Genomic DNA, 56390 nt, shown 5'->3' with positions numbered 1-56390 from the left:
CACGATCGACCAGGCCGACATCTACGGCGGCTACACGGCGGAAGCGGTGTTCGGCGCGGCGCTCAGGGCGGCGCCGGGCCTGCGCGACCGGATCGAGATCATCACCAAGTGCGATATCGTGGCGCCCGCGGGCCGCCACGCGGGCGCCCGGGTGAAGCACTACGACACCTCGGCAGCCCATATCGCCGCCTCGCTCGACCAGTCGCTGGCCGACATGGGGACCGACCATGTCGACCTGCTGCTGATCCACCGGCAGGACCCGCTGATGGATCACCGCGAGACCGGCGCCGCGCTCGACCGCGCCGTGGCCTCGGGCAAGGCGCGCGCCGTGGGCGTGTCGAACTTCCTGCCGTGGGATTTCGACCTGCTGCAATCGGCGATGGAGGCGAGGCTCGTCACCAACCAGATCGAGATCAGCCTCGCCCGCCATGCTCCGTTCACGGATGGCCAGATCGCCCATCTCCAGCGCCTCGGCCTGCCCCCCATGGCGTGGTCGCCGCTCGGAGGCGGCGCGCTCATGTCGGGCGCAAACGTGGCCCTCGACGGCGAGCTGAAGCGCGTCGCCGAGGCCCACGGCGTCGACATCGCGGCGGTCGCGGTCGCCTGGCTCTTGCGCCACCCCTCCGGCATCCTGCCGGTGCTCGGCACCAACAATCTCGGCCGGATCGCCCGCATCGCCGACGCGCTCGACGTCGAGATGGACAGGCAGACCTGGTTCGCTCTCTATACGGCCGCGCTCGGCCACGAAGTGCCCTGAGGCCGACCATGCCCGACGGATCGAAAGGACCGCCGATGGACAGCTTCCGCCCCGGACCGGAGACGGCGCGCGCATTTCGCGATGCCCTCGGCGCGTTCGGCACGGGCGTGACCATCGTCACCTGCATCGACGAGGGGCAGCCGCTGGCGATGACCGCCAACAGCTTTTCCTCCGTCTCGCTCGACCCGCCGCTTGTGCTGTGGTCGCCGGCCATCGCCTCGTCTCGGCACGACCCCTTCGTGGCCGCGCACGGCTTTTCCGTCCACATCCTCGCCGAAGGCCAGCTGCCCATGGCGCGCGCCTTCGCCCGCGACGGGCGCGACTGGAGCGGGGTCGACTGGCAGGCCGGCGAGACCGGCGCCCCTGCCCTGCCCGGCGCGGTGACGCGGCTCGACTGCACGCATCACGCCGCCCACGGCGCGGGCGACCACACCATCGTCCTGGGCCTCGTCGAGCACGTCGCCCGCGCGCCCGGCGCGCCGCTTCTCTTCGTCGGCGGGGCGTATGGCGGATTCGCCGAACGGGACTTTACGCGCGGCAGGTGAGCCGCGACACTCGAGCGCCGGGGAACGGCGACGACAAAGGGGGCCGGACAAACCGGCCCGGTCAGGGAGGAAGCGCCGATGGGCGTGTTGCTGGGGCCGATCCGCGCCCTCAAGGTCGTCAACGACCTTCTACTGCGACTGGGGAGGGCGCTCGCCGTGGCGGCGCTGGCCGTGATGGTCGGCGTGATCCTCGCCCAGGTGTTCTTTCGCTACGTTCTCAACGACGCCCTGCCCTGGCCCGACGAGGCGGCGCGGTTCTTCATGCTGTGGATGACGGGGCTGATCGCGCCGATGGCCTACCGGAGGGGCGGCTTCGTCGCCATCGACATGCTCGAACGGGCGCTGCCGCGGGCGGCGGGCGCGCTGCTGTCGCTGGTGCTGCTGGCGCTGTCGCTCGGCGTGCTCGTCTTCGCCGCGCGCATCGGCTGGAACGAGGTCACGGGCTTCGGCGGCACCTTCGCCACCGCCTCGCTCTGGGTGCCGACCTCGATCACCTTCGACGAGTGGTTCCGGGTGCCGCGGAGCTGGATGATGGCCTCGCTGCTGGTGGGGCTCTGGTTGCTGATCCTCGTCAATGTCGAGCTGATCCTGCGCCAGGTGGCGACGCTCCTGGGCGCGGCCGACCTGCCGGAGCTTCAGCAGACCGACCTGCCGGAGGCCGAGTGATGCTGATCTGGTTCCTGCCCGTCTTCCTCGTCCTGCTGATGCTGGGCCTGCCGGTCTTCTTCGCGCTGCTGCTCGCGCCCGGCTCGCTGCTGCTGCTCGACGGCGCGAGCCGCGACCTCGTGCTGCTCTACCGCAACCTCTACAACGGGATGGACAGCTTCCCCCTCATGGCGCTGCCGTTCTTCATGCTGGCGGGCGAGATCATGAACCGCGGCGGCATCACCGTGCGGCTCGTGGAGTTCAGCCAGGCCTTCATGGGGCACCTGCGGGGCGGGCTGGCGCACGTCAACATCCTGTCGTCGATGCTGTTCGCCGGGCTGTCGGGCTCGGCCGTGGCCGACACCTCGGCGCTCGGCTCCACCCTGATCCCGGCGATGGAGAAGAACGGCTATACCCGCCGCTTCGCTGCCGCGATCACGGCGGCGAGCTCTGTCATCGGTCCGATCATCCCTCCCTCGGGGATCATGATCATCTACGCCTACGTGATGGGCGAGTCGGTCGCCGCTCTGTTTCTCGCCGGCATCGTGCCGGGCATCCTGGTGGGGGTGGGGCTGATGGTGATGGTCCGCCTGCTGGCGGACCGCTACGACCTGCCCAAGGCCGAGCGGATCGTTCACAGGAACCAGGAGATCAGCCGCGTCGAGTACTGGGTGAGCTTCCTGCTCCTGCGGCTCAACCTCGGCGGCCTGCTCTACGTGATCTTCACCGGCGTCACCGGCATCACCTCGGAGCGGGTGATGGCGGACGGCACCGCCGCCCCGCAGGCGGCCTGGGTCGGCTGGGCGACATTCGCCGTCTGCCTCGTCGCGGTGCACATGGCTCTGATGGCCTACCGCAAGCGGGTCGATCCCGATTTCCGCATCGTCTGCAAGAAGGCCGTGGCGCCGCTGCAGACGCCGATCCTGATCCTCGGGGGCATCGTGGTGGGCGTGTTCACCCCCACCGAGGCCTCGGCCATCGCGGTGGCCTATGCGCTGATCGTGTCGTTCTTCATCCTGCGCTCGATGAAGATCGCCGATCTCGGGCCGGTGCTGGCGCGCTCGGCCATGGCCTCGGCCACGGTGCTGCTGCTCGTCGGCGCGGCGGTGTCGTTCAAGACGGTGGTCTCTCTGTCGATGGCGCCGCAGATGCTGGCAGAGATCATCCTCGGCCTGTCGGAAAACCCGCTCGTCCTGCTGTTTCTCATCAACATCCTGCTGTTCATCGTGGGCATGTTCCTCGACGCGGGCCCGGCGATCATCATCCTCGGCCCGATCCTGGGGCCCATCTTCGTCGAGATGGGCGTGCACCCGGTGCACTTCGCCATCATCATGTCGGTGAACCTGACGGTGGGCCTGGCCACGCCGCCGATGGGGCTGGTGCTGTTCGTGGCCTCGTCCGTCTCGAAGGAGCGGGTCGAAACCATCTCCAAGGCCATCCTGCCGTTCCTCGCGGTGGAAATCGTGGTGATCTTCCTCATCACCTTCGTTCCCGCCATCTCCATGACGATTCCCCGGCTGACCGGGTTCGTCACCCCATGACCTGAATGCCAAAAGGGAGGTATCTCATGCTCAAGAAGGTCACCGGCGCGCTCCTGGCCGCCACCATGCTGACGGGCGCGCCGCTCGCCGCCACGGCGCAGGAGTACACGCTCCGCGCCACCGCCAACTCGAACGAGAACGACGAGGATTACGACGGCCTCATCGTCTTCGAGAACTTCGTCGAAAGCGCCTCGAACGGCGCGATCGAGGTCGAGATCTTCATGGGCACGCAGCTGTGCTCGAACGGCGCGGAGTGCCTGCAGGGCATCGCCGACGGCTCGATCGACATCTACATCTCCACCTCGGGCGGCGTGTCGGGCATCTTTCCCTACGTCCAGGTCTTCGACCTTCCCTACCTGATGGCCGACGACCGGGTGGCCGAAGCGGTGCTCGACGTCGACAGCCCGCTCGTCAACCTGCTGCAGGACAAGGTGATGGAGGATTCGGGCGGCGCCGTGCGGCTGATGACGGTGGGCAACACCGGCGGCTGGCGCAACTTCGCCAACACGCAGCAGACCGTGCGCGGCCCGGCCGACCTCGAGGGCATGAAGATGCGCACCGTCGTCGCCGACCTGCCGCAGGAGCTGGTGAGCGCGCTCGGCGCCGCGCCGACGCCGATCCCGTGGCCGGAGCTCTTCACCTCGCTCCAGACGGGCGTCGTCGACGGCACCAAGAACGGCATCACCGACATCATGGGCATGAAGTTTCCCGATGCCGGGCTGCAGTATCTGACGCTCGACGGGCACGCCTACATGGGCGCGCTGTGGTTCATGAACAACGAGGTGTTCATGTCGATGCCCGAGGAGCTGCGCCGCGTGGTGGTCGACGGCTTCTACCAGCTCCAGCAGGCGACCTTCGCGAGCCCCAAGCGCAAGTCGATCCCCGCCTACGAGGAGTTCGTGGCCGGCGGCGGCGAAATCTACGTGCCCACGCCCGAGGAAAAGGCGGCCTTCGCCGAGGCGGCGGCGCCGGTCTACGACTGGTTCGCCCAGAACGTCGAGGGCGGCGAAGAGGTGCTCGCCGCCATGCAGGAGGCCGTGGCCGAGGCCGAGGCCGAACTGGAAGAGGCCTATTCCGACGAGCTGAACTGAGGCCCGCCCCACCCCGGTTGGGGTCGAGTCGGCCCGGTGCGGGCCGGTGCGGGCCGGTGCGGGCCGGTGCGGGCCGGTGCGGCGCAGGGGCTCGTCCTTGCGCCGCCTCCCGATGGCAGAAGCCGCCGAGCGGTTTCCGCGGCGTTCTGCACGAGGCCGTCGTCCGCTTCCGCGCGGTGGAGCGTGAGCGGGCGGCGGATGTGCGCAGCCCCTGTGCCGCCGTTTCCCGGCAGCCCAGCCTTCGGAATCACGATTCCGGACTGGTGCCGACCGGCAGGAAGCCTCCCGCACCTGTTCGGGCGGAAGCGGCAGGGTTCCAGAGCGGCGGGGCAGAGGGCAGCCCCGGCTCGGCCCGTATCGCAGAAAGCGCTCGAGCGTGAGGGCCCCCGAGGACTGCGCGACGGCGACCGCAGCACGGCGGTCCGCGTACTGTCGGGGGACCCGGCCAGGTTTCGGCCGCCGCGGATGCAACCCGTCACGCCATGGCCTCGAACCGGCGCAATCGCGCCAGGCGCTGTCGCCCGAGTGCGTCGGCCGGCCCCTGTCAGTCGTCGGCCGCCCCGGGCGCGGCGGGCGGCTCGCTCTGCGCCCCGAAGGTGGTGACGAGCGCAAACGTCACGCCGAGTGCCAGGATCACTGCGGCGAGGCCGGCGAGGAACAGCCCCGACGTGTTCTCGACATCGAGCACGACGAGCTTGCGCACCACCGCCAGCATGCCGATCACGATCACAGTGCGCAGCTGCGCCCGCGCGTGCCGCCCGCTCACCATCTCGCGGATCGAATGCGCGATCTCGAGGGCGATGATCGTCGCGAGGACCCGGTCGAACAGCGACTGGAACACGGCGTAGCTCAGGTCTCCCGGCAGCGCCCCCGTCACCTGCCACAGCCGCAGGGCGAAGGCGTAGAGCGTCAGGCCGATCACCACGACCATGCCGAGCAGGATCAGAAAGGCTATCGCCCGCTCGAAGCGGACGTAGACGTGCGTGAAGGTCATGATCTCCCCCGTGCCGCGCGATCAACGCGACGGTGGCACCGCTGTTCCCGCCGGGGCCGGCCGCAAATTCCTTGGAGAAAGGAATTTGCAAAAGTCTTTCGAAGACTTTTGCGCCGCGCTACGCTCTAGCGAAACGGGTACATCCAGACGCGGTAGTCGTCGATCAGCACATGAGCCTTGGCGATCTGTTCCGGCGTCATCTTCTGTTGAACCTGTTCGAGGCTGATCGCCGCGTCGGGATCGCCGCCGATCGCGGAGAGCGCATACCACATGTAGGCGCGCACGAGGTCGGGGGCGGGCAGGCCGCGTCCCACCTCGTAATACCAGCCGACGCCGGATTGGGCGCCTGCATGCCCTTTCATCGCCGACCGCAGGTACCATTCGAACGCGCGGGCGTCGTCGCGCTCCACTCCGAGGCCGAGGGCGTACATCACGCCGATCAGTTCCTCCGCCTCGGCGTTGCCGGAGCGGGCGGCAGGCCAGAGCGCCGCGCGCGCCTCTTCGAAGCGCCCCTCCTCCATCAGGTCGCGCGCCTCCTCCAGCTCGGCCACGGCGGGCGCGGCGAGGGCGAGAAACAGCAGGGCGGCGGCGAGTCGTCGGCGCATGGTCTCCTCCGGGGTCTGGGTCTGGGCCCGGCGCTCGCTGCGAGCCTAGCTGCCGTGGCGGCCCATGCAACCGGGCCAGCCCCCCCCGACGGAGGCCTCGAACACCCCCTGCCCGCGCCGCTGACCGATGCCGATTTCCTCCCGGTCGACCCGGCCAAGGCCGAGATCGGGCGGCTGCTGTTCTACGACAAGATCCTCTCGGGCAACCGCAACATCTCGTGCGGGACGTGCCATCACCACGATCATGCCGGCACGGACGGTCTGTCGCTCGGTATCGGGGAGGGCGGCACCGGCGTCGGGCCCGCGCGGAGCGCCGGCATCGGCGAGAGCCGCATTGCCAAGCGGATCCCCCGCAACGCGCAGGCCCTGTGGAACCTCGGGCACCGCGACATCCGCGTGCTGTTCCACGACGGCCGGCTGGAAGTGTCGGATCTCTACGGCAACGGCTTCAACTCGCCCGCGCAGGAATGGCTGCCGCAGGGGCTGCCCGACATCGTCGCTGCGCAGGCGCTCCTGCCGATGGCATCGCAGTTCGAGATGGCGGGGAATACCGGCGAGAACGAGGTGATCGGGGCGGTCCACGACCGGGTCGATTACGGCTGGCCGATCCTGGCCAAGCGGGTGCGGACGATCCCGGCCTACGGCGCGGCATTCGTCGCGGCCTTCGAGCGGATCGACGCGCCCGCGCAGGTGAGCATCGTCGAGATCGCCACGGCGCTGTCGCACTTCATCCGTGCCGAGTGGCGCAACCACGACAGCCCGTTCGACCGCTACCTCGCGGGCGACGCCAAGGCGCTCGACCCGGAGCAGGAGGCCGGGATGCGCCTGTTCTACGGCGAGGCCGGCTGCGCCGGGTGCCATTCCGGCCCGCTCCTGACCGATCAGCGTTTCCGCGCGCTCGGCCTGCCGCAATTCGGCCCCGGCCGAACCCGCCAGTGGGACCCGATGGTGCGCGACGTGGGCCGGATGGCGGAGTCGAACCGGCTGGAGGACGCCTACCGATTCCGCACGCCGGCGCTGAGGAACGTGGCGCTCACCGCGCCCTACGGGCACAACGGCGCCTACCCGACGCTCGAAGGCATGGTGCGCCATCACCTCGACCCCGAGGGGGCCCGCGCGGCGTGGCGCCCCGAGACGGCACGGCTGCCGGACGCGCCGTGGCTCGCGCCCATCGACTTCGTGGTGCGTGACGACCGGCTGGAGACCGCCCGCCACGCGGCAGCGCGCGACATCGATCTTCCGCCCCGGACGGAGGAGGAAATCGCGCAGATCGTGGCCTTTCTCGAGGCGCTGACCGGCGCGACCGCCGGGACGCGGCCGATGGGCCGGCCCGATACGGTGCCGAGCGGCCTGCCGGTCGACTGAGCTCCGTGCCGGGCCCGATTCGGGGGCCGCGCGACCGCGTCGCCCGGCCCTGTTCCGACGGCCGCGCCGTTTCGCGTTCTGCCCGCCTCTGCCGCATTCCTGCCCGCGGGCCGGTTGCAAATAGTGCATCGGCAACACTGGCGGGGAAGCTGGCCGCGCCCCCCCTCGCGCACGGTGCTTGACCGGCGCGGCAATCTGCATCGGCGCGGCGGGGGACGGTTGCACCGCCGCCCGGCCTTGTCCAAATGTTGGCGCCAACATCGCATCGCCGCGCCGCCTGCCGGCCCCACGGGGGGGCTGGGCCGGGCACGGCCGACCCAAGAGACACCGCCGCGCAACAGCGCCGCGACAGACCCGGAGCGACCGAGATGACCGCCAGAGCCGAAACCCCGGCCCCGACCGCGGCCGACCTGAAGGCCGATATCGAGCGCCACCTCGTCTACGGTCTCGGCAAGGACGTGCGCCACGCCACCCTGTGGGACTGGCGCATGGCGTTGTCCTACGCGGTGCGCGATCGCATCGTCGACCCGTGGATCGGCGCCACGCGCAAGGCCTATGCGGAGCGCGGCAAGCGCGTCTACTACCTGTCGATGGAGTTCCTGATCGGCCGCCTGCTGGAAGACGCGATCCAGAACCTTGGCCTGGGCGAGGCGGCGCAGGGGGCGATGGCGGCGCTCGGCGCCGATCTCGACCAGGTGATGGCCGACGAGCCCGACGCCGCGCTCGGCAACGGTGGCCTCGGCCGGCTGGCCGCCTGCTTCCTCGAGAGCCTGTCGACCATCGGCGTGCCCGCCCATGGCTACGGAATCCGCTACGAGCACGGGCTGTTCCGCCAGAGCTTCGACGACGGCCGCCAGGTGGAGGAGCCGGAAGACTGGCTGCGCCAGCCGCATGCCTGGGAGTTCGAACGCCCCGAGGCGGCCTATCGCATCGGATTCGGCGGCGCGGTGGTGCCGGGCGAGGGGGGGCGCCCCGCCTGGGTGCCTGCCGAGCACGTCATCGCGTCGGCCCACGACACCCCCATCCTCGGCTGGCGCGGCCGCTGGGCCAACACCCTGCGCCTGTGGGAAGCCAAGCCGCTGCGCGCCTTCGACCTCGCGCGGTTCAACGCGGGCGAGTACGCCGCCGCGGCCGAACCCGAGGCGCTGGCGCGCACCATCAGCCGCGTGCTCTACCCCGACGACACGACCGACAAGGGCCGCGAGCTGCGGCTGAAGCAGGAGTTCTTCTTCACCGCCGCCTCGCTCGCCGATATCGTCCGCCGCTTCGAGAGCGAGTACGACGACCTGCGCGACCTGCCCCGCAAGGTCGCCATCCAGCTCAACGACACGCACCCTGCCATCGCCGGCCCGGAGCTGGTGCGCCTGCTCTCCGACGAGCGCGGGATGGACTTCGACACCGCCGTCGAGACGGCGCGGGCCACGCTGTCCTACACCAACCACACGCTCCTGCCCGAGGCGCTCGAGACGTGGTCGGAAGACCTGATGGGCAGGCTGCTGCCGCGCCACCTCGAGATCATCGAACGGATCGACGCGGCGCACGCGGCCGAGCATCCCGACCGCAAGGCCCGCATCACCGGCGACGGGCAGGTGCACATGGGCGACCTCAGCTTCGTCATGGCGCACCGGGTCAACGGCGTTTCGGCGCTTCACACCGACCTGATGAAGCAGACGGTCTTCGCCGACCTGCACCGCCTGCACCCCGACCGGATCGTGAACGAGACGAACGGGGTGACGCCGCGCCGCTGGGTCTGGTCGGCCAACCCGCGCCTGTCGCAGCTCGTGACCGAGCGGATCGGCGACGGATGGGTGGACGATCTCGAGCGGCTGTCCGATCTCGAATCGCACGTGGACGATCCCGCTTTCCTCGACGCCTTCGCCGCCGCCAAGCGCGCCAACAAGGCCGATCTGGCCGAGTGGCTGAACCGCGCCGAGGGCGTTCGCGTCGATCCCGACGCGATGTTCGACGTCCAGATCAAGCGCATCCACGAATACAAGCGCCAGCACCTCAACATCCTCGAGGCGATCGCGCTGTGGCAGGAGATGCGCGACGCGCCGAACGCCGGCTGGACGCCGCGGGTCAAGATCTTCGGCGGCAAGGCCGCGCCGGGCTACGTCATGGCCAAGCAGATCATCCACCTGATCAACGACGTGGCCGCGGTGGTCAACGCCGACCCGGTGACACGCGACCTGCTCCGGATCGTCTACCCGGCCAACTACAACGTCACGCTGGCCGAGCGGTTGATCCCCGCCGCCGACCTGTCGCAGCAGATCTCGACGGCGGGCAAGGAGGCAAGCGGCACCGGCAACATGAAGTTCGCGCTGAACGGCGCGCCGACGATCGGCACGCTCGACGGCGCCAATGTCGAGATCCGCGAGCGGGTGGGCGCCGAGAACTTCTTCCTCTTCGGGATGACCGCGCCCGAAGTCCTCGAGCGGCGCAAGGTGACGGACCACGCGGCTCAGGCCATCGCCGCGGATCCGCGCCTCGCCCGCGCGCTCGCCGCAATCGAGGAAGGCACGTTCTCGGGCGGCGACACGGCGCAGCACGCGGCGGTCGTGGAGAACCTGCGCGGGCACGACTGGTTCCTCGTCTGCTCCGACTTCGCATCCTACTGGGAGAAGAGCCGCGAGGTGGACGCCGCCTTCGCAGATCGTGCCGCCTGGACGCGAATGGCGGCACTCAACACCGCGCGCTCGGGCTGGTTCTCGTCCGACCGGACGATCCGCGGCTACATGGCCGATGTCTGGGGCGCCGAGCCCCTGATCGACGCGCCCGACCCCCTGCGCGCGGCGGCCGAATAGGGCCCGCCGTCTCCTCCGACGCGCTGCAAGAGCCTTGATGAAGGCTCTTGCAAATTCCTTCTGCAAGGAATTTGCCCGGCGGGACCCTCCCGCAAGGGTAGCCACCGCGTCTCAGGTCTGATTGACTGGATCTCGACGGAGGCACGGAGGCGGCCCCGAAGGGAGGTAGCATGACGCCACGCAGGCAGCGCCTGGCGGCCCGGTCCATGGCGTTCGTCCTCGCGGGAGGACGCGGCTCGCGGCTCAAGGAGCTCACCGACAACCGCGCGAAGCCGGCGGTCTATTTCGGCGGCAAGACCCGGATCATCGACTTCGCGCTGTCGAACGCGCTCAACTCGGGCATCCGCAAGATGGCCATCGCCACGCAGTACAAGGCGCATTCGCTCATCCGGCACTGCCAGCGCGGCTGGAACTTCTTTCGCGCCGAGCGCAACGAGTATCTCGACATCCTGCCCGCCTCGCAGCGCACCGAGGACCATCGCTGGTATCGCGGCACCGCAGACGCCGTGGCGCAGAACATCGACATCGTCGACAGCTACGACATCGACTACATCCTCATCGTCGCGGGCGACCACATCTACAAGATGGACTACGAGATCATGCTGCAGGCGCACGCGGACAGCGGCGCCGACGTGACCGTGGGGTGCTTGACCGTCCCGCGGGAAGAGGCCAACGCCTTCGGGGTGATGGACGTCGACGCGACCGGCCGAGTCAAGGGCTTCCTCGAAAAGCCCGCCGCCCCGCCGGGGCTGCCCGACGATCCCGATCGCACGCTCGCGTCGATGGGCATCTATGTCTTCAAGTGGTCGTTTTTGCGCGAGTTGCTGCTCGAGGACATGGACGACGAGACCTCCGAGCACGATTTCGGCAAGGACATCATCCCCCGGATCGTCCGCGAGGGTCACGCGCAGGCCCATCGCTTCGAGGAAAGCTGCGTGCGCGCCTCGCCCGACACCGCCGCCTACTGGCGCGACGTGGGCACGATCGACGCCTACTGGAAGGCCAACATCGACCTGACCGACTTCACCCCCGAACTCGACCTGTGGGACAAGTCGTGGCCGATCTGGACCTATTCCGAAAGCGTGCCGCCCGCCAAGTTCATCCATGACGAAGAGACCCGCCGCGGTTCTGCCGTCTCCTCCATGGTGTCGGGCGGCTGCATCATCTCGGGCACCGAAGTGCGCAACTCGCTCCTGTTCACCATGGTGCACACGAACAGCTATGCGGTGCTCGATCACGCCGTGGTGCTGCCCTACGTCGAGGTGGAGCGGCACGCACGGCTGCGCAACGTCGTGATCGACCGGGGCGTGCGCATCCCCCGTGGCCTCGTGGTGGGCGAGGATCCCGAGGACGACGCGAGGTGGTTCCGCGTCTCCGACGGGGGCGTGACGCTCATCACGCAGAAGATGCTGGACGCGCGGGCCGCCGCTCTGGAATAAGCGCAGTCGGAAATGCGGGGGCGCAGCCAGGGGAGAGACGCCATGCGCGTTCTGTCGGTCGCATCCGAATGCGTGCCCTTCGTCAAGACCGGGGGCCTCGCCGACGTGGTCGGCGCCCTGCCCGCGGCGCTCGCCGTGCACGGCGTCGACATGCGGGTGCTCCTGCCGGGCTACGAGCCGGTGATCGCCGCGCTCGGCCCCCACGCCACGGTGGCCGAGGAGGAGGATCTGTTCGGCGGCCCCGCCCGGCTTCTGCTGGGCGAGGCCGAGGGGCTGCCCCTCTACGTGCTCGACGCACCGCACCTCTACGATCGCGCGGGTGGCCCCTACATGGCGCCCGACGGGCGCGACTGGGCCGACAACCCGCAGCGCTTCGCCGCGCTGTCGTGGGTGGCGGCCTTCGTGGCGCGGGCGGGCGCGGGCGGATGGCGGCCGCAGGTTCTGCACTGCCACGACTGGCAGGCCGGCCTCGCGCCCACCTATCTGCGCCAGATGGGCGGCGGGGCAGCCTCGGTGCTGACCGTCCACAACATCGCCTTCACGGGCAACGCCGACCCCGCGCTGATGGGCACGCTGAGGCTCGACCCGGCCGGCTATACGCCCGAGGGCTTCGAGTTCTACGGGCGGATCAGCCAGCTCAAGGCGGGTCTCGTTACGGCCGACCGGCTTACCACCGTCTCGCCCACCTATGCCCGGGAGCTGGCCACGCCGCAGTTCGGGATGGGGCTCGACGGGGTGATCCGCGCCCGCGGCGGTGCCATGCGCGGCATCCTCAACGGCATCGACGAGCACCTTTGGAACCCGCGGACCGACCGCCGCATCGCAGAGCGCTACGACGCCCCGGCAGGAAAGGCCGCGAACCGTCGCGCGCTGATCGCCGAGACGGGCCTCGACCCGAGCGCCCCCGGGCCGCTCGTCATCGCCGTCAGCCGGCTGACCGAGCAGAAGGGCTTCGACCTGATGGCCGAGGCGCTGCCGGCCATGCTGGCCCGGGGCGGGCAGTTCGCGCTTCTCGGCTCGGGCGCGCCCGAGATCGAGCAGCGGTTCGCCGCGCTCGGCGCCGCGCATCCGCGCGTGGCGGTGAAAATCGGCTACGACGAGGATTTCGCCCACCGGCTGATGGCCGGGGCCGACGCCATCGCTGTGCCGTCGCGCTTCGAACCCTGCGGCCTGACGCAGATGTACGGGCTGCGCTACGGCACCCTGCCGCTCGTGGCCCGCACCGGCGGCTTGGCCGACACGGTGATCGAGGCCAACCACGCCGCGCGCGCGGTCGGCGCGGGCACGGGCTTTCTCGTGGAGCCAGGCAGCGCGGCCTCTCTCGCCGAGGGTTTCGGCCGGCTCTGCGACCTGTGGGAGGACGCGGCGGCGTGGGAGCAGGTGGCGCGCGCCGCGATGGCCCATCCCGTGGGCTGGGGGCCCTCCGCGGCGGAGTATGCCGCGCTCTATCAAGAGATCGCGGGCGTCTCCTCGGAAGCCGCCTGAGCGCGGCGCCCCACGTCTGGCGCCCGCGCTCTCCTGACCGGTTTCCCCTCGCAACAGGAGCCGTTATCGGTAGCAGCCATGCAACCGACCGACCGCCACAGCCCCGAGGTTTCGTGACGACAGCGTCTCACCCCTCTCTCCGGGCGCCCCGCGCAAGGTGCCCCCTTGGCCGCCTGTCCGGGCGCCGCGCCGGCGGCGCCCGCCGCGGCGCCTCCGGCGCGGCGCGGGCGCGAAGGCACCGCGCATGATCGACGATCTCACCCCGCCCGGGTCCGGGCGCCGCTACGCCGTCACGGCAGGGCGGGCCTGGCCCATGGGGCTGACGCTCGACGAGGACGGGGCGAACCTCGCGGTCTTCTCGGCCCACGCCACGAGGATCGAGCTGTGTCTCTTCGACGCCACTGGCCGCGAGACGCAGCGCCTCGCCCTGCCCGAGCGCGAGGGCGATGTGTGGTTCGGCTACGTCCCCGGCCTTGCCCCCGGCCAGCTCTACGGGCTGAGGGTGCACGGGCCCTACCGCCCCGACGAGGGGCACCGCTTCAACCCCAACAAGCTGGTGATCGACCCCTATGCCCGCCGCCTCACCGGCGAGCCGAACTGGGACGACGCGCTGATGGGCTACACGGTGGGCTCGGGCTCGGCCGATCTGGGCTACGACCGGCGCGACAGCGCGGCCTTCATGCCCAAATGCGTGGCCGTGCCGCCCCCCCTGCCCGAGCACGCTCCGCCGCCCGCCCCCGAGACGCCGCTCGCCGCGACCATCGTCTACGAGGCGCATGTCAAGGGGCTGACGATGCGGCACCCCTCCGTTCCGGCGCCCGGCACCTACACCGCGCTCGCCTCCGACCCGATGCTGGAGCACTTCACCCGTCTCGGCATCACGGCGGTGGAGCTGCTGCCCGTCCACGCCTTCGTCACCGACCGCTTCCTGCACGATCTCGGGCTGACGAATTACTGGGGCTACCAGTCCCTCGGCTTCTTCGCGCCCGATACCCGCTACATGAGCGGATCGGACATCGCCGAGTTCCGCCAGATGGTCGACCGGCTGCACGGCGCCGGCATCGAGGTGCTGCTCGACGTGGTCTACAACCACACCGGCGAGGGCAACCAGCTGGGGCCGACGCTGAGCTTTCGCGGGCTCGACAACGCCAGCTACTACCGCCTGCACGAGGACCGGCGCTACTACATCGACGACACCGGCACCGGGAACACCATGAACATCGACCACCCGATGGTGCTGCGCCTGGTGATGGACAGCTTGCGCTACTGGGTCGAGGTGATGGGCGTCGACGGCTTCCGGTTCGACCTCGCCACGACGCTCGGCCGCCGCGACCTGCGTCACGGCGGCGGCTACGATCAGGGCGCCGCCTTCTTCGACGCGATCCGGCAGGATCCGACGCTGTCGCGCGTCAAGCTGATCGCCGAGCCGTGGGACGTGGGCCCCGGCGGCTACCAGCTGGGCGCCTTCCCGCCGCCCTTCTGCGAGTGGAACGACAGGTTCCGCGACGGCGTGCGCCGCTTCTGGCGAGGCGATCCGGGCCGCGCGCCCGACCTTGCCGACCGGCTGACCGGCTCGGCGCGGCAGTTCGACCATTCGGGGCGCGCGGCCACGGCCTCGGTCAACTTCCTGACCGCGCATGACGGCTTCACCCTGCAGGACGTGGTCAGCTACGCCCACAAGCACAACGAGGACAACGGCGAGGACAACCGCGACGGCCATTCCGAGAATTTCTCGGACAACATGGGCCACGAGGGGCCGACCGAGGACGACGGCATTCGTGCCGCCCGCGCCTGGCGCAAGCGCGCGATGATGGCCACGCTCCTGCTCTCGCAGGGCACGCCGATGATCCTCGCCGGCGACGAGCTGGGCCACACGCAATCGGGCAACAACAACGCCTACGCGCAGGACAACGAGACGAGCTGGATCGACTGGGAGGGGGCCGACGACGACTTCCTGCGCTTCTGCGCGCGGATGATCGCCTTTCGCCGCGCGCATCCGATCCTGCGGCAGAAGCTGTTCTTGCATTCCGGCGAGCGCGCGGTCGACGGCAAGCCGGACCTGTTCTGGTGGTGCGCCGAGGGACGGCCGATGCGCACCTCCGACTGGCTCGATCCCGAACTGCAGCTCGTCTGCGTCGAGATGCGCACCGCCCAGAATACGCCGCCCTACGCGGTGACCGAGCGGGCGATCTTCGCCGTCTTCAACGCCGGAGCAGAGACGCGCGAAGTGGTGCTGCCCGAGGCGACGCCGGGCCGCTCGTGGCTGCGCGCGGTCGACACCGACGCGCCCGACGCGCCTGCGCGCCGGGCGACCGAGGACGATTCCGACCTGGCGGAGGGGAGCGTGCGGGTGGCGGGCCAGTCTGTCGCCGTCTTCGTGCTGGCGCTCGACCCGTGAGCGGCCCGGCCCCGCAGGACGCTCCGACGGACCCGCTGACGGCGCTCGCCGGACAGATGGGCGTGCAGCCGGCCTACCGCGACCAGACCGGCACCCTGCGCCAGACCTCCCCCGAGACCGCCCGCGCCCTGCTCGCCGCGATGGGAATGACCGTGGAGACGGCGGCCGAGGCGCGCGAGCATCTCGCAGAACGGCAGGCGGCACAGGCCGCGCGCCCGCTGCCCCGCTGGCAGGTGATCGAGGCAGGGCGCGCGGGCGCCGACGTGCCCTGCCGCGCGCCGCGCGCCCTCCTGCGGCTCGAGGACGGCGCCGAGCGCATCCTGGCGGCAGACGGCAGCGTGACGCTCCCCGCCCTTCCCCTGGGCCGCCACCGGCTCGAGGTGGGCGGCCATGCCTGCCCCCTGATCGCCGCGCCCGCCGCCCTGCCGCTGCCGCACCGCGGCTGGGGCGTGACGCTGCCGCTCTACGGCCTGCGCCCGCCGGAGCAGGGCGGCATCGGGGCCTACGACGACCTCGCCCGCGCGGCGTCGGCGCTGGCAGAGGCGGGCGCGGATTTCGTCGGGCTCAACCCGGTCCATGCGGGCTTCCCGACGGTCCCCGACCTGGCCTCGCCCTATTCCCCCTCTTCGCGCCGGCGCCTCAACGCGCTCCACGTTGCCGCGCGGCGCGAGACCGCGACGGCGGGCGAGCTGATCGACTACCGGGCCGACGCGCCCGCCCGCTTCGCCGCGCTCCGGGCCGAGTTCGACGCTGCGGGGACCTTGCCCGAGGCGTTCCACGCCTTCGCGGCCGAGGGGGGCACCGAGCTGCGCCGCTTCGCCCTGCACCAGGCGCTCTCGGACCGCTTCGGCCCCTACTGGACCGACTGGCCCGCCCCCTACCGGCGCCCCGACAGCCCCGAAGTCGGGGCCTTCGCCGAGCAGGAGGCGCGGGAGGTGACGTTCCATCTCTGGCTGCAATGGCGGGCCGACACCGCCCTGCACGCAGCGGCCGAGGCCGCCCGGCCGATGCGCCACGGCCTCTACCTCGACCTCGCGGTGGGCACCCACCCCGCGGGTGCCGAGACCTGGGCGCAGCCCGAGCTGTTCGCCCGCGGCGTCTCGCTCGGCGCCCCGCCCGACGCCTTCTCGCCCGACGGGCAGTCGTGGGGCCTCGCGCCGATGATCCCCGCGGCGCTGGAAGACACCGGCTTCGCCGCGCTGGCCGACACGCTCGCCGCGCAGTTCCGCCACGCGGGGCTTCTGCGGATCGACCACATCCTCGGCTTCGACCGTGCGTTCTGGGTGCCGTCGGGTGCGGCGCCCGGCGCCTACGTCACCATGCCCCGCGCCGCCATGCTCGCCATAGCCCGGCTCGAGGCCGCGCGCGCGGGCGCGCTGATCGTGGGCGAGGATCTCGGCAACGTGCCCGAAGGCCTGCGCGAGGCTCTGGCCGACAGCGGGCTGATGGGCTGCGCCGTCGCGCAGTTCGAGACGGGCCCGGATGGCTGGAGGCGGGCCGAGGACTACCCCGAGGCGGCGCTCGCCTCGTTCGGCACCCACGACCTGCCCACATGGCAGGGCTGGCGACAGGGGCGCGACATCGCCGCCCGCGCGCGGATCAACGGGTGGGACCCTGCGTTTCATCGCCAGGCGGCGGCCGAGCGGCGCGCGGATGTCGCCGGCTTCGAGGCGCTGATCGGCGGCACGACGCACGAGGATGTCGCCCGGTTTCTCGGCCGCACACCCGCGCGGCTGGTGGCAGTGCAGATGGAGGATGTGCTGGGCCTCGCCGACCAGCCCAACCTGCCCGGCACGACGGACGAATACCCCAACTGGCGGCGCCGCCTGCCGCTCGCACCCGAGGACGCGGCGCGCAGCCCGGGCCTGCGGCGCGCGGCAGCGCTCATGGCCGAGACAGGACGAAAGGAGCCAAGGATGGACGTGATCACGGTCGCCACAGACCCGATCGAGGGGCAGAAGCCCGGCACCTCGGGCCTGCGCAAGAAGACGCGCGTCTTCATGGGGCCGCATTACCTGGAAAATTTCGTGCAGGCGATCTTCGACGGGATCGGCGGCGCGCAGGGCAAGACGCTCGTGCTCGGCGGCGACGGGCGCTACTTCAACGACCGCGCGGCGCAGGTCATCCTGCGGATGGCGGCCGCGCAGGGGGCGCGCCGGGTGATCGTGGGCGCGGGCGCGCTGCTCTCCACTCCGGCCGCGTCGAACCTCATCCGCACGCGCCGCACCGATGGCGGCATCATCCTGTCGGCCTCGCACAATCCCGGCGGCCCCGACGAGGATTTCGGCGTCAAGTTCAACACGCCGAACGGGGGCCCGGCGCCGCAGGACGTGACCGAGCGCATCCACGCCGCCTCGATGCGGGTCAGCGACTACCGGATCCTCGAGAGCCAGGATATCGACCTCTCGCGCCCTGGCGAGACGACCCTCGGCGCGACGACGGTCGAGGTGGTCGATCCCGTGGCCGACTACGCCGCGCTGATGGAACGGCTCTTCGACTTCGACCGCATCGCGGCGCTTTTCGCGGGGGGCTTCCGCATGCGCTACGACGCGATGAACGCGGTGACGGGGCCCTATGCGCGCGCCATCCTGGAGGGGCGGCTCGGCGCGCCCGAAGGCACCGTGGTAAACGGTCATCCCCTGCCCGATTTCGGCGGCATGCACCCCGACCCGAACCCGATCTGGGCGAAGGAGCTGATGGACGCGATGATGGCCGAGGGCGCCCCCGATCTCGGCGCCGCCTCCGACGGCGACGGCGACCGCAACATGATCGTGGGCCCGCACACCTACGTCACCCCGTCGGACTCGCTCGCGGTGCTCGCGGCCAACGCCCATCTCTGCCCGGGCTACGCCGACGGGCTCGAGGGCGTCGCCCGGTCGATGCCGACGAGCCGCGCGGTCGACCGTGTGGCGCAGGCGCGGGGCATGGCCTTCTACGAGACGCCTACCGGCTGGAAGTTCTTCGGTAACCTGCTCGACGATGGCCGCGTGACGCTCTGCGGCGAGGAGAGCGCGGGCACCGGCTCGGCCCATGTCCGCGAGAAGGACGGGCTGTGGGCCGTGCTGATGTGGCTGAACCTGCTCGCGGCGACGGGCAAGACGGTGCCCCGGGTCATGGCCGACCATTGGGCCGAATTCGGCCGCGACTTCTACTCGCGCCACGATTACGAGGGGCTCGATGCCGGGGTCGCGGGCAAGCTGATGGAGGATCTGCGGCTGCGACTCGACGACATCGCCGGGACCGAATGGGGCGGCCGCATGGTCGAAGCGGCCGACGAATTCGCCTATGACGACCCTGTCGATGGCTCCCGCGCCGAGGCGCAGGGCCTGCGCGTGCGCTTCTCGGGCGGCGGGCGGATCGTGTTCCGCCTGTCGGGCACGGGCACGTCGGGGGCGACGCTGCGCGTCTACCTCGAGGACTACACCGACGATCCCGCCCGCTTCGGCGAAGATCCGCAGGTGGCACTCGCACCGATGATCGCGGCGGCCGACGCGCTGGCCGGGATCGCCGCCCGCACCGGCCGCACGGCGCCGGACGTGCGCACCTGAGGGACCGGCCAGCCGTCGGGGCGCCCGGGGGGCGCCCGGCGGGGCGCCCGGTCACGGCGCCGGCATCCCGACCCCCGCGGTGACCTCAGGGCCGGTCGCGCGGGGAAGCTGCCGGCCCCGATCCCTCGTGCGGCGACGACCCGTCGCCCTTGCCGGTGCCCTCGACCTCGCGGACAGCCCGGTGCAGATGTGTCTCGGGCACGAAGCCTTCCGGGTCGTCGAGCGTGGCCGCGTGCAGGTAGAGCTCGCCCGGCCAGATCGTGCACATGTAACTGAGAAGGGTGCCGCAAGCGGGACAGGCGCCGCGTGTCACGCCGGCCGAGGTGGCGCGGAAGGCACGCCGCGCCTCCCACCGCACGACCGGCTTGGGAAAGCCGAGATAGCCGACCGGCGAAGCCCCTGTCAGGCGTCGGCAATCGGCGCAGTGGCAGAGAACCGAGCGGAAGGGCGAGGCCGACGCCCGCCACGCCACCCGGCCGCACCTGCACCGCCCCGTCATCATGCGCCTCCGCCCCCGCCGCGCCCCTCTCGGCCGAGCAGGAGAGCGCGCCACGGCATCGGGTCAAGCGAAAGACAAGGGCGCTGTCGCCACATGGTGGTCCAGGAGAGACCCTGTGGCGGTCGCACCAGGATTCGAACCTGGGGCCTCTACCTTCGGAGGGTAGCGCTCTATCCAGCTGAGCTATGCGACCACGCGGGGTGACATATCCCCCGCCACGGGCTTTCGCAATCCCCGAGCCCTGCGCGGGCGACACTTTCGCGCCGGGGCGGGGGGCGTCTCCCGGTGCTGAGGGCGGCCCTGCGCGCGACGCCAAGGGCTGCCGCGGGCGGCGGCATGGTCGGCAATGCCGGACAGGAGAAACGCAGCCGTCTCGTGGGCGAAAGGACGGAAGGCGCAGCCGAGACCGATCTCTTCTGGGCCTGACGCGCTGGCGGTCGGCGAGGTGCTCCGCCTGCACGGGGCGCTTCGGCCCGAGGCCGCCTGCACATGGCGATCTCGTCGGGCGCGCTGGCAGCCTCGGCAAAAGCGTGGCGCGGTGTGCGGCCGTGTCTGCCGGCCCTCGGCAAATACCATGCTCGACAGCCCCGGTTGCGCCCTGCCCCGGTGGAAGCGCGGGAGCGTCGCCTCCGGAATGGCCGCTTTCGGCTTCGTGAGACTGGTCGGGGTATGGATGTCTGCGTCTCAGGAGTAGCGCTCCTGGAGGACGCGCTCGACTTCGGCGGCGAACTTCGCTGCAGCGACCGGGAGAGTCCGACCGCGGAGCTGGCAGAGGTAGAGCGAGCCCTCGGGGATGTCGCGGGTGTCCACGGGGCGCGAGACGATGCGTTCCTGCCCGTCCCGCCCAGGCAGGCCGACCGGGATCTGGAACGAGATCAGGTGCTCGTGGCCGGGATAGCGGCGCAGGAACTCGAACGTGTCGGCCTCGAGCGCCACCGGCAACTCGACCGACGAGCGCAGCAGCGCGGTGTCGAGCAGGTTCCGCACGCCGTATTGCGGGGCGGGCAGGCCGACGGGAAAGGCCGCGCAGTCGCGCAGGCGGACGCTCGGCCTGTCGGCGAGCGGGTGATCGGCGGCCATAACCGCGTGGATCTGCTGGCGCACCGCGATGAGCACCTGGATCTCGCGCACGCGCACGGGCTCGAAGATCAGCGCGATGTCGGACGACAGCTCGACCAGGGCCTGCTCGGCCGCCTGCCGGTCGCGCACCGCTACGCTGAAGGTGACCGCCGGGTGCGCCCGCCGGTAGGCCGAGATGCGCTCGGGCAGGAAGTAGGGCAGCAACGCCTGGCTGCAGGCGATGGCGACGTGCCCGCGCCGCTCGCCCGCCAGGTCGGCGAGTTGGCTCTTGAGCTTCTCGAAGTCCGACATCTGTGCGCGGATATGCGCGATCAGCAGCTCGCCGGCCGTGTTCAGCCGCACGCCCCTCGGCAACCGCTCGAAGATCGGCACGCCCAGCTCCTCCTCCAGCGCGAGCACGCGCCGGTTGAGCGCGGTCGAGGTGATCGACAGCGTGTCGGCCGCCTTCCGGATCGAGCCCGCGCGCGCGATCGCGTCGACATAGGCCAGCGGCATAAGGTGGCGTTGGGGCATGGTCCGATCTCTCCCGGCTTGCGGTGCAAATCATGCATCACTCTGCTGCGAACTTAGCAGACGACAGCAGCACACGATTCGCGAGACGGTGATCGGGCAAATCATCGCGAGGGGCCCGCCGGGCCGCCCCGCCAGACCGGGAGACACGGACCCATGAACCATTCGCCGCTTTCCCGCCGTGCCGTCCTGAAGGGCGGCGCGGCGCTCGCGGGCGCCGCCGCGCTCGCGCCTCTGCCGCAGCGCGCCGCCGCCTCGGGCAACCTGACCGTCGGCTTCATCTATGTCGGCCCGAAGGACGATTTCGGCTACAATCAGGCCCATGCCGAGGGTGCCGCCGCCGTCAAGGCGATGGAGGGCGTCACCGTCGTCGAGGAAGAGAACGTGGCCGAGACCATCGACGTGCAGAAGTCGATGGAGTCGATGATCAACTTCGACGGAACGACCCTGCTCTTCCCCACCTCGTTCGGCTATTTCGACCCGCATATCCTTGAGGTCGCGCCGAAATACCCCGAGCTGCGCTTCCAGCATTGCGGCGGGCTCTGGCAGGAGGGCGTTCACCCCGGGAACGTCGGCTCGTATTTTGGCTATATCGGGATGGGGCAGTACCTCAACGGCATTACCGCCGGCCACGCCACGCAGACCGGGAAGATCGGTTTCGTCGCGGCCAAGCCGATCCCGCAGGTGCTGCTGAACATCAACTCCTACCTGCTGGGCGCCCGCGCAGTGGACCCGTCGATCACCTGCCAGGTGATCTTCACCGGCGAATGGTCGCTTGCCGTCAAGGAGGCCGAGGCGACCAACGCGCTGGCCGATGCCGGCTGCGACGTGGTCACCTGCCACGTGGACGGGCCGAAGGTGGTGATGGAGACGGCCGCCTCGCGGGGGATGTTCCTCAACGGCTACCATGCCGACCAGTCGGCGCTGGGCGCCGACAAGTATCTGACCGGGGCCGAGTGGAACTGGGCGCAGGTCTATACCGACATGGTCAGGGCCACGATGGCGGGCGAGCCGATCCCCAACTTCGTGCGCGGCGGGCTGGCCGAGAACTTCGTCAAGATGTCGCCGCTGGGGCCGGCGGTGTCGGACGCCGCGCGCAACCAGTTCGAGGCGACCAGGGCCGAGATCCTCAAGGGCGGCTTCGCCGTCATCGAGGGCCCGCTGAAGGACAACCGCGGCAACGTCATCGCCGCCGAGGGGCAGGCCTTCGAGGAGAGCGACGTGGCGCTCGAGAGCATGGACTACCTCGTCGAGGGCGTGGTCGGCTCGACCTCCTGAGCCGGGGCCGAGGGGGGGCGTCATGGCGATCACCGACCGCGACATGGGGGCGGGCCTGCGCCCGTCGCTGGCACCCGACGGCTGGCTGGCCGCGCTGGCCCGCCGGGCGGAGGCGGTGGTCATCCCCCTCGGCGCGCTGCTCGCCGGTCTCGCCGTGTTCGGGCTGTTCCTGCTGACGCAGGGCAAGTCGCCGGCAGAGTTCTATTCGCTGGTCTACAAGGCGGGGTTCGGCACATGGTTTTCGTGGCAGAACACCCTGTCGCGCGCCGCGCCGCTGCTGCTCGCCGCGCTCTGCGTTGCGTTACCCGCACGGCTCGGTCTCGTCGTCATCGGCGGCGAGGGGGCGATCGTGACCGGCGGCTTGGCCGCCGGCGCGCTCGCGGGCGCTCTCGCGGGCCTGCCCGGGGGTGTGGGTCTTCCCCTTCTCGCGCTGGCGGGCGGGCTCGCGGGGGCGGTCTGGATCGGCGCGGTGGGCGCGCTGCGCCACTATCGCGGCGTGAACGAGACGATCGCGAGCCTCCTGATGGCCTATATCGCCATCGCCCTGATGAACCATCTCGTCGAGGGGCCGCTGCGCGACCCGGCCTCGCTCAACAAGCCCTCCACCGCGCCGCTGGCCGAGCAACTGCGGATCGGCGACATGCCCGGCATGGACGTGCACTGGGGCTTCGCCGTGGGCGTGCTCGCCTGCATCGCCGCCTGGGTGCTGATCGACCGCACGACCTGGGGCTTCGCCGCGCGCATCGCCGGGGGCAACGTGCGGGCGGCACAGGTGCAGGGGCTCCCGGTGGGGCGTCTGATCGTCGGCTTCACCGCGCTCGGCGGCGCCTGCGCGGGGCTCGCCGGCATGATCGAGGTGGCGGCCGTGCACGGCTCGGCCAACGCCTCGCTCGCGGGCGGCTTCGGCTATACCGGCATCCTCGTGGCCTTCCTCGCCCGCCACAACCCGCTGGCCATCATCCCCGTGGCGATCCTGCTGGCCGGGTTCGAGGCGTCCTCCGGCCTCGTGCAGCGGCGGATGGACCTGCCGGACGCCACCGTGCTGGTGCTGCAGGGCTTCGTCTTCGTGGCCATCCTCGTGTCGGAGACACTCTACGGCCGCTTCCGGGTCTTTGCGCCGGAGCGGTGGAGGGCGGCGTGATGGAGGGCGATCTCGGTCTCTGGGCGATCCCGCTCGCCATCCTCGGGGGCGCGATCCGCGTCTCCACCCCGTTTCTCTTCGTCTCGCTGGGCGAGGTGCTGACCGAGCGCTCGGGGCGGATCAATCTCGGGCTGGAGGGCACGCTCGTCTTCGGCGCGATGTCGGGCTATGCGGTGGCCTATCTGACGGGCTCGGCCTGGGCGGGGGTGCTGGCGGCCGCCGCGGCCGGAAGCGTCTTCGGCCTCGTCCACGGGGTGCTCTGCTCGCTGCCGCGGGTCAACGACATCGCCATCGGCATCGCGCTGATGCTGCTGGGCATGGGGCTGGCCTTCTATTTCGGCAAGCCATTCATCCAGCCCGTCGCGCCCGACCTGCCGGCGATCCCGCTCGGCTGGTGGGCCGAGAGCCCGCAGGTGCAGGCGGCGCTGCGCGTCAACGTGCTGTTCCTCGTCGGCATCGTCGCGGCCGTCGCGGTGTGGTGGATGTTCCGCGCCACGCGCGTCGGCCTGCTGATCCGCGTCGTGGGCGATTCCACCGACGCGGCCCGCGCCATGGGCCTGCGCCCGGCCGTGATCCGCACGCTGGCCACGGCGGCCGGCGGTGCCTTCGCCGGCGTGGGCGGCGCGTATCTGTCGCTGTTCTACCCCGGCAGCTGGAACGAGGGGATCTCGTCGGGGCAGGGCCTGATGGCGGTGGCGCTGGTGATCTTCGCGCGGTGGAACCCGATCGCCTGCTTCTGGGCGGCGATCCTCTTCGGCGGCGCGGGCGCGCTCGGCCCCGCGCTGCAATCGGTGGGCGTAACCGAGGGCTACTACCTCTTCTACGCCGCGCCATACGTCCTCACGCTCGGCGTGCTGATCGCCACCTCCTCGCCCACCCGCGCGATGACCGGGGCGCCGGCCGAGCTGTCCATCACCAAGTAGGAGACCGACATGAACGGATTGGGGGGCCTCAACAAGAGCCCGAACGGCGTGGTCATCGGGCTGGTCCAGCTGCAGCTGCCGGTGGTGGAGACGACGGCCGATCTGGCCGCGCAGACCGAGAAGATCGTGTCGATGGTCGGCAAGGCGCGGCGCAACATGCCCACGATGGATCTGGTCGTGTTCCCCGAATACGCCCTGCACGGCCTGTCGATGGACACCAACCCCGAGATCATGTGCAGCATGGACGGGCCGGAGGTCGCCGCCTTCAAGGCCGCCTGCATCGAGCACGACATCTGGGGCTGCTTCTCGATCATGGAGGCGAACCCCGGCGGCTACCCTTACAACACCGGCATCGTGATCGACCCCGCGGGCGAGGTGCAGCTCTACTACCGCAAGCTGCACCCCTGGGTGCCGGTCGAGCCGTGGGAGCCGGGCGACCTCGGCATCCCCGTCATCGACGGGCCGAGGGGCTGCAAGCTCGCCCTCATCATCTGCCATGACGGGATGTTCCCCGAGATGGCGCGCGAATGCGCCTACAAGGGCGCCGAGGTCATGCTGCGCACGGCCGGCTACACCGCCCCCATCCGCGACTCGTGGCGCTTCACCAACCAGAGCAATTCGTTCTGCAACCTGATGGTGACGGCCAATGTCTGCATGAGCGGGTCCGACGGGACGTTCGACTCGATGGGCGAGGGGATGATCGTCGACTTCGACGGCACGGTGCTGGCGCACGGCACCTCCGGCCGGGCCGACGAGATCATCACCGCCGAGGTGCGCCCCGACCTGGTGCGCGAGGCCCGCGCGACCTGGGGGGTGGAGAACAACATCTACCAGCTCGGCCACCGCGGCTTCGTCGCGGTGAAGGGCGGCGCGCAGGACTGCCCCTACACCTACATGCACGACCTCGCCGCGGGCCGCTATCGCCTGCCCTGGGAGGACGAGGTGCAGGTGACCGACGGCACCTCCTGCGGCTTTCCCGCACCCGCCCGCCTCCATGGCGGGGGCAAGCAGGAGGCGGCGGAATGAAGGACGCGGTGCAGCACACCGTCGCGGCCGATCCCTATGCCTGGCCCTGGAACGGCGACCTGAGGCCGGAGAACACGGCGCTGATCGTCATCGACATGCAGACCGATTTCTGCGGGAAGGGCGGCTATGTCGACGCGATGGGCTACGACCTGTCGCTGACCCGCGCGCCGATCGAGCCGATCAGGGCGGTGCTCGCGGCGATGCGCGCGAAGGGCTACCCCATCTTCCACACGCGCGAGGGGCATCGCCCCGACCTGTCGGACCTGCCCGCCAACAAGCGGTGGCGCTCGCAGCGGATCGGCGCCGGCATCGGCGACCCCGGCCCCTGCGGCAAGATCCTCGTGCGCGGCGAGCCGGGGTGGGAGATCGTCCCCGAACTCGCGCCACTGCCGGGCGAGACCGTGATCGACAAGCCCGGCAAGGGCAGCTTCTGCGCCACGGATCTGGAGCTGATCCTGCGGACGCGCGGCATCGACAACCTCGTGATCTGCGGCATCACGACGGATGTCTGCGTCTCAACCACCATGCGCGAGGCGAACGACCGCGGCTTCGAGTGCCTCGTGCTGGCCGATTGCTGCGGCGCGACCGACCCCGGCAACCACGAGGCCGCGCTCAGGATGGTGACGATGCAGGGCGGGGTGTTCGGCGCCGTGGCCGACAGTGCCGCCCTGATCGCGGGCCTGCCATGAGCTCGCCCACCCACACGCCGCAGGGCGCGCTCGGCGTCGAGACGCTCGGCATGACCATGCGCTTCGGCGCCTTCACCGCGCTCGACGACGTGTCGATCCGCTTCGCGCCGGGCACCTTCCACGCGCTGCTGGGCGAGAACGGCGCCGGCAAGTCGACGCTGGTGAAGTGCATGATGGGGTTCTACCACGCCACCTCGGGCCAGATGCTGGTGGACGGGCGCGAGGCCCGCATTGCCGACCCGCGCGACGCGCACGCGCTCGGCCTCGGGATGGTCTATCAGCATTTCACGCTCGTCCCCTCGCTGACGGCGGCCGAGAACCTCGTGATCGCGCGCGAGGACGCGCCGCGCGTCATCGACTGGCGCTCGGAGATGGCGGCGCTCGAGCGGTTCATGGCCGCCATGCCCTTCGCCGTGCCGCTCGACCAGCCGGTGCGGGCGCTTTCGGCCGGCGAGAAGCAGAAGCTGGAGATTCTCAAGCAGCTCTATCTCGGCCGCCGCTTCCTGATCCTCGACGAGCCGACCTCGGTACTCACGCCCGACGAGGCCGACGAGGTGCTTGGCCACGTCAAGGCGCTCTGCGCGGCGGGCACGATCACCGTGCTGATGATCACCCACAAGTTCCGCGAGGTGACGGCCTATGCCGACGACGTCTCGGTGCTGCGCCGTGGCCGGCTGGTGGGCGGGGGGCGCGTGGCCGACCTGACCCACGAGGACATGGCGCGCCTGATGATGGGCGACGCCGAGCTGGCCAGCCCCGCTCCCCGCTCGGGCGAGACCGGCGACGCGGTGCTGGAGGTGGCGGGCGTCCGCGCGCGCGACCGCTCGGGGCTGAGGGACATACGGATCGACGCGCTCACGGTGCGCGCGGGCGAGATCGTGGGTGTCGCCGGCATATCCGGCAACGGCCAGATGGAGCTGATGGAGGTGTTGACAGGCCAGCGCCCGCCGCTTTCGGGCGAGATCCGCGTCAAGGGCGCGCCCTACGGCGCCACGCGCGAGGAAGCGCGCGTGCGGGCCGTCCGCTACCTGCCGGAAGAGCCGCTGCACAACGCCTGCGCGCCGCGCATGTCGGTGACGGAGAACATCGGCTTCCGCAGCTTCGACCTGAACGGCGCCGGCACGCGGTTCTGGCTGTCGGGGGCCGAGATGCGCCGCCGCGCCGCCGATCTCGTGGCCGAGTTCAAGGTGAAGGCCGCCTCGCTCGACGCGCCCATCGCCGCGCTCTCGGGCGGCAACGTCCAGCGCGCGGTGCTGGCGCGGGAGCTGACCGGAGAGGTCGACCTGCTGGTGATCTCCAACCCGTGTTTCGGGCTCGATTTCACCGCCGTGGCCGAGATCCGCGCGCGCATCATGGCGGCGCGCAACGCGGGCACGGCGGTGCTGCTGATGTCGGAAGACCTCGACGAGATCATCGAGCTGGCCGACCGCGTGCTGGTGATGTCGGAGGGGCGCATCGCCTACGATCGCCCCGCCGCCGAGGCCGACCGCGCCGAGATCGGCCACCACATGGGGGGCCACGCATGAGAGAGATCGCGGGGGCGCAGCCCTTTCCCTTCCGGTTCGATCCCGCCACGACGGCGCTGATCGTGATCGACATGCAGCGCGACTTCATCGAGGAGGGCGGCTTCGGGGCGGCGCTCGGCAACGACGTGCGGCCGCTGCGGGCCATCGTTCCCACCGTCGCCCGGCTGCTCGCGGTCGCCCGCGGCGCGGGCCTGCCGGTGATCCACACGCGCGAGTGCCACCGCCCCGACCTGTCGGACTGCCCGCCCGCCAAGCGCGAGCGCGGCACGCCCGCCCTGCGGATCGGCGATCCCGGCCCGATGGGCCTTGTTCTGATCGCGGGAGAGCCCGGCGCCGAAATCGTGCCGCAGCTCGCCCCTGCCGCGGGCGAGATCGTGCTCGACAAGCCGGGCAAGGGCGCCTTTCACGCCACCGACCTGTCGGGCCATCTCGCCCGGCTCGGCACGCGGTCGCTGATCTTCGCGGGCGTGACCACCGAGGTCTGCGTGCAGACGACGATGCGCGAGGCCAACGACCGTGGCTTCGCGTGCCTGCTCGCCGAGGACGCGACCGAAAGCTACTTTCCCGCCTTCAAGGAAGCGACGCTCGAGATGATCCGCGCCCAGGGCGCCATCGTGGGCTGGACGGCCACCGTCGACCGGATCGCCGCCGCGCTCGCCCCGGCCGAGGCCGATGCCGAGGCGGAACATGGATAAGGCGGTTCCGATGCCGAGCCATCACGTCGGGCTTCTCGACGGCGGATGGCGCGGCCTGCCCTTCGCCCCGTTCCGGCACGGCGTGGAGATCTGCCAGCTGCGCGCGGCCGATCCCGCAGTGGCGCTCCTGCGTTACGCGCCGGGCGCGGCGGTGCCCCGGCACGCGCATACGGGCCTCGAGACGATCCTCGTGCTCGAGGGCGTGCAGAGCGACGAGCGCGGCCATTATCCCGCCGGAACGCTGGTGCTCAACCCGGCCGGCACCGAGCACTCCGTCTGGTCCGAGGGGGGGTGCGTGGTGCTGATCCAGTGGGAGCGCCCGGTGCGGTTTCTCGACGAGGAAGATGACCTGTGACCACCCTCTCCGACCTGCCCTTCGACATCGCCTCTCTGCACGCCGCCTACGCCGCCGGCCTCTCGCCGGCTGCCGCGATGGACGAGGCGCTCGCCCGCGCGGCCGCCGCCGACGACCCGGGCATCTTCCTCCACCTCCGGCCCGCGTCCGTCCTTGCGGCCGAGGCCGGGGCGCTGCCCCGGTTCGATCCCGCGGCCTACCCGCTCTGGGGCCTGCCCTTCGCCGTGAAGGACAACATCGACGTGGCCGGCTGCCCGACGACGGCGGCCTGCCCCGCCTACGCCTATCACGCCGAGGCCGACGCGACCGTGGTCGCCCGCCTGCGCGCGGCAGGGGCCATCCCCATCGGCAAGACCAATCTCGACCAGTTCGCCACCGGGCTGGTCGGCACGCGCACGCCCTTCCCCGTGCCGCGCAACGCGGTCGATCCCGCGCTCGTGCCCGGCGGCTCGTCGTCGGGCTCGGCGGTGGCGGTCGCGCGCGGGATCGTGCCGTTCGCTCTCGGCACCGACACGGCGGGCTCCGGCCGGGTGCCGGCCGCGCTCAACAACATCGTCGGGCTGAAGCCCAGCCTCGGCGCCCTGTCCGCCACGGGCGTCGTCCCCGCCTGCCGCACCCTCGACACCGTCTCGGTCTTCGCGCTCACGGTCGAGGACGCCTGGGCCGCCTTCCACGCCGCGGCCGGCCCCGACCCGGCCGACCCATGGTCACGCGCGATCGCCGTGCCGCCCCTCGGCCCCCCACCGCCGGCCCTGCGGATCGGCGTGCCCGACGCCGCGACGCGGGAGTTCTTCGGTGACGGAGCTCGAGCGGCCGGCTTCGGCGCGGCGCTCGACCGTCTGGCGGGATTCGGCGCGCAGATCGTCGAGCTCGACTTCTCGCCGTTCTTCGAGGTCGCCGCGATGCTCTACGAAGGCGCCTGGGTGGCCGAGCGGATGACCGTGATCGAGGACCTGCTGCGCCGCGAGCCGGAAGCCTTGCACCCGGTCACGCGGCGTATCGTGGGCGGCGCCGACCGGCTGTCGGCGGCCGACGCCTTCCGAGGCATCTACCGGCTGGAAGAGCTCAAGCGGCAGGCCGAGCCGCTGCTCGACGGCACCGACCTGCTGGCGGTGCCGACCATCCCGACGGTCTGCTCGCTCGCCGAGATCGAGGCCGACCCCGTCACCCCTAATTCCCGGCTGGGCACCTATACCAACTTCGTCAACCTGCTGGACCTCTGCGGCATCTCCGTTCCCACCGGACCGGAGCGCGACGGCCGCCCGGGCAGCCTCACGCTGCTTGGCCGTGCCGGTCAGGATGGGCTGGCCGCGGCGGTGGCCGCGCGCCTCCACCGGGCTGCCGGCGGCACGCTCGGGGCGACGGGCCATGCCCCGACCGCCGTTGCGGAGCCGCAGCCGCGGGCGATGCCGGGCGAGGTGGCCCTCGCCGTGGTGGGCGCGCACCTGTCGGGGATGCCGCTCAACCCCGAACTCACGGCGCGCGGCGCGCGGTTCCTCGGAGAGGCGCGAACGGCGCCGCGCTACAGGCTCTTCGCCCTGCCGGGAGGGCCGCCCACACGGCCGGGCCTCCTCCGCGCCAAGAACGGGGGCGCCATCGCGGCGGAGATCTGGGCACTCCCGCTCGAGCAATTCGGCGGTTTCGTCGCCGCTGTCCCCGCGCCGCTGTGCATCGGCACCATAGATCTCGAGGACGGCCGATCCGTGAAGGGCTTTCTCGTCGAGGCGGCAGCGACCGAGGGCGCCGACGACATCACGCCGCTTGGCGGCTGGCGGGCCTATCACGCTTCGACGCTGACGGCGGGCTGACGGTCAGAAGGCGGTGCTGGCTCCCATGGCCCGACGCGGCGGCTCCGGCCGTCACCCGAGCAGATCGTGGCAGAGTTCGAGCGCCTCGACCAGCGTATCGACCTCGCCCGTGGTGTTGTAGAGGCCGAAGGAGGCGCGGCAGGTCGCCGTCTCGCCCAGGTGATCCATCAGGGGCCCGGCGCAATGGTGGCCCGCGCGCACGGCGACGCCCTTCTTGTCGAGGATCGTCGAGATGTCGTGCGGGTGGGCGCCGCCGGCCATCGTGAAGGAAAAGATCGCGCCCTTGCCCGGCGCGTCGCCATGCACCTTGAGCCAGTTCAACCCGTGCAGCCGCTCGCGGGCGTAGTCGCGCAAGGAGGCCTCGTGGGCGGCGATGTTCTCCATGCCCAGCCCCATCATGTAGTCGAGAGCGGCGCCGAGGCCGATCTGCTGCACGATGCCGGGCGTGCCCGCCTCGAACTTCATCGGCGGCTCGGCATAGGTCACTTCGTCACGGTGGACTTCCCTGATCATGTCGCCGCCGCCCATGAAGGGGCGCATCTCGTCCATCCGTTCCCTTCGGATGTGGATCGCGCCCGAGCCGGAGGGGCCGTAGAGCTTGTGCCCCGTGACCGCGTAGAAGTCGGCGCCGATCGCATCGACGTCCACCGGCAGGTGCACCGCCGCCTGCGAGCCGTCGACCAGCACCGCCGCGCCCTTGTCGTGGGCGCCCTTCACGATGGCGGCCACGTCGACAACGGTGCCGAGCACGTTCGACATGTGGGTGACGGCGACGAGCCTCGTCCTCGGGCCGATGGCGTCGATCACCGCCTGGGGGTCGAGCGATCCGTCGGGCTCGGTCTCGACCCATTTCAGCACCGCGCCGTGGCGCTCGCGCAGGAAGTGCCAGGGCACGATGTTGGCGTGATGCTCCATCACCGACAGGACGATCTCGTCGCCCGGCTCGATCCGCGGCATCGCCCAGCCGTAGCAGACGAGGTTGATCCCCTCGGTCGTGCCCGAGGTGAAGACGATCTCGCGCTCGTCGGCCGCGCCGAGGAATCGCGCGATGGTGCCTCGGACGGCCTCGTAGCGCTCGGTCGACAGGTTCGACAGAGTGTGCAGGCCGCGGTGGACGTTGGAATATTCCTCGGCATAGCCGCGCGTCACCGCGTCGATCACCGCCTGCGGCTTCTGCGCCGAGGCGCCGTTGTCGAGATAGGTCAGCGGTTTGCCGTTCACCTCGCGGGCGAGGATGGGAAAATCGGCGCGGATCCTTTGGACGTCATACATTCGGGGCCTCCCCGGGGACGGTCAGGCCGAGCAGCGTGAGGACGAGCGACAGCGCGAAGACGATCGCGAGCAGCGACACCACGATCATGACGAAGACCATCGCGGCACTCTCGAACTCGTGCACGGCCATCACGAACTGCGTCAGCAGCCAGAAGAAGAAGACGATGCCCGCCAGCCCTACCAGCCCCGAGAGCGCGGGCGAAACGAAGCCGACGCCGAGCTGGACGACCTGCAGGCAGACGAGCAGGAATTGCAGCCAGGTCACGGCGGCGATCGAATCCTCGATCCGCCCCACCCCGCCGAAGCTGCGGCCGATCCAGTGGACGGCGAACACCATGATCACGAGGATAGCGCCCTGGATCATCCCGACGAGGAGCGGGCTCTGGGCGAAGGGCAGGAGCGCCTCGCCCTCGGCCGCCGGGCCGCCCGAGAGAAGGAGCGACGAGACCTGCGCCGCCATGGCCGAGAGCGCCACGACGAGCACGAGCGCCTGCCAGAGAACAGGTGCCGGCAGGTCGAGCGCGACGAGCCGGCGGGCCGCGCCCTGCGGGTCGGAAAAGGTCTGCCGGATCAGGCCGGGGATGAGGGCGGTCTCGGACATGGTTCAGGCACGCCTTTCCTGGGGCCTCTCCGCTTCGCGCAGCGATATGCCCCAGATCGACAGGAACGCAAGGGCGGTGACCGACGAGGCGATGGTCAGTTCGGGCCCCTCGCCGAAAAACCCCGCCGCCATCCCCTGCAGCAGGAAGAGCGGCGAGGTGGCGAGAAGCGTCCAGAACAGGGCCGCACGCGCCCCCCACCACGTGCCCTTGCCCCCGAAGAGACGGGCGACGATGTGCGACAGCGCGGCGATCCCGTAGAGCAGGAGCGGCGCGATGAAGAGCCACGCGAACAGCGCCGCGCCGATGCGCGCATCGAGGGGGGCGCCTTCGGGGTCGAGCATCGCCTCGCGCTGCAGCCGCGGCCACTGACCGATGAAGATGATGAGGCACGCCCCCATGACCCAGGCGATGCCGCGATCCTCGCGCGGGCCGCCGTCCAGCAGACGCCGGATCACGGCCCGCGGCGACCGGTAGGTGCGGACGATCTCGGTCGAGATGGCCAAGCGCTACCTCCGGCGCGCCAGCCACGCCTCGAGGCGCGAGGTTATGTCGTCGGCGATCTTCTCGTCGTCGATTTCCTCGATCGCCTCGGCGAGGAAGGCGAGCACCATAAGGTCCGTCGCCGGCCCCTCGGGGATGCCGCGGGACCGCAGGTAGAACAGCCCCTCCTCGTCGATCGCGCCCGAGGTCGAGCCATGCGAGCACGCCACGTCGTCGGCGTAGATTTCCAGTTCCGGCTTGGCGAGGAACTGGCTGTCCTCGTCGAGCAGCAGCGACTGGCTGATCTGGTAGCCGTCGGTCTTCTGCGCGCCGGGCTGGACGAGGATCTTGCCCTGGAAGACGCCGATCGCGCCGTTGCGCAGGACCTTCTTGAAGACCTGCCGGCTCTCGCAGCGCTCGGCGTCGTGGGTGACGAACACCGTGTCGTCGTGGTGGAAATCACCGTCGCCGAGGCACGCGCCGGCGACGTGGGCCACCGCGTCGTCGCCGGTAAATTCGACGACGACCTCGTTGCGCGTGAGCACGCCGTTGGCCGTCAGGGTGAACGACTTGAACGTGGCCTCGCGGGCGACCTGCGCGAAAATGTGGGTGGCCGCGCGCCGCTCGTGGTCGCGGCCCTGCGCGCGGACATGGTGGAAGGTGCCGCCTTCGGCCACGTCGACCTCCATCACCTTGTTGAAGCGCGCGGCGGCGGGGCCGTTTTCCAGCACCGTCAGCTCGGCGCCCGCCTCCACCTTGATGCAGTGGTGAAGGATCGCGTCGGAAGTCTCTGACCGGTGGAGGTAAACCAGGCTTACGGGCTTGGCCGCCCGGCCCGTGACGCGGATCAGCACGCCGTCGGTGGCGAAGGCGGTGTTGAGGGTGGCGAGCGGACGGCGGACGGGCGACTGCCCCCGCGCCTCGAGCGTGCCGTAAAGATCGCGCGCCCAGTGAAGATCCCTGGTGCTTGCCTCTTCGAGGCGCTCGATCTCGACACCGGCCAGCGACGGGTCGTCGGACTTGTCGGAATCGAACACGCCATCGACGAACACCAGCTTGACCCGGTCGATCTCGCCGAAGACGGGCGCCTCGCCGTCGTCGTCGAACAGCGCCGCCTGCACCGGCTCGGGCTGAACCAGCGTCGCGGGATCGGTATATTTCCAGTATTCGTCGCGCTTGTGCGGCAGGCCGGTCTCGCGCAGCCGCGTCAGCGCGGCGTTGCGCGCCGACACGATCCAGCCGCCGCCCGCGGGCATGGTCATCGCGGCCAGCCGCGCCTCGAGCGCGTCGTGCTTGGCCTGTAGCGCCTGCTGCTTGACCCTGGTCGGCGTCGCCATCACGCGGTCTCCTCGTTCAGGTGGCCGTATCCCTCTTCCTCGACCTGGCGTGCCAACTCCGGCCCGCCGGTCTGCACGATGCGCCCGCCCGACATGATGTGGACGACGTCGGGCACGATATGGTCGAGCAGGCGCTGGTAATGGGTAATGACGAGGAAGGAGCGCCCGGCGTCTCGCAGCGCGTTCACACCCTGCGAGACCAGCTTCATCGCGTCGACGTCGAGGCCCGAATCGGTCTCGTCGAGGATGCACATCCTGGGCTGCAGAATCGCCATCTGCAGGATCTCGTTGCGCTTCTTCTCGCCGCCCGAGAAGCCCACGTTGACCGGCCGCTTCAGCATGTCCTGGTCCATCCGCAGATCCTTCGCCTTCTCGCGGACGAGCTTGAGGAAGTCGCCGGCGCTGATCTCGTCCTCGCCGCGGGCCTTGCGCTGGGCGTTCACGGCCGTGCGCAGGAAGGTCATGTTGCCGACGCCGGGGATCTCGACGGGGTACTGGAACGCCAGGAACAGGCCGGCCGCCGCGCGCTCCTCGGGCTCCATCGACAGGATGTCGGCGCCTTCGAGCGTGGCCGAACCCTCGGTCACCTCGTAGCCGTCGCGGCCCGAGAGCACGTAGGAGAGCGTCGACTTGCCCGAGCCGTTCGGCCCCATGATCGCATGGACCTTGCCGGCCTCGACGCTGAGGTCGACGCCCTTGAGGATCTCCTTGTCCTCTTCCTCGAGTTTCACGTGCAGGTTCTTGATGTCGAGCATGTCGGACTCCTTCAAATGCGTGCGCCCGGCGCTGCCGCGGCAGGCCGGGGATTGCTGGGTTCGAGTGCGGGAACGGGGCGGCGCGGGGCCGCCCGAAGGGTCAGCGCACGATCTCGGCGAGCGGCGGCCACTGGCCGAGCGAGGCCATCGCGGCCTCGGTCGTCGGCGCGGTAAAGAAGCCGAGGACGGGGGCAGGCAGCCTCTCGGGCCCCGCGAGCGCCACCGCCGCGGGCAGGGCGAGCAGCACCAGGACCGACAGGCCCGGCCCGCCACCTCGCCGGGCGCGCCGGCCGCGGTGCTTCTGGCCCGGCGGACAGTGGATGACGCCGTCGGGCGCCCATGTTCTGCCCCGTTCGATCCGCTGGATTCGCTCGTGAAAGCGCTTGTCGGCCGGCATCCTTGCCCCCTTCTTCAACCTTTTCCGCAAGACATGCGCAGCGAAGCGGGCGCGCATGTGGCACGCGCGCGGCGAGCACTGGCAGAAGCGGCGGAAATTCGGCGGTGAAGGCAGGCATGGGGCCTCGGCGCGTCGTGGTGCGGTCGGGATCAGGAGAGCGTGACGGCGGTGCCGGAAACCGAGACCATCAGCATGTTGTTGACGACCTCGTAGTCGATATCGACGCCGACAATGGCGTTGCCGCCGATGGCGCGGCCATGCTCCTCCAGCTCCGAGAAGGCGGTCTCGCGCGCCTCGCGCAGGCTCGCCTCGTAGGCGCCGGAGCGGCCGCCGATGATGTCGGTGATCCCCGCGAAGATGTCGCGGAAGACGTTGGCGCCGAGGATGGCCTCGCCGACCACGACGCCATGATAGGCGGTGATGGTGCGGCCTTCGACGGTGGGAGTGGTGGTGACGATCATCTCTGTCCTCATGCAGCGGCCTGGGCGGCCCGCAGGCGGGCCGGGAAACTCTCGCGCAGGGCATGCTGCGCCTCGGTGACGGCGGCCCCGTGGCGGATCGCCTGCGGCAGGGGCCGGGCGATGCGGGCGGGGATGTCGGCCACCGCGAGCGGCGCGCCCAGCGCACGGCCCACGCTCGCGGCATAGTCATGGAACTTGAGCGCGGCATGGGCGTGCTGGCCCCACGGCTCGAGCCAGTCGCTCGGCACCCCGCAGGCATCGGCCACGACGAGGCCGTGCAGCGACGACGACAGCACATAGGCGCACGACGCGATGCGGCGCACCACATCGGCCGGCTCGCCCGCCGGGTCGATCACCTCGATGCGCGGCTCGGCCGCGGCAAGCGCTGTGAGCGCCGGGTCGCCCCGCTTGGTCAGATGAGGCACGATGCCCACCTTGTCGTCCCGCGCAGGCAGACCGCCCACCGCCTCGGCCGCGAGCAGCCCGGGGTCGCCGAAGCGCGTGTCGGCGCGTTCGAGAAGCGCAGCCGTCACCGGCCCGCGCAACAGCGCCACGTCGACCCGGTCGAGAAAACCGCGCTCGACCGGCCCCATGCAGCCCGTGCCCCAGACGACCGGCCGCGGCGCGCGCGGCGCGCGCGGCGCCTCGACGCCGGCGGCCACCATGCGCATCAGCGAGCCGCAGGCGAAGAGCTCGGCGGCGTCCTTCGGTGCCCATTTTACCGGCCGGCCCGAGACATGGCCGACGACGAGGGGCGAGAGCGCGTCGCCGAAATTGGCCTCGCGCCGATACCAGAACAGCCGGATCGCGGTCATTCGGCCTCTCCTGCCACAGGCCGGCCCCGGCGCAGCGCCGTCTGCGCGAAGAGGCTGCCGAGGAAGCCCGATGCGAAGGACACGGCGAGGAACGCACCGACCGAGAGCGTGTCGGTCACCGTGTCCACCGCAAGGGCGAAAACGAGACAGAACGCGCCCGTCAGGGCCGCCTGCGTGAGCATGCGCGCCATGAGCCCTCTCCCCCTGCCCTTCGACTCAGCCGACCGAGCCTTCGAGGCTGATGGCGACGAGTTGCTGCGCCTCCATGGCGAACTCCATGGGCAGGGCCTGCAGCACCTCTCGGGCGAACCCGTTGACGATCAGCGCCACGGCCTCTTCCTCGTCCATACCCCGCTGACGGCAGTAGAACATCTGGTCGTCGTCGACCTTCGAGGTCGTCGCCTCGTGCTCCACCCGGGACGAGTTGTTCTTCACCTCGATGTAGGGGACGGTGTGCGCCCCGCACTTGTCACCGATGAGCAGGCTGTCGCACTGGGTATAGTTGCGCCCGTGCGTGGCCTTGGGGTGCATCGAGACAAGGCCGCGATAGGTGTTCTGCGCCAGCCCAGCGCTGATCCCCTTCGAGACGATCCGGCTCTTCGTGTTCTTGCCGAGGTGCACCATCTTGGTGCCGGTATCGGCCTGCTGGTGGTTGTTGGTGATGGCGATCGAGTAGAACTCGCCCTGGCTGTCGTCGCCCCGCAGGATGCAGGAGGGGTATTTCCAGGTGATGGCCGAGCCCGTCTCGACCTGCGTCCACATCACCTTGGACCGGTCGCCGCGGCAATCGGCGCGCTTGGTGACGAAGTTGTAGATGCCACCCTTGCCGTCCTCGTCGCCGGGGAACCAGTTCTGCACGGTGGAATACTTCACCTCGGCATCCTCGAGCGCGACGATCTCGACGACGGCCGCGTGCAACTGGCTCTCGTCGCGCTGGGGCGCGGTGCAGCCCTCGAGGTAGGAGACGTAGGCCTCCTTGTCGCAGATGATGAGCGTCCGCTCGAACTGGCCGGTGTTTTCGGCGTTGATGCGGAAGTAGGTGCTCAGCTCCATCGGGCAGCGCACGCCGGGCGGCACGTAGACGAACGAACCGTCCGAGAAGACGGCGGAGTTGAGCGCGGCGAAGTAGTTGTCACCCTGCGGCACGACGCTGCCGAGGTATTTCTTCACCAGCTCGGGGTGCTCGCGGATCGCCTCGGAGATCGAGCAGAAGATGACCCCCGCCTCGGCGAGCTCCTTCTGGAACGTCGTGCCGACCGATACCGAATCGAACACGGCATCCACCGCCACCTTGCGCTCGCCCTCGCGCCCCTCGGCCGGCGACGCGCCTTCGGCGCCCTCGACGCCGGCGAGGATCATCTGCTCCTTCAGCGGGATGCCGAGCTTCGCGTAGGTCTCGAGGAGCTTGGGGTCGACATCGTCGAGCGACTTGGGCTTTTCCTTCATCGACGCCGGCTTGGCGTAGTAATACTGCTCCTGGTAGTCGATCGGCGTGATGTTCAGCATCGCCCAGTCGGGCTCGACCATCTCCAGCCAGCGGCGATAGGCGGCGAGGCGCCACTCGGTCATCCACTCGGGCTCCTCGTTGCGCTCCGAGATCAGGCGGACGATGTCCTCGTTCAGCCCCTTGGGGGCGAACTCCATCTCGATGTCCGTCTCCCAGCCGTACTTGTACTTGCCCATCGAGGCCACGGTCTCGACCGTCTCGCGGTCGACCTCTTCGCGCACCTTGAGGCCGCCGACGGTCTCTTCCGCCCCGGCTTCGGGGGCCGTCCTGTTGTCAAGTGCCGTCATCGCGCGTCTCCCTTGTCTCGTCCCTCGCGGCCCGGCGGGGCCGCCCTCGTCCTGACGGGCCGCGCCTCAGGCTGCGCGCGCCCTGAACTTCTCCAGCCGCGCCCGCCACGTTCCGGCGAAGCGCCGCACCTCGTCCTCCGTCACCCCGGGCCCGAGCGAGACCCGGATCGCGCCCCGCGCCACGTCGGGGGCGTATCCCATCGCCTCGAGCACGCCCGACGAGCGCGCCTTGCCCGAGGAACACGCCGACCCCGCCGAGATGGCAAATCCCGCGAGATCCATCTGCATCACCTGCGTCTCGCCTTTCCAGCCGGGCACGGCGAGACAGGTGGTGTTCGGCAGACGCGGCGCCGAGTCCCCGACCAAAATAATCTCCTTTTCGCAGACATCCAGACTTATTTCTAGAATATTTCTAAGTTCGGCCACCCGGTCCCAGACGCCCGCCGCGAGGTCGCGCGCCGCCGCCTCGGCCGCCGCGCCGAAGCCAGCGATACCCACGATGTTCTCGGTGCCCGAGCGTCGCCCCATCTCCTGCCCGCCGCCGCGGATCTGCGCCGGCAGGTCGGTGCCTCGCTTCAGCACCAGCGCACCCACGCCCTTGGGGCCCCCGATCTTGTGGGCCGAGACGAAACCGGCCTCAACCCCCGACCAGTCGAACGCGAAGGGAACCTTGCCGAACCCCTGCGTCAGGTCCGACACCGCCAGGCCCTCGGGCAGCTCCTGCACCACGCCCGTCTCGGAATTCGCGAGCTGCAGGGTCGCCCGCCCGGGTTCGGCCACGGCCACCCGCCCCTGCCCGTCGACCGCCAAGCTCGGCTCGGCCCATGCCTTGACCGCGTCGTGCTCCACGCCCGACCCGGCCAGCCCCCGACCGGCGAGCGCCAGCGCCGCCGCCTCGGTCGCGCCGGAGGTGAACACGATGTCGGCCGACAGCGCGCCCAGCGCCGCGGCCACCTGCGCGCGCGCCCGCTCGACGAGGGCCCGCGCCGCCCGCCCCTCGGCATGGACCGACGAGGGATTGCCGACCACGTCCATCGCCTCGGCCATGGCAACCCGCGCCTCGGGCCGAAGCGGCGCTGTCGCGTTCCAGTCGAGGTAGACCCTTTCGGCCAAGTTGCCCCTCCCGCGGGGCAGTGCGCGCCGCCCCTGTCTTCTTCTTGCTCCAAATATCCCCGCCGGAGGCTCCCGCAACCCGCAATGGGCGCGGCGGCGCGAGGGGCGCTCAGTCGTCGACCATCTCGAGGATCGTCGGCACCGCCGGGCACGGTGCGAGTGAATTGCCCACCACGTCGGACAGACGCGCCTGGTGGAGAAAGACGTAGACATGCGCCGACAGTCCCTCCCACAGGCGGTTGGTCAGCGACTGCGCCCGTGAGCCCGACAGCCCGCCCTTGGCGCCCGCCCCCGTATGCAGCGCACTCACGGTCTCGTCGACCGCCTCGAAGACTTCGCTCACCCGGATCTCGCTCGCCGGGCGGGCGAGACGATAGCCGCCGCCGGGCCCGCGCACGCTCTCGACGAGGCCGGCGCGGCGCAGACGCACGAAGAGCTGCTCGAGATACGGCAGAGAAATGTTCTGCCGCTTGCTGACCTCGGCCAGCGTCACGAGGCCCGGCTGCCCGTCCTCGGACGGCGCGAGCGCGAGATCGGCCAGCGCCACCATCGCGTAGCGCCCCTTGGTGCTGAGCTTCACCCGCTTCTCCCTTCGCCATCTCTTCCGCCGCGTCGCCCGCGGCCGGCCCGCCATCGACGCGCCATCGTCATACAGCCGCCATCGACCCGCGCGCCATCACCCCGCGCGCCATCGACCGGCCCGCCATCGACCGAACCGCTTGACACCTGTCGGGAACGCTCGCGCGCGCCGCGACCCGACCACATCGCGCCTGCGCCGCCCCGCTCAGCATTGACGCGGGACAGACGGACGCCTAGGTCGCATGGGCTCCGCAGAACCGCCGCGGGGCAACTTAGAACAGTTCTAGAACGCCCGGCCCACCGCGTCAACGACAAGGTCCGCCGCGGCGGCGCAAGACAGGACGCACGATGCCCGAGGTGATCTTTCCCGGTCCGGAGGGGCGGCTCGAGGGCCGCTACCACCCGCAGAAGGCGCCCGATGCGCCGATCGCCATCATTCTCCACCCGCATCCGCAATTCGGGGGGACGATGAACAACAAGGTGGTCTACAACCTCCACTACTGCTTTCACGACATGGGCTTCACCGTCCTGCGCTTCAATTTCCGCGGGGTGGGCCGCAGCCAGGGCGAGTACGACCAGGGCGTGGGCGAGCTGTCGGATGCCGCCTCGGCCCTCGACTACCTGCAATCGCTCAACCAGAACGCCAAGCACTGTTGGGTCGCGGGCTTTTCCTTCGGGGCGTGGATCGGCATGCAGCTGCTGATGCGGCGCCCCGAGATCACGGGCTTCGTCTCGGTCTCGCCGCCCGCCAACATGTACGACTTCTCGTTCCTCGCCCCCTGCCCCTCGTCGGGCCTCATCATCAATGGCGGGGCCGACCGGGTCGCGCCGCCGAAGGACACGCACGCGCTGGTCTCCAAGCTCCACGAGCAGAAGGGCATCACGATCACCCACGAGGAGGTCGCCGGCGCCGACCATTTCTTCAAGGAGCCGCACATGGGCACGATGCTGGAGACGGTCGAGGACTACGTGCGCAAGCGACTCACCGAGACGACGCGGTAACGTCATGGCCTTTCTCGACACAGTTGCCGAACGCATGGCCGTGGCCACCTTCGAGCGCGCCCAGGCGTCGGGCGACCCCGATCTGGTCGATGACGTCTCCAGGATGATCGGGCAGTCCTCGCCGACGCTGCAGGAAGCCTACAATACCTGCATCCGCTACCTGCGCGCCGAGGCCCGGGTGATGGAGTTCATCGACCAGCGCGTGGGCGTGGTCGACGACGGCGGGTAGCCGGAGGGCCGCGGCGCGGGTCGGCCCGCCTGTGCACAAATCCACAACACGGGGGACAGGCGGAGCCTGCCGGCACCGGGCGGCCCCGATCATCGGCCGAGGCAGCCCGATCCATCGTCGTGGCCGGCCGCGGCCCCACGCGGCACGGCCGCCCGTTCGGGGGAGACGGCCCGCGCGATAAAGACATCGCCGGGCGCGCGCGACCCGGCACCCGCGCGACGTGCCTCAGTCGAACTTGCCGGAGGGGGCGAGCACCGTGGCCTCGCCCTTGAGCACGGGCTTGCCGGCGACGAGGCAGCGGGTGTCGAGCCTCACCCGGCGCTTCGCGTGGTCGATCTCCATCACCTCGACCTCGGCGCGCACGAGATCGCCGGGGCGGACGGGCGCGAGGAACTTCAGCGACTGGCCGAGATAGACCGTGCCGTGACCCGGAAGCTGCTCGCCGATCACGGCCGAGATCAGGCCAGCCGTGAGCATGCCGTGGGCGATCCGGCCCTCGAAGATCGTGTCCTGCGCATAGGCGTCGTCGAGGTGGACCGGGTTCCGGTCGCTCGAGACCTGCGCGAACATCTCGATATCGGCGTCGGTCACCACCTTCTGGAGGTGGCGGGTCATGCCGATCTCGAGCTCTTCGATGACGATGGTGCCGCGGGGAAAATTGTCGAGCATGGTCACGTCCTCGGCTTTCATGGCCGCCTTCTAGACGATCGACGGCCATGCCGCAATGCGGAAAAGCAAGGATCGTGTCGAATAGAGCCGCGTTTCGTAATTTTGTTGCGGCGCACCCGCGTCAGCGCCGACCTCGGGCCGCGGTCGTCTGCGCCGGTCTCGCAGCCGGAAGGCGACCGGGGCGCAACCGGGTATGGCCCGGAGCCGGCTAGCTCTCGGCCGCAACCAGTTCGGCGCACGCGACCGGGACAGTCACGCGGGCCGGCACGCCTTCGAGCGACTGCACGCTGTCGGGGAGTTCGGCGCCGTCGGGCACGCCGTGGATGAAGACGACGCGCCGGTCCAGCGCGAGCGGCGTGCCGAACCTTGCCTCGACCATGTTGCGCAGCTGGGCGATCGGCACGGTCTGCGCATAGCTCAGGCGCCCGTCCCGGCCGGCCTCGGGATAGGTGTCGGCGTCGATCCGAAGGCTCACGGGGGCGTCGGTGAAGGGGATCATCGTCACGCCCGACGTGTCGCGGGTCTCGATCAGATCGACCACGCCATCGCCGTTGGCGTCGGCCGACATGTCGGGGCAGGTCGCGTCGTCCGGTTCCTGCGTGGCGAAACCGTGGACATGGGCGAGGTGCATCCCCGGCGCCGCCCCCTCGACGTTGAGGGTGATGACGAGATCGTCGCCCTGCGGCGCGAGCGAGACGGTGCCGGAGATCTCCGGCCCGAGATCGTTGAGCGGCGTGACGTCGCCGCTGACGGCGGTGATGTCGGCGGTCTGCGCCGCGGCAGCGAGCGGCAGCACCGAGGCGAGCAGCGTCGCGAAGAACGTGGCCGGGTGCATGGTGGCCTCCCTGGTCGTCCGGCTGCGCGGGATGCGCTCCGGTCGGGGAGCAAGCCGCAGGACGCCGAGGTGTTCCCCGGACGCGCGTTGCGCCCGGCGCGGCGGGCGAAGCGGTCCGCTCGTGCCGCAGTCGCGGGCCTAGCGCAGGTAGCCGATCGCGTAGGGGGCCGAAAGCTGGCGGTCGGCGAGCAGCCGCTCCACCTGCGCCGGGTCGGGCTGTCCGCCAGGGGCGGGGCCGGTCGCGGTTTCGTCGCGGGCGAGGCCGCCGGTCACGAAGAGCGCGTCGAGCCCCTCGCCCAGCGCACCGGCGATGTCGGTGTCGGGCCCGTCGCCGATGCACAGGATGCGCTCGGGCTCGGCCCCGGTCGCGTCGTGCAGGCGCCGGCGGGCGAGGTCGTAGATCGGCGGGTGCGGCTTGCCGAAGTAGAGGCTCTCGCCACCCATCTCGTCGTAGAGGCGGGCAATGGCGCCGGCGCACCATTCGCGGCTCTCGCCCCGGTCGACGACGATGTCGGGGTTGGCGCAGAGGAGCTTCCACCCCTTCGTCTTGGCGTAGAGGAGCTCGCCCTCGTGGGCGGCGGGGTCGGCATGGGGGTCGGCGGGCCCGGTGACGACGAGGCCCTCGGCCTCGGTCAGGGGCACGATCTCGATCTCCATCGGGTCGGAATCGATGGCCAGCGGGTGGAAGAAGCTGTGATCGCGCTCCTCGCCGATGAAGTGCACGCGTCGGCCCACCGCGCCGTGGTAGAGTGCGAGCCGCGCCGCGTCGCCGGACGTGGCGATGGCATCCCACGCGCCCTCGGGCACGCCGAGGCGCGCGATCTGCAGTTCGACCTCGGCGCGGGGCCGGGGGGCGTTGCTGACCAGCACGACATGGCCGCCGCCCGCGCGATAGCGCTCGAGCGCGGCGACGGCGGCGGGCCAGGCGCGCAGGCCGTCATGCACGCACCCCCAGAGATCGACGAAGGCGGCGTCGTAATCGGCGGCGATGGCGTCGAGGCTCTCGATCACGCGGGTCATGGGCGGCTCCGGCGGTTACGATGCGGAAAGAGCGGCTCGTCGCCGCTCTTGTTTCGTGCATGGCGCGTCACGGCGCACGGCGCGCCATGGTGGCCGCCGGATCAGACCTTGATGTTGGGGATGATCTGCTTCTTGCGGCTCATCACGCCGGGCAGCACCACCGTGTCGCCCGAGACGCTTTGGCCGAAGCTCGCCTCGGCGATCGCCTTCACCCGCTCGTTGGGAACGAGCAGCGTCGCCTCCTCGCGGATGATGTCGACGATGAAGAGCATCACCTGGTCGACCCCGTCCTCGGCCGCGACGTCCTGCATCGTGCGCATGAGGGAATCCTTTCGGCCGAGCGGGATCTCGGGCGCGGTCGTCTCGAGCACCGAGATTCGCAGCTTTGTGCCGTCGAAATCGCCCACCTTGCTGTCCATCCGGATCAGCTCGGCATCGGTAAAGGCCGAGACGTCGGACTTGGCGGCGAACATCTCGGCCGCGTAGTCGGGGATCGACACGCCGAGATCGGCGGCCAGCTTCTCGGCCAGCGCCTTGTCGGCGTCGGTCGTCGTGGGCGAGCGGAATTCCAGCGTGTCGGAAAGGATGCAGGAGAGCATCGCGCCCTTGATGCTCTCGGGCATGCGCTCGGCCTCGGCGCCCATCAGGTCGTGCAGGATGGTGGCGGTACAGGCCACGGCGCGCACCGTGACGTTGATCGGTCCCTTTGTCTGCAGGCCCCCGGTCAGCTTGTGGTGGTCGATGATCTCGAGGATGTCGGCCTGATTGACCGAGGGGGGCAGCTCGTCGGGATTGTTGGTATCGACGATGACCACGGGCGCCCCCTCGTCGACATCGGCAATGATCTGCGGCCTTGGCAGGTTCCAGCGGTCGAGCACGAAGGCGGCCTCGGTGTTGGGCTCGCCGAGCAGCCTCGCCTCGGCGGGGGTGCCGGCGACCTCGGAGAGATACCACGCCCAGATGATCGGGCTGCCGGTGGCGTCGGTGTCGGGGGCCTTGTGGCCGAAAACCTGGATGGTCATTGCATGCCTCGTCTGGTCGAACCGCCGGGGAGCGGCCTGGGTCGGGCGCCCGTATAGACCCGGGCCGGAGGGATGTCATGGGGGGTGCTGCGCCTGCACGGCCTCGGGTGCCACGGCAGGAGGCCGCGCCGTTACGGTCGGAGCGGCGAAGTCGGGCTTTTCCCGGCAGCGCCCGAGAACCCAGTCGTAGACGCAGGCCACCTGCTGCGCCTTCGCGGGCCAGGTGAAACGGTCGCGCACCAACACGCTTGCGGCGCGGGACAGGGGCGCGAGCGCCGCGGGCGCCGCGGCGAGGCGCTCGAGAGTGGCACGAAGGGTGGTTATGAGCGCGGGCCGCTCCGCCAGCGGCAGGGCGAAACCGGTCTCCGGCGTGACGAGCTCGCCCGGACCACCGTAATCGACCACGACCGGCACAACGCCGAGGGCCATCGCTTCGAGCACGACGCCGCCGCCGAACTCGCGGATCGAGGGAAAGACGAGGGCTTCCGCTCGCGACAGCACGCCCAGCGCGTCACGGTGGGGGACCTGACCGTGAAACGTGACAGCGCTCCCGACGCCCAGGGCTGCCGTCCGGGCCTGCAGATCGGCGCGCAGCGGCCCGTCTCCGACGATGTCGAGCACCGCGCGACCGTCGCGCAGCAAAGGCGCCGCCGCTTCGAGGGCCATGTCGGGCCCCTTGTAGGGCACCAGCCGGCCAATGAAGCACAGGCGCAGGGGCACGCCTCCCCCGCGCTGCGGCCCCGGCGGCGGAATGCGCGCGGGGTCGACCGCGTTTTCGGGCAGCCAGAGCGCACGGTCGCGCACGGCGTCGGGCAGCTCCGACAGGGTGTGACGAGATCCCACGAGGATCGCCGCCGTCGCGCGCAGGCTGGCGCGGCGACCCGGCAGCGCCCTGTAGGCGCCGCGCACGTATGACAGCCACTCCCGTTCGCGGCGCCGCTCGGCGTCGAAGCCGCGGGGCCACGGCACGCCGCCGTTGAGCGGGCCGAGCACGAAGGGCACGCCGGCCCGCGCCACCAGGGGCGCGATTGGGCTCCTCGCTGTCGGGCTGAGCGGCGTGACGCGGTGCACCACGTCGAAGTCACCGCGCTCGATGCCGACGCCGAACTTGCGCCAGACCAACCGCTCGAACCACGGATAGCCCAGCGAGGAGAGCGCCTGCTGGGTGGTCCAGCCGGCGTCGGTGCCGCCACGGAGCAGTTTACCCGCACGATAGAGTCCGCGCGCGACTGCCTCGCTGTCGATAGCGGTAAAGTCCTGCGTCTCGCTCCAGCCCGCCCGCAGCAGCGCGTCGCGATTGCGAATCTGGGTGACAACATGCACGTCGGCGACAGCGCGAAGGGCATTGGCGAGCGACCAGCCGACGAGGGGCACGCTCACCCATTCGGGATTGGCAGCCTCGGCGATGACAAGGACGCGGGGTCGGTCGCGCATGAGCTCTCCTCGTTTTGTGAAGGGCATAAGGCCAGTCGGCGCACTTGGCCACAGGCTCTGCGGTCCCTGAACGAAGCCGCCGGGTCGCCCCTCGGGTCGGCGATCAGGCCATTGACAGGGTGTCGCGGTTTTCCTATTTGCGCCGTCGTTAGCACTCGCCCGGTGTGAGTGCCAACACTCCGGACCCCGCCGGAAGGACCGCGAGGCCCCGGAAACGGGCTGACACCGGACCTGAGCATGAACCGCCGGGCGGCGCCGCCGTGACGGGCCACCGGCAGATCGAGACCCTGAGCCAAGGAGACTCAGACATGGCTTTCACCCCGCTTCATGACCGTGTGCTCGTCGAGCGCGTCGAGAGCGACGAGAAGACCAAGGGCGGCCTGATCATCCCCGACAGCGCCAAGGAAAAGCCGCAGGAAGGCATCGTGCGCGCCGTCGGCGCCGGCGCCCGCGACGAGGACGGCGACCGCATCGCGCTCGACGTCAAGGAGGGCGACCGCATCCTGTTCGGCAAGTGGTCGGGCACGGAAGTCACGATCGACGGTCAGGAACTGCTGATCATGAAGGAGAGCGACATCCTCGGCATCGTCACCGACGCCGCGGAATCCAAGGCCGCCTGAAGGGCGCCTGTCGCTGACATCTCCAGACCGCCGGTGCCGCCGGCGGGCGTGATCCCTTTTCCGAACCAACCCACTCAGGAGTAGCAAGCAATGGCTGCGAAAGACGTACGCTTCGAGACCGACGCCCGGAACAAGATGCTCAAGGGCGTCAACGTTCTCGCCGACGCCGTGAAGGTCACCCTCGGCCCCAAGGGCCGCAACGTGGTGATCGAGAAGTCGTTCGGCGCCCCCCGCATCACCAAGGACGGCGTGACGGTCGCCAAGGAAGTCGAGCTCGAGGACAAGTTCGAGAACATGGGCGCCCAGATGGTGAAGGAGGTCGCCTCCCGCACCAACGACGAGGCCGGCGACGGCACCACCACTGCCACCGTGCTCGCCCAGGCGATCATCAAGGAAGGCATGAAGTCGGTCGCCGCCGGCATGAACCCGATGGATCTCAAGCGCGGCATCGACCTGGCCGTCGACAAGTGCGTCGAGCACATCAAGTCGGTGGCGCGTGACGTCTCGGGCTCCGACGAGGTGGCCCAGGTCGGCACCATCTCGGCCAACGGCGAGGAAGAGATCGGCCGCCAGATCGCCGACGCGATGCAGAAGGTCGGCAACGAGGGTGTCATCACCGTCGAGGAGAACAAGGGCCTCGAGACCGAGACCGAGGTCGTCGAGGGCATGCAGTTCGATCGCGGCTACCTGTCGCCCTACTTCGTGACCAACGCCGACAAGATGGTCGCCGAGCTCGACGACTGCATGATCCTGCTGCACGAGAAGAAGCTCTCGTCGCTGCAGCCGATGGTGCCCCTGCTCGAGCAGGTGATCCAGAGCCAGAAGCCGCTGCTGATCATCGCCGAGGACGTCGAGGGCGAGGCGCTCGCCACGCTCGTCGTCAACAAGCTGCGCGGCGGCCTGAAGATCGCCGCCGTCAAGGCGCCGGGCTTCGGCGACCGCCGCAAGGCCATGCTGCAGGACATCGCGATCCTGACCGGCGGCCAGGTGATCTCGGAAGATCTCGGCATGAAGCTCGAGAACGTCACCATGGACATGCTCGGCTCGGCCAAGACGGTGAACATCACCAAGGACGAGACCACCATCGTCGACGGCCACGGCGAGAAGGCCGAGATCGAGGCCCGCGTCAACCAGATCCGCCAGCAGATCGAGGAGACCACCTCGGACTACGACCGCGAGAAGCTGCAGGAGCGTGTCGCCAAGCTCGCGGGCGGCGTCGCCGTCATCCGCGTGGGCGGCATGACCGAGGTCGAGGTGAAGGAGCGCAAGGACCGTGTCGACGACGCGCTGAACGCCACCCGTGCCGCGGTGCAGGAAGGCGTCGTGGTCGGCGGCGGCGTGGCCCTCGTGCAGGCCGTCAAGTCGCTCGACGGGCTGAGCGGCGCGAACTCCGACCAGGACGCCGGCATCGCCATCGTCCGCAAGGCGCTGGAGGCCCCGCTGCGGCAGATCGCCGAGAACGCGGGCGTCGACGGCTCGGTCGTGGCCGGCAAGATTCGCGAATCGAACGACGCGGCCTTCGGCTTCAACGCGCAGACCGAAGAGTACGGCGACATGTTCAAGTACGGCGTGATCGACCCCGCCAAGGTGGTGCGCACCGCGCTCGAGGATGCCGCGTCGGTGGCCTCGCTGCTGATCACCACCGAGGCGATGATCGCCGACAAGCCCGAGGAGAAGGGCGCGGGCGGCGCGGGTGCCGGCATGCCCGACATGGGCGGCATGATGTAAGACGGCTCGGTTCGGAGCCGTTGGAAAGGGGCCCCTCGGGGCCCCTTTCTCGTTTCGCGGCACGGTCGCCGCGGCGGCAGCGCGGCAAGCATGTCCCCACGATGCCCTGTCGCGTTAAGGGATCGTTAGCGGTTTGAGCGCACCCTGCGGCGATAAAGTGCTCACCTCTTCATGAGATCTTGCCCGGCCTGCCCGATGATCCTCTACTCCCTTCTCGACAGGGCTCTGCCACGCTCCTTTCTTGCCAAGGTGCTGGCCGTGGTCGTGCTGCTCGGTCAGGGGCCGATGCTGGCCGTGGTCGCGCTCTACGGGGCCGGCCTGCTGTCGGCGCCGCTCGCCACGCCCGCGGTCGCAGCCGCCTTCGGGGTCGGCCTGTTCGGGACGGCGCTCGGCCTGGCGGCCATCCTCCGGCCGGTGGCCCGGCTCGAGGCGACGCTCGCCGCCTTCGAGCGGGGCGAGGCGCCGCGCCTCAGCCTGCCAGAGACGCACGGAGACGAGGTCGGCCGCCTGATGGCCCGCGCGGCCACCCTCATCCGGACGACCGAGCGGCGGATCGACGCCGCGGAGCGGCAGGCCGATCGCGATCCGCTGACCGGGCTGCTCAACCGCCGCGGTTTCGAGCGGGCCCTCGCCGCCCGTCGCGGGATGCGCGAGCGCGGCGCCCTGCTGATGCTCGACCTCGACCACTTCAAGGCGGTGAACGACACGCACGGACACGACGAGGGCGACCGCGTGCTGCGCGAGGCCGCCTCCCTGCTCTGCGAGCACATGCGCCGCCCCGACCTCGCCGCGCGCTTCGGTGGCGAAGAGTTTGTCGTGTATCTCTCCGGCATAGGCCGAGAGCCGGCCCTTCAGGTGGCCGAACGCATGCGCATGGCCGTGGAAGACAGGATCGCCGTCGCCGGCCGCCCTCAGACCGCCTCGTTCGGTGTGGCGCAATGGCCGGTCGCCGTGCCGTTCTCCGAGGTGCTCAAACGCGCCGACGCGGCGGTCTACGAGGCCAAGTCGCAGGGGCGGAACTGCGTGCGGTTCGCACATGTCGCCGCGGCCCGGGACAGGGTCACGCCCGCGCGGGTCACACTTCCCGGCGCCGGGCCGTCCACGGCCGAGCGCGCCACCGAAGACGGCTCGACCGATCCCGAAGCGGCGCCCCGGTGGCGACCCGGCCAGACCCGCGGCATCGGCGAGGCGCCGGACACCGCGCGCGAAGACGCCCCGGCGGCATCCCCACAAGGGGGCGACGCGGCCGGCCGCGACAGGATGATGCGCGGCGCCGCCTGAGGGGACCCCGCCCCGAAGATGACCGTGCGGGCGCGCCGACGTTCAAGCTCCTTTCCGGAAGGGGGCTTGCGCTGGCTGGCATGGGCGACCTGCCGCCTGCCTGCGCCCCACGCAAACCGGGTCTCGTCGGACGGGGGGTGGCATTCCGCCGAGCGCCCCGACACGCATCTCCGTCGCATGCCCCCGGGAATACCGTTGCACGGTGTGCCGCCGCCCCCCGGGTGATGCGTCGTCCGCGCGCTGCCCTGCATGACAGCCTCCCCCGGGCGGAGACGTTCCTGCAGAGCGGGCCTGCCCCGTGTGCTCCGTGCAGCAGATCGGGGCAGGTCCTGCCCGGCCCCTGCCCGGCCCCTGCCCGGCCTTTGCCCGGCCGGTCCGCTGCATGGCGCACGCCTTGACACGAGGCCACCGATCATGCCCGTGGAAACGGGAGGCATGGGGCGGATCTCACCCCGGTCGCTCGCGGGGCCGGTCCCGGTGAAGGCACGTCCGCGGGGCCCGGCCTGCTGCCTGTCACGGTTGATTGAACATTCACCGCTTTGGCGGACATATTATCGCCCAACTGACCCCCTATCGCCGCCGGAAGGCCAGCCGGGGTGCGGGCGGAGCGCCGATGATCGAACTCGACAACGTCAGCAAGTCGTTCTGGACCGGGGCGCAGCGCAAGGTGATCCTCGACCGGGCCAGCCTGCGGATCGAGCTCGGCAATTCGCTGGGCATCCTCGCGCCCAACGGCACTGGCAAGACGACGCTCATCAACATGATCGCGGGGCTGGAAAAGCCGGACGAGGGCGAGATCCGGCGCGCGTGCCGCGTGTCGTTTCCACTTGGCTTCATGGGCGGTGTCGTGCACCGGCATTCGGGCACCGAGAACGCGCGTTACATCGCCCGCCTCTACGGGCTCGATCCCGATTACGTAGAGGCGTTCGCCCGCTGGCTCACCGACATCGACGAGTATTTCGACATGCCGGTCGGCACCTACAGCCAGGGCATGCGCTCGCGCTTCTGCTTCGCGCTGATGCTGGCGCTCGATTTCGACGTGTATCTCATAGACGAGGGGATGCCGCACACCACCGACGTCGAATTCAACCGCAAGGCGGGCGCAGTTCTGCGCGAGCGTCTGAAGGACACGACGGTGGTCATCGTCTCGCATCAGGCGCAGACGCTGGAGAAGTTCGCGCGCTCGGCCGCGGTGATGAAGGGCGGCAGGATCCACCAGTTCGACACCCTCGAGGAGGCGAAGGCGCTTTATGACTACGAAGCCCAGGGTTAACAGGTATCGCCTCCGCCCCGACGCGCCACTGGTCGAGGGGGTCGACCCGGTCGCGGTGCGCCGCGCCGCGCTCGCGGAGGTGGACGCGGGAGAGGCGCGCGCCACCGGCACCGGCGGGCCGGGCACGGCGCAGGCCGCGACGGGGGGGGCGCATGGCGAGGTCTCCTCGGCGGCGGAGGTCGAATCCGAGACCGAAATCGCCCGCATCCGCCGCGAGGGGCTGACGGGGCGGCAGCTCCGCATGGCCCGCCGCGTCGCCCAGCGGCATGGCCTCGCGCCCACCTCCGACTTCGACGCGGTGCGCCTTCTGCGCGCACGGGGGATCGACCCGTTCAGCCGTGCCAACATGCTCTCGATCATGCGGCCCAAGGGCGGCGAAAAGGACGGTGCCGCCGGCCTGCCGAGCCCCGTCGCCCGGGCCCCTGCCCCCGCCGTCCAGCCGGCCATGCCGGGGGTGAAGCTCCCCGAGGAGCGGGCGGGCGAGATCTGGCAGATCCAGCGCGACATCGCCCGCCGGCGCCGCCGACGCATGCAATTGCTCGCGGCGCGGCTCGCGGCCTTCGTCCTGCTGCCGACCCTGATCGTCGGCTGGTATTACGCGGTCGTCGCGACACCGATGTACGCCACCCATTCCGAATTCGTCATCCAGCAGGCCGACAGTCCCGCGGGCGGGGGCCTCGGCGGGCTGTTCCAGGGCACCGGCCTCGCCGTCCAGCAGGACAGCACGACGGTGCAATCCTACCTGCAATCGCGCGACGCCATGCTGCGCCTCGACCGCGACCAGGGCTTCCGCGACCATTTCAGCCAGGACTGGATCGACCCGCTGCAGCGCCTCGATGCCGACGCCAGCAACGAGGACGCCTACGACCTGTACGCACGCAACGTGCAGGTCGCCTTCGACCCGACCGAGGGCATCCTCAAGATGGAGGTGATCGCCGCCGCGCCCGAGGCGAGCCAGCGCTTTTCGGCGGCACTGATCGGCTACGCGGAAGAGCAGGTCGACAACCTCACCCAGCGTCTGCGCGAAGACCAGATGTCGGGCGCCGAGGAGGCGTTCGCGGCGGCCGAGGCCCGCGTGGTCGAGGCGCAGGCCCGCGTGCTCGACCTGCAGGAGCGGCTCGGCGTGCTCGACCCCGCCTCCGAGACGGGCTCTCTGATGCAGCAGATCACCCAGTTCGAGATCGAGCTCCGCCAGAAGGAGCTCGAGCGCGCCCAGCTTCTCGCCAACGAGCGGCCCAATCAGGCGCGCCTCGCGGGTGTCGAGGGCGAGATCGAGCGGCTGCAGGCTCTGGTCGGCGAGTTGCGTGCCTCGATGACCGAGAGCGGCGGCGGCGAGGCCTCGCTCGCCCGCGTGTCGGGCGAGCTGCGCATCGCCGAGGCAGATCTGGCGACGCGGCAATTGCTGCTCCAGCAGGCCGCCCAGCAGCTCGAGACTGCCCGCCTCGAGGCGAACCGGCAGGTGCGCTACATGGCGGTGGGCGTCTCGCCCGTGGCGCCCGACGAGCCGACCTATCCCCGCGCCTTCGAGAACACGCTGCTCGCCTTCTTGATCTTCTCCGGCATCTACCTGATGCTTTCGCTCACGGCGTCGGTGCTGCGCGAGCAGGTCTCGGCCTGATCGTCGGGCGACGCCGGTCCTCGGCGCGACGCCGGCCTACGCTGCGACCGCGGGAGAATTCCGATGCGCGATGTGACCGTGGGCGACGTGGTGTTCGGCAACGACCGGCCGCTGGTGGTGATCGCCGGCCCGTGCCAGCTCGAAGGTCTCGACCAGGCGGTCGAGATCGCGCAGACGATGGCGGCGGCCTGTGCCGAGGCCGGTCTCGGCTATGTGTTCAAGGCGAGCTACGACAAGGCCAACCGCACGTCGCTGTCGGGCCGCCGCGGCGTCGGCATGGGTCCGGGGCTCGAGATGCTGGCGGACGTGCGGAGGATCGTCGGCTGCCCTGTCCTGACCGACGTGCATGCGCCCGATCAGTGCCGGATCGCCGCCGACGCCGTTGACATCCTGCAGATCCCCGCCTTTCTCTGCCGGCAGACAGACCTGCTTGTCGCCGCAGGCGAGACGGGCGCGGCGGTGAACGTCAAGAAGGGCCAGTTCCTCGCCCCGTGGGACATGGCCAACGTCGCCGAGAAGGTGGCGAGCACCGGCAACGCGCGCATCCTGCTCACGGAGCGGGGCGTGAGCTTCGGCTACAACGCGCTCGTGGCGGACATGCGGTCGCTGCCCATCATGGCCCGCACGGCCTGGCCCGTGGTGATGGACGCCACCCATGCCGTGCAGCAACCCGGGGGCCTCGGGGGCGCGTCCGGCGGGCAGCGCGAGTTCGCGCCGGTGCTCGCCCGCGCCGCCGTCTCGCTCGGGATCGCCTCGGTCTTCATCGAGACACATCCCGAGCCCGACGCCGCGCCATCGGACGGACCCAACATGGTGCCGCTCTCCGAAATGCCCGCCCTCGTCGCCGGCCTCGCCGCCTTCGATCGCCTCGCCAAGGTCGATCCAGCCCGCGTCTGACCGGCGCAATTTTCCACCCCCGCCCCTTGCAGACCCAGCCCGCGGGCGGTAAATCGCCCCCCACTGCTGGGGTGTAGCCAAGTGGTAAGGCAGCGGTTTTTGGTACCGTGTACCGTAGGTTCGAATCCTACCACCCCAGCCATGACGCAGAAAAAAGTCATCTCTTCCAATGGGATAGCCCTTGATCAAGGGGCGATCCTCCCGTCGGCACGCGGTCGTGCATCACAAACTGTGTCACATCGCCGGTCGAGCCGGCGGACACCGAGCAGGACGTGGGGCCTCCACCTCGTCCGCAGAAACCGCATCTTCTATTTCCGCCGCCGCTGGCCCCGACCTCTGCGTGACCTTGGGGCACCCGTGTTTCTGGTCGTCTCCCTGCGAACCGACCTTCCCGAAGAGGCGCTGCGCCGGTCCGTGATCCTGCGCGACGCCCTTTCGGAAAGGGAACGACAGCTCATGCAGGCACACGCGGACGGCTCGGTCTCCGAGGCGCAGGTCAGCACCATGCTCGCGGAGATGGTGCGGGCGACGATCGCGCAGATCGTCGAGCAGCAGGAACAGGCGCCCCCCGACGAGGGCGGCGCGGCGCTCGCGGAGATCGCCGCGCGCCGCGAAGCGGTCACCGGCGCCCTCCGGGCCCGGAACTGGCCGGAGGCGCGCACCGTCGCCCGCGACGCGGCGCAGACCTGCGCGGTGCCGGAGGAGGCGCTGGCCGACCCCGGCGTCGCGCGGCAGATCCTGCTGACCATGCGCCGCCTGCTCGACATCGCCGAGGTCGCCGAGCGGGATTTCGAGGACCCGCTGCGCGAAGGGCGCGACCTTCTGCAGGAATTCGGGCTGCCGGCGCGCCGCGATGCGCTGAGGCCGCCCATGACGCTGTCCGCGGCGACCGAGAAGGCCGCGGCATCCACATCGAAGGAGGTCGCCAAGAAGATTAGAACGTTGGGCCGGCTGGCGGTGGAGCGCTTCGGCGACGTGCCGGTCGCCTCCCTGTCCTTCGACGAGGTCGTCGGGTTTCTCGAGTTCATCTGGTGGCTGCCCAAGCACTGGGGCCGGGCGCACGGGAAGAACCGGTTCAACTCCGAGGGACGGGACCTCACGGCGGCCGACTATCGGGCGAAGGCGGACGCGCACGACGCGGCCCTCGTCGAGGAGGTCTTCGGCGATCCGGGCATGTCGTACATCGAACGGCGGCGCACCCTTTAGTCCGTGCTGGTGCCTCTGGGCTGTCGTGTCCGACGGTGAGCCATCGCGTCGCCATGCGTTCGAGACCGATGGCGAACGGCCATGGCGGCGCCGACCCGCCGATCGTGCTGTTCCATTATGCCTCCGGCCGGGGGAAGCAGCACCCGCTGAAGTTCCTCGCCGGATACCGCGGCCGGTTCCTGCAATGCGATGCCTACCAGTCCTACAACGCGCTGGCCGGCGTGAACCCCGTCGACTACCTCGCCGACACCCTCCGCGCCATCCTCGACGGACACCCCAAGTCCCGCATCGAGGACCTCATGCCCTGGCGCTACGCCCAGCCGTCAAGCCTCGCCGCATAGGGCCGCCCCGTCGCGCTTACCCGGCAGGACATCCTTGCTACCGAACGGTCGCATGGCAGCTCCGAACCCGGCTCGTTCGTCGGAGGCCGGGCACCGCTCTCAGCGCGCCGGCGCGAGAGTCAGGACATGCACCCCGCCGTGGTCAGGGCGGATCTCGTCCACCTGCATTGGAAGGTAGCAGCCGTCGCGCCACAGCATGTTCTGATCGCGGTAGTGCGGCGAGAGCGGGTGGCCGGACTGGCCCGTGGCGAGAAGGAAACGCGAGGAGTCCGGCGCGGCCATGTCGTAGAGGCCGCGATAGCCCGAGGCGTGGACGTTGTCGAACGGGCGCACCGGGCCGCCGCGGGTCAGGCCGCGCAGGAGCGTATCGTCGCCGCCGGGCGAGGGATGGCGGATGTTGACGATCCGCCCGATGATCGGCAGGGCGCCGAGCGCCGGATGGTCGTGCATCGCCATGTGGGCCGGCCGGTTGACGACAGGCCCCAGATGGAACCCGGCGACGCCGACCCAGTCGGCCAGGGTACTGCGATGGATGTCGATCCCTGACCGGGCGAAGATCTGGCTCTGGCGATGCAATGGGAGATGGTCGGCATACTTGCCGACCAGCACATGGGCGATGGCGCCTTCGGTGGGCAGGCTCCGCTTACAGTGCTCAACGGCTACACCGCGCTCGGCATACCTGTCACAGAGCCCGTGGGATAAGTCCGTCTAGGGAAAGGGGAGCTCCGGGCCTCACGCCCTTTGCGCAACATGTATAACCGCCCCATGCGCAAGAGGGATTTTGCGGAGCTGGTTTTGGCGCATCGTCGGGTGCTGACATGTATCCGGCCTCGTGATGCGGCCTTGCCTGCCGCGGGCCCGTA

The 56390-nt window shown here is 70.4% G+C and carries 52 protein-coding genes, 2 tRNA genes and 2 pseudogenes (1 of these 56 running past the window's edge); 32 read left to right on the top strand and 24 right to left on the bottom strand.

All coding sequences use genetic code 11. The features are described 5' to 3' along the window. The 5 genes from DLJ49_RS11410 to dctP all read left to right on the top strand — a co-directional run. A protein-coding gene (locus DLJ49_RS11410; protein WP_115393745.1) for an aldo/keto reductase crosses the window boundary here: on the top strand, window positions 1–757 show its 3' portion. It extends 137 nt beyond the left edge of the window; only the last 757 of its 894 coding nucleotides appear in the window; its start codon lies off the left edge, out of view; it ends in the stop codon at window positions 755–757. A 35-nt stretch (window positions 758–792) separates the two neighbouring features. After that, window positions 793–1302 carry a flavin reductase family protein gene (locus DLJ49_RS11405; RefSeq protein ID WP_115393679.1) on the top strand — a complete coding sequence of 170 codons (510 nt, stop codon included), beginning with the start codon at window positions 793–795 and terminating at the stop codon, window positions 1300–1302. Window positions 1303–1380: 78 nt separating this feature from the next. Continuing rightward, complete coding sequence (locus DLJ49_RS11400) at window positions 1381–1968, top strand: TRAP transporter small permease (RefSeq protein ID WP_115393678.1); 588 nt, start codon at window positions 1381–1383, stop codon at window positions 1966–1968. Next, window positions 1968–3488, top strand: a complete 1521-nt coding sequence (locus DLJ49_RS11395) for a TRAP transporter large permease (RefSeq protein WP_115393677.1) — start codon at window positions 1968–1970, stop codon at window positions 3486–3488. The genes DLJ49_RS11400 and DLJ49_RS11395 overlap by 1 nt, the downstream gene beginning before the upstream one ends. 26 nt (window positions 3489–3514) lie before the next feature. Further along, a complete protein-coding gene (gene dctP / locus DLJ49_RS11390; RefSeq protein ID WP_115393676.1) occupies window positions 3515–4579 on the top strand; it encodes a TRAP transporter substrate-binding protein DctP in 1065 nt (354 codons plus the stop codon). Window positions 4580–5123: 544 nt separating this feature from the next. Here dctP and DLJ49_RS11385 read toward each other — a convergent pair. Together DLJ49_RS11385 and DLJ49_RS11380 are read right to left on the bottom strand one after the other, a co-directional pair. Continuing rightward, on the bottom strand, window positions 5124–5573 hold the full coding sequence (locus tag DLJ49_RS11385; RefSeq protein WP_115393675.1) for a phosphate-starvation-inducible PsiE family protein: 450 nt from the start codon (window positions 5571–5573) through the stop codon (window positions 5124–5126). A 125-nt stretch (window positions 5574–5698) separates the two neighbouring features. Next, a complete protein-coding gene (locus DLJ49_RS11380) occupies window positions 5699–6178 on the bottom strand; it encodes a tetratricopeptide repeat protein (protein WP_115393674.1) in 480 nt (159 codons plus the stop codon). Between the two features lie 54 nt (window positions 6179–6232). Between DLJ49_RS11380 and DLJ49_RS11375 the strand changes: the two genes are divergently transcribed. The 7 genes and pseudogenes from DLJ49_RS11375 (at window position 6233) to DLJ49_RS22095 (ending at window position 19217) form a co-directional block, all read left to right on the top strand. Then, window positions 6233–7543, top strand: a complete 1311-nt coding sequence (locus DLJ49_RS11375; RefSeq protein WP_115393673.1) for a cytochrome-c peroxidase — start codon at window positions 6233–6235, stop codon at window positions 7541–7543. 368 nt (window positions 7544–7911) lie between these two features. Next, on the top strand, window positions 7912–10347 hold the full coding sequence (locus DLJ49_RS11370; RefSeq protein WP_115393672.1) for a glycogen/starch/alpha-glucan phosphorylase: 2436 nt from the start codon (window positions 7912–7914) through the stop codon (window positions 10345–10347). A gap of 170 nt (window positions 10348–10517) precedes the next feature. Continuing rightward, window positions 10518–11786 carry a glucose-1-phosphate adenylyltransferase gene (gene glgC / locus DLJ49_RS11365; RefSeq protein WP_115393671.1) on the top strand — a complete coding sequence of 423 codons (1269 nt, stop codon included), beginning with the start codon at window positions 10518–10520 and terminating at the stop codon, window positions 11784–11786. 42 nt (window positions 11787–11828) lie between these two features. Further along, window positions 11829–13271, top strand: a complete 1443-nt coding sequence (gene glgA, locus DLJ49_RS11360) for a glycogen synthase GlgA (protein ID WP_115393670.1) — start codon at window positions 11829–11831, stop codon at window positions 13269–13271. A gap of 244 nt (window positions 13272–13515) precedes the next feature. After that, window positions 13516–15669, top strand: coding sequence for a glycogen debranching protein GlgX (glgX, locus tag DLJ49_RS11355; protein ID WP_233488961.1), 2154 nt, complete (start codon window positions 13516–13518; stop codon window positions 15667–15669). A gap of 56 nt (window positions 15670–15725) precedes the next feature. Next, a pseudogene (malQ, locus tag DLJ49_RS22100) lies at window positions 15726–17504 on the top strand (4-alpha-glucanotransferase); the annotation flags it as partial. An 81-nt stretch (window positions 17505–17585) separates the two neighbouring features. After that, the gene (locus tag DLJ49_RS22095) at window positions 17586–19217 is read left to right on the top strand and encodes an alpha-D-glucose phosphate-specific phosphoglucomutase (protein WP_199533359.1); all 1632 of its coding nucleotides are present in this window, start codon (window positions 17586–17588) and stop codon (window positions 19215–19217) included. A gap of 85 nt (window positions 19218–19302) precedes the next feature. On the opposite strand, the gene DLJ49_RS11345 is transcribed toward DLJ49_RS22095, so the two are convergent. From DLJ49_RS11345 to DLJ49_RS11335, 3 genes are all read right to left on the bottom strand, one after another. Next, entirely contained in the window at window positions 19303–19689 is a 387-nt protein-coding gene (locus DLJ49_RS11345; protein ID WP_158547452.1) for a GFA family protein, read from the bottom strand. Window positions 19690–19832: 143 nt separating this feature from the next. Further along, window positions 19833–19909 (bottom strand) — tRNA-Arg (locus DLJ49_RS11340). A 491-nt stretch (window positions 19910–20400) separates the two neighbouring features. Beyond that, entirely contained in the window at window positions 20401–21309 is a 909-nt protein-coding gene (locus DLJ49_RS11335) for a LysR family transcriptional regulator (protein WP_115393667.1), read from the bottom strand. A 153-nt stretch (window positions 21310–21462) separates the two neighbouring features. Here DLJ49_RS11335 and DLJ49_RS11330 point away from each other — a divergent pair, with 153 nt between their 5' ends. From DLJ49_RS11330 to atzF, 9 genes are read left to right on the top strand one after another with little or no spacing between them, the layout of a single operon-like run. Next, window positions 21463–22584, top strand: coding sequence for a BMP family ABC transporter substrate-binding protein (locus DLJ49_RS11330; protein ID WP_115393666.1), 1122 nt, complete (start codon window positions 21463–21465; stop codon window positions 22582–22584). A gap of 22 nt (window positions 22585–22606) precedes the next feature. Next, window positions 22607–23725: an ABC transporter permease gene (locus tag DLJ49_RS11325; RefSeq protein WP_115393665.1), complete on the top strand. Its 1119-nt coding sequence runs from the start codon at window positions 22607–22609 to the stop codon at window positions 23723–23725. Next, complete coding sequence (locus DLJ49_RS11320; protein ID WP_115393664.1) at window positions 23725–24648, top strand: ABC transporter permease; 924 nt, start codon at window positions 23725–23727, stop codon at window positions 24646–24648. The genes DLJ49_RS11325 and DLJ49_RS11320 overlap by 1 nt, the downstream gene beginning before the upstream one ends. A gap of 9 nt (window positions 24649–24657) precedes the next feature. Continuing rightward, window positions 24658–25674 carry a formamidase gene (locus tag DLJ49_RS11315; protein ID WP_115393663.1) on the top strand — a complete coding sequence of 339 codons (1017 nt, stop codon included), beginning with the start codon at window positions 24658–24660 and terminating at the stop codon, window positions 25672–25674. Further along, window positions 25671–26363, top strand: coding sequence for a biuret amidohydrolase (locus DLJ49_RS11310; RefSeq protein ID WP_115393662.1), 693 nt, complete (start codon window positions 25671–25673; stop codon window positions 26361–26363). Before DLJ49_RS11315 ends, DLJ49_RS11310 begins: the two co-directional genes overlap by 4 nt. Further along, window positions 26360–27889, top strand: coding sequence for an ABC transporter ATP-binding protein (locus tag DLJ49_RS11305; RefSeq protein ID WP_115393661.1), 1530 nt, complete (start codon window positions 26360–26362; stop codon window positions 27887–27889). The genes DLJ49_RS11310 and DLJ49_RS11305 overlap by 4 nt, the downstream gene beginning before the upstream one ends. Beyond that, window positions 27886–28584: a cysteine hydrolase family protein gene (locus tag DLJ49_RS11300; RefSeq protein WP_115393660.1), complete on the top strand. Its 699-nt coding sequence runs from the start codon at window positions 27886–27888 to the stop codon at window positions 28582–28584. Before DLJ49_RS11305 ends, DLJ49_RS11300 begins: the two co-directional genes overlap by 4 nt. Window positions 28585–28594: 10 nt before the next feature. After that, complete coding sequence (locus DLJ49_RS11295) at window positions 28595–28939, top strand: cupin domain-containing protein (protein WP_115393659.1); 345 nt, start codon at window positions 28595–28597, stop codon at window positions 28937–28939. Next, window positions 28936–30747, top strand: a complete 1812-nt coding sequence (gene atzF / locus DLJ49_RS11290) for an allophanate hydrolase (RefSeq protein ID WP_115393658.1) — start codon at window positions 28936–28938, stop codon at window positions 30745–30747. Before DLJ49_RS11295 ends, atzF begins: the two co-directional genes overlap by 4 nt. Before the next feature lie 51 nt (window positions 30748–30798). Here the strand turns inward: atzF and DLJ49_RS11285 are convergent, their stop codons facing one another. The 12 genes from DLJ49_RS11285 to DLJ49_RS11230 form a co-directional block, all read right to left on the bottom strand. Continuing rightward, complete coding sequence (locus tag DLJ49_RS11285; protein ID WP_115393657.1) at window positions 30799–32019, bottom strand: cysteine desulfurase; 1221 nt, start codon at window positions 32017–32019, stop codon at window positions 30799–30801. Next, complete coding sequence (locus tag DLJ49_RS11280; RefSeq protein WP_115393656.1) at window positions 32012–32620, bottom strand: Yip1 family protein; 609 nt, start codon at window positions 32618–32620, stop codon at window positions 32012–32014. Before DLJ49_RS11280 ends, DLJ49_RS11285 begins: the two co-directional genes overlap by 8 nt. Window positions 32621–32623: 3 nt before the next feature. Beyond that, window positions 32624–33124, bottom strand: coding sequence for a YIP1 family protein (locus tag DLJ49_RS11275; RefSeq protein ID WP_115393655.1), 501 nt, complete (start codon window positions 33122–33124; stop codon window positions 32624–32626). Between the two features lie 3 nt (window positions 33125–33127). Then, entirely contained in the window at window positions 33128–34438 is a 1311-nt protein-coding gene (sufD, locus tag DLJ49_RS11270; protein WP_115393654.1) for a Fe-S cluster assembly protein SufD, read from the bottom strand. Next, complete coding sequence (gene sufC / locus DLJ49_RS11265; protein WP_115393653.1) at window positions 34438–35193, bottom strand: Fe-S cluster assembly ATPase SufC; 756 nt, start codon at window positions 35191–35193, stop codon at window positions 34438–34440. Before sufC ends, sufD begins: the two co-directional genes overlap by 1 nt. A gap of 100 nt (window positions 35194–35293) precedes the next feature. Continuing rightward, window positions 35294–35590, bottom strand: a complete 297-nt coding sequence (locus DLJ49_RS11260) for a hypothetical protein (RefSeq protein WP_115393652.1) — start codon at window positions 35588–35590, stop codon at window positions 35294–35296. 149 nt (window positions 35591–35739) lie between these two features. Beyond that, the gene (locus DLJ49_RS11255; protein WP_115393651.1) at window positions 35740–36051 is read right to left on the bottom strand and encodes a heavy metal-binding domain-containing protein; all 312 of its coding nucleotides are present in this window, start codon (window positions 36049–36051) and stop codon (window positions 35740–35742) included. Between the two features lie 8 nt (window positions 36052–36059). Then, window positions 36060–36866, bottom strand: a complete 807-nt coding sequence (locus DLJ49_RS11250) for a polysaccharide pyruvyl transferase family protein (protein ID WP_115393650.1) — start codon at window positions 36864–36866, stop codon at window positions 36060–36062. After that, window positions 36863–37057 carry a hypothetical protein gene (locus DLJ49_RS11245; protein ID WP_115393649.1) on the bottom strand — a complete coding sequence of 65 codons (195 nt, stop codon included), beginning with the start codon at window positions 37055–37057 and terminating at the stop codon, window positions 36863–36865. The genes DLJ49_RS11250 and DLJ49_RS11245 overlap by 4 nt, the downstream gene beginning before the upstream one ends. Window positions 37058–37082: 25 nt before the next feature. Next, a complete protein-coding gene (sufB, locus tag DLJ49_RS11240; protein ID WP_115393648.1) occupies window positions 37083–38660 on the bottom strand; it encodes a Fe-S cluster assembly protein SufB in 1578 nt (525 codons plus the stop codon). Between the two features lie 66 nt (window positions 38661–38726). Further along, window positions 38727–39773 (bottom strand): cysteine desulfurase family protein, encoded by a 1047-nt coding sequence (locus DLJ49_RS11235; RefSeq protein WP_199533355.1) that lies wholly within the window; start codon window positions 39771–39773, stop codon window positions 38727–38729. A gap of 109 nt (window positions 39774–39882) precedes the next feature. Next, complete coding sequence (locus DLJ49_RS11230) at window positions 39883–40353, bottom strand: Fe-S cluster assembly transcriptional regulator IscR (protein WP_115393646.1); 471 nt, start codon at window positions 40351–40353, stop codon at window positions 39883–39885. 347 nt (window positions 40354–40700) lie between these two features. On the opposite strand from DLJ49_RS11230, the gene DLJ49_RS11225 reads away from it, so the two are divergent. After that, the gene (locus DLJ49_RS11225; protein ID WP_115393645.1) at window positions 40701–41354 is read left to right on the top strand and encodes an alpha/beta hydrolase; all 654 of its coding nucleotides are present in this window, start codon (window positions 40701–40703) and stop codon (window positions 41352–41354) included. 4 nt (window positions 41355–41358) lie between these two features. Then, entirely contained in the window at window positions 41359–41583 is a 225-nt protein-coding gene (locus tag DLJ49_RS11220) for a hypothetical protein (RefSeq protein ID WP_115393644.1), read from the top strand. A 225-nt stretch (window positions 41584–41808) separates the two neighbouring features. Here DLJ49_RS11220 and DLJ49_RS11215 read toward each other — a convergent pair whose 3' ends face one another. From DLJ49_RS11215 to DLJ49_RS11195, 5 genes are all read right to left on the bottom strand, one after another. Then, window positions 41809–42252, bottom strand: coding sequence for a MaoC family dehydratase (locus DLJ49_RS11215; protein ID WP_115393743.1), 444 nt, complete (start codon window positions 42250–42252; stop codon window positions 41809–41811). 208 nt (window positions 42253–42460) lie between these two features. After that, a complete protein-coding gene (locus tag DLJ49_RS11210) occupies window positions 42461–43087 on the bottom strand; it encodes a hypothetical protein (protein ID WP_115393643.1) in 627 nt (208 codons plus the stop codon). Window positions 43088–43225: 138 nt separating this feature from the next. Then, window positions 43226–44107, bottom strand: coding sequence for a TIGR01459 family HAD-type hydrolase (locus DLJ49_RS11205; RefSeq protein ID WP_115393642.1), 882 nt, complete (start codon window positions 44105–44107; stop codon window positions 43226–43228). Window positions 44108–44208: 101 nt separating this feature from the next. Further along, a complete protein-coding gene (locus DLJ49_RS11200) occupies window positions 44209–45129 on the bottom strand; it encodes a manganese-dependent inorganic pyrophosphatase (RefSeq protein WP_115393641.1) in 921 nt (306 codons plus the stop codon). Window positions 45130–45204: 75 nt separating this feature from the next. Next, entirely contained in the window at window positions 45205–46563 is a 1359-nt protein-coding gene (locus DLJ49_RS11195) for a glycosyltransferase family 4 protein (protein WP_115393640.1), read from the bottom strand. Between the two features lie 308 nt (window positions 46564–46871). Here DLJ49_RS11195 and DLJ49_RS11190 point away from each other — a divergent pair, with 308 nt between their 5' ends. The 9 genes from DLJ49_RS11190 (at window position 46872) to DLJ49_RS22870 (ending at window position 55527) form a co-directional block, all read left to right on the top strand. Further along, the gene (locus DLJ49_RS11190; RefSeq protein ID WP_115393639.1) at window positions 46872–47183 is read left to right on the top strand and encodes a co-chaperone GroES; all 312 of its coding nucleotides are present in this window, start codon (window positions 46872–46874) and stop codon (window positions 47181–47183) included. 90 nt (window positions 47184–47273) lie between these two features. Continuing rightward, window positions 47274–48911: a chaperonin GroEL gene (gene groL / locus DLJ49_RS11185; protein WP_115393638.1), complete on the top strand. Its 1638-nt coding sequence runs from the start codon at window positions 47274–47276 to the stop codon at window positions 48909–48911. Window positions 48912–49106: 195 nt separating this feature from the next. Then, window positions 49107–50192 (top strand): GGDEF domain-containing protein, encoded by a 1086-nt coding sequence (locus DLJ49_RS11180; RefSeq protein WP_158547451.1) that lies wholly within the window; start codon window positions 49107–49109, stop codon window positions 50190–50192. 613 nt (window positions 50193–50805) lie between these two features. Next, window positions 50806–51465, top strand: coding sequence for an ABC transporter ATP-binding protein (locus DLJ49_RS11175; RefSeq protein WP_115393636.1), 660 nt, complete (start codon window positions 50806–50808; stop codon window positions 51463–51465). Beyond that, complete coding sequence (locus tag DLJ49_RS11170; protein ID WP_115393635.1) at window positions 51443–53083, top strand: KpsE/RkpR family capsule polysaccharide export protein; 1641 nt, start codon at window positions 51443–51445, stop codon at window positions 53081–53083. Before DLJ49_RS11175 ends, DLJ49_RS11170 begins: the two co-directional genes overlap by 23 nt. Window positions 53084–53146: 63 nt before the next feature. After that, entirely contained in the window at window positions 53147–53980 is an 834-nt protein-coding gene (kdsA, locus tag DLJ49_RS11165) for a 3-deoxy-8-phosphooctulonate synthase (protein ID WP_115393634.1), read from the top strand. A gap of 67 nt (window positions 53981–54047) precedes the next feature. Continuing rightward, window positions 54048–54122, top strand: a tRNA-Gln gene (locus DLJ49_RS11160). After that, window positions 54122–55186, top strand: a complete 1065-nt coding sequence (locus tag DLJ49_RS11155; protein ID WP_147277300.1) for a DUF6538 domain-containing protein — start codon at window positions 54122–54124, stop codon at window positions 55184–55186. The genes DLJ49_RS11160 and DLJ49_RS11155 overlap by 1 nt, the downstream gene beginning before the upstream one ends. Window positions 55187–55254: 68 nt before the next feature. Next, on the top strand, window positions 55255–55527 hold the full coding sequence (locus tag DLJ49_RS22870) for an IS66 family transposase (protein ID WP_199533354.1): 273 nt from the start codon (window positions 55255–55257) through the stop codon (window positions 55525–55527). Between the two features lie 99 nt (window positions 55528–55626). On the opposite strand, the gene DLJ49_RS11145 is transcribed toward DLJ49_RS22870, so the two are convergent. Together DLJ49_RS11145 and DLJ49_RS11140 are read right to left on the bottom strand one after the other, a co-directional pair. Next, entirely contained in the window at window positions 55627–55977 is a 351-nt protein-coding gene (locus tag DLJ49_RS11145; protein ID WP_233488968.1) for a penicillin acylase family protein, read from the bottom strand. A gap of 18 nt (window positions 55978–55995) precedes the next feature. After that, a pseudogene (locus tag DLJ49_RS11140) lies at window positions 55996–56163 on the bottom strand (transposase); the annotation flags it as partial. Window positions 56164–56390 lie beyond the last annotated feature (227 nt).

This window comes from Rhodovulum sp. 12E13 (assembly GCF_003340565.1).
Taxonomy (GTDB): domain Bacteria; phylum Pseudomonadota; class Alphaproteobacteria; order Rhodobacterales; family Rhodobacteraceae; genus HLUCCA09.
This window is presented reverse-complemented; position numbering and strand designations above follow the sequence as displayed.

Coding starts and splice junctions, on each gene's coding strand:
- DLJ49_RS11405 (WP_115393679.1), top strand. CDS start 793: ATGGACAGCTTCCGCCCCGGACCGGAGACGGCGCGCGCATTTCGCGAT.
- DLJ49_RS11400 (WP_115393678.1), top strand. CDS start 1,381: ATGGGCGTGTTGCTGGGGCCGATCCGCGCCCTCAAGGTCGTCAACGAC.
- DLJ49_RS11395 (WP_115393677.1), top strand. CDS start 1,968: ATGCTGATCTGGTTCCTGCCCGTCTTCCTCGTCCTGCTGATGCTGGGC.
- dctP (WP_115393676.1), top strand. CDS start 3,515: ATGCTCAAGAAGGTCACCGGCGCGCTCCTGGCCGCCACCATGCTGACG.
- DLJ49_RS11385 (WP_115393675.1), bottom strand. CDS start 5,573: ATGACCTTCACGCACGTCTACGTCCGCTTCGAGCGGGCGATAGCCTTT.
- DLJ49_RS11380 (WP_115393674.1), bottom strand. CDS start 6,178: ATGCGCCGACGACTCGCCGCCGCCCTGCTGTTTCTCGCCCTCGCCGCG.
- DLJ49_RS11370 (WP_115393672.1), top strand. CDS start 7,912: ATGACCGCCAGAGCCGAAACCCCGGCCCCGACCGCGGCCGACCTGAAG.
- glgC (WP_115393671.1), top strand. CDS start 10,518: ATGACGCCACGCAGGCAGCGCCTGGCGGCCCGGTCCATGGCGTTCGTC.
- glgA (WP_115393670.1), top strand. CDS start 11,829: ATGCGCGTTCTGTCGGTCGCATCCGAATGCGTGCCCTTCGTCAAGACC.
- glgX (WP_233488961.1), top strand. CDS start 13,516: ATGATCGACGATCTCACCCCGCCCGGGTCCGGGCGCCGCTACGCCGTC.
- DLJ49_RS22095 (WP_199533359.1), top strand. CDS start 17,586: ATGGACGTGATCACGGTCGCCACAGACCCGATCGAGGGGCAGAAGCCC.
- DLJ49_RS11335 (WP_115393667.1), bottom strand. CDS start 21,309: ATGCCCCAACGCCACCTTATGCCGCTGGCCTATGTCGACGCGATCGCG.
- DLJ49_RS11330 (WP_115393666.1), top strand. CDS start 21,463: ATGAACCATTCGCCGCTTTCCCGCCGTGCCGTCCTGAAGGGCGGCGCG.
- DLJ49_RS11325 (WP_115393665.1), top strand. CDS start 22,607: ATGGCGATCACCGACCGCGACATGGGGGCGGGCCTGCGCCCGTCGCTG.
- DLJ49_RS11320 (WP_115393664.1), top strand. CDS start 23,725: ATGGAGGGCGATCTCGGTCTCTGGGCGATCCCGCTCGCCATCCTCGGG.
- DLJ49_RS11315 (WP_115393663.1), top strand. CDS start 24,658: ATGAACGGATTGGGGGGCCTCAACAAGAGCCCGAACGGCGTGGTCATC.
- DLJ49_RS11310 (WP_115393662.1), top strand. CDS start 25,671: ATGAAGGACGCGGTGCAGCACACCGTCGCGGCCGATCCCTATGCCTGG.
- DLJ49_RS11305 (WP_115393661.1), top strand. CDS start 26,360: ATGAGCTCGCCCACCCACACGCCGCAGGGCGCGCTCGGCGTCGAGACG.
- DLJ49_RS11300 (WP_115393660.1), top strand. CDS start 27,886: ATGAGAGAGATCGCGGGGGCGCAGCCCTTTCCCTTCCGGTTCGATCCC.
- DLJ49_RS11295 (WP_115393659.1), top strand. CDS start 28,595: ATGCCGAGCCATCACGTCGGGCTTCTCGACGGCGGATGGCGCGGCCTG.
- DLJ49_RS11285 (WP_115393657.1), bottom strand. CDS start 32,019: ATGTATGACGTCCAAAGGATCCGCGCCGATTTTCCCATCCTCGCCCGC.
- DLJ49_RS11280 (WP_115393656.1), bottom strand. CDS start 32,620: ATGTCCGAGACCGCCCTCATCCCCGGCCTGATCCGGCAGACCTTTTCC.
- sufD (WP_115393654.1), bottom strand. CDS start 34,438: ATGGCGACGCCGACCAGGGTCAAGCAGCAGGCGCTACAGGCCAAGCAC.
- sufC (WP_115393653.1), bottom strand. CDS start 35,193: ATGCTCGACATCAAGAACCTGCACGTGAAACTCGAGGAAGAGGACAAG.
- DLJ49_RS11260 (WP_115393652.1), bottom strand. CDS start 35,590: ATGCCGGCCGACAAGCGCTTTCACGAGCGAATCCAGCGGATCGAACGG.
- DLJ49_RS11255 (WP_115393651.1), bottom strand. CDS start 36,051: ATGATCGTCACCACCACTCCCACCGTCGAAGGCCGCACCATCACCGCC.
- DLJ49_RS11250 (WP_115393650.1), bottom strand. CDS start 36,866: ATGACCGCGATCCGGCTGTTCTGGTATCGGCGCGAGGCCAATTTCGGC.
- DLJ49_RS11245 (WP_115393649.1), bottom strand. CDS start 37,057: ATGGCGCGCATGCTCACGCAGGCGGCCCTGACGGGCGCGTTCTGTCTC.
- sufB (WP_115393648.1), bottom strand. CDS start 38,660: ATGACGGCACTTGACAACAGGACGGCCCCCGAAGCCGGGGCGGAAGAG.
- DLJ49_RS11225 (WP_115393645.1), top strand. CDS start 40,701: ATGCCCGAGGTGATCTTTCCCGGTCCGGAGGGGCGGCTCGAGGGCCGC.
- DLJ49_RS11220 (WP_115393644.1), top strand. CDS start 41,359: ATGGCCTTTCTCGACACAGTTGCCGAACGCATGGCCGTGGCCACCTTC.
- DLJ49_RS11215 (WP_115393743.1), bottom strand. CDS start 42,252: ATGCTCGACAATTTTCCCCGCGGCACCATCGTCATCGAAGAGCTCGAG.
- DLJ49_RS11210 (WP_115393643.1), bottom strand. CDS start 43,087: ATGCACCCGGCCACGTTCTTCGCGACGCTGCTCGCCTCGGTGCTGCCG.
- DLJ49_RS11205 (WP_115393642.1), bottom strand. CDS start 44,107: ATGACCCGCGTGATCGAGAGCCTCGACGCCATCGCCGCCGATTACGAC.
- DLJ49_RS11200 (WP_115393641.1), bottom strand. CDS start 45,129: ATGACCATCCAGGTTTTCGGCCACAAGGCCCCCGACACCGACGCCACC.
- DLJ49_RS11195 (WP_115393640.1), bottom strand. CDS start 46,563: ATGCGCGACCGACCCCGCGTCCTTGTCATCGCCGAGGCTGCCAATCCC.
- DLJ49_RS11190 (WP_115393639.1), top strand. CDS start 46,872: ATGGCTTTCACCCCGCTTCATGACCGTGTGCTCGTCGAGCGCGTCGAG.
- groL (WP_115393638.1), top strand. CDS start 47,274: ATGGCTGCGAAAGACGTACGCTTCGAGACCGACGCCCGGAACAAGATG.
- DLJ49_RS11180 (WP_158547451.1), top strand. CDS start 49,107: ATGATCCTCTACTCCCTTCTCGACAGGGCTCTGCCACGCTCCTTTCTT.
- DLJ49_RS11175 (WP_115393636.1), top strand. CDS start 50,806: ATGATCGAACTCGACAACGTCAGCAAGTCGTTCTGGACCGGGGCGCAG.
- DLJ49_RS11170 (WP_115393635.1), top strand. CDS start 51,443: ATGACTACGAAGCCCAGGGTTAACAGGTATCGCCTCCGCCCCGACGCG.
- kdsA (WP_115393634.1), top strand. CDS start 53,147: ATGCGCGATGTGACCGTGGGCGACGTGGTGTTCGGCAACGACCGGCCG.
- DLJ49_RS11155 (WP_147277300.1), top strand. CDS start 54,122: ATGACGCAGAAAAAAGTCATCTCTTCCAATGGGATAGCCCTTGATCAA.
- DLJ49_RS22870 (WP_199533354.1), top strand. CDS start 55,255: ATGGCGAACGGCCATGGCGGCGCCGACCCGCCGATCGTGCTGTTCCAT.
- DLJ49_RS11145 (WP_233488968.1), bottom strand. CDS start 55,977: ATGCACGACCATCCGGCGCTCGGCGCCCTGCCGATCATCGGGCGGATC.